This is a genomic window from Rhodococcus sp. P4_C10, assembly GCF_056402135.1.
Genome location: NZ_JBFUHZ010000034.1, coordinates 1 through 42774, shown reverse-complemented (window position 1 = coordinate 42774; position 42774 = coordinate 1). Strand labels below are relative to the sequence as shown.

The following is a 42774-nucleotide window of genomic DNA, read 5'->3' as shown; positions in this document are numbered from 1 at the left end:
GCGAAGGACTCGTCGAGGCGCCGGGTGTCGATCAGCACGATCGCCCCGATGGCGCCGCGGATCAGGTCGTCCCACATGAACCAGAACCGGTGCTGGCCCGGCGTCCCGAACAGGTACAGCACCAGGTCGTCCGCGAGGCTGATCCGGCCGAAGTCCATCGCCACCGTGGTGGTCGACTTCTGCGGGGTCGCACTGAGGTTGTCGACRCCSACSGAAGCGTCGGTGACCAACGCYTCGGTCCGCAGCGGCACGATCTCGGACACCGCACCGACCAGCGTGGTCTTGCCGACGCCGAACCCSCCGGCCACGACGATCTTGGTCGACGTCACGCGGCCGGGTTGTCCGCTAGATTTTCCGAAGTCCACCGAGGACCCTTTCAATGAGTTCACGACGTTCGCTGTCGACGGACGGCGACTGTGCGCACAGTGCCACGATCGTCGCGTCCACGTCCCCGAGTTCCCAGTTTCGGTTCGCGGTGTCCGGCAGGGCCTGGATCAGCGCCTCGAGCGCCAACTCGACCGCCGGCAGGGTACGCCCGGACGTCAGCGAGTACGGCCGGACCAGGCTCGGTCCGGTGCCTGCTTGTTCGAAGTTCCTGTCGTCCATGGCCACGTCGTACTCAGGTACCGGCGGCGGCTCGGGGCGCCGCCTGCACGGTGGTACCGACACGGTCGACCAGTAGTGCCATCGCGTAGCCGACCTGCCCGATGTCGCAGCCCGCCGAGGTGAGCGTCGCCAGGTGCGAGCCGTCGCCGACGCTCATCAGCAGCAGGTAGCCACGCTGCATCTCGACCACCGACTGGAGCACTCCGCCGCCCTCGAACAGCTGGGAGACGCCCGCCGACAGGCTCGCGAGCCCGGAGGTCACCGCCGCCAGCTGCTCGGCCCGGTCCACCGGCAGGTGGGCACTGGCCGCCATCAGCAGCCCGTCCGCGGACACCAGCACCGCGTGGGTGACGCCCGGTACGTCGCGGGCGAAGTTCGAGACCAGCCAGTCGAGTGAGCTGCGACCCGCGGATCCCTGATCCAGGTTGAGCTCGGATCCCTGATCCATGTTCATTGTCTCCTTAGATGCTGTTGCGTTCGGACTGGCCGGCGGCGCGGCCCTCGCGGATGCCCCGCTGGTGCCTGCTGAGCTTCTCGCGGATCGCATCCGGGTCGCGCAGCCTCGGCGGCGTGTTGGTCTGGTCAGTCCCCTCGACGCCGCCGGGAACCAGTCGCTGGCCGGGCTGACGTTGTGGCAGCCCCGAAGCGGTACGCGACTCGTCGCGTGGCCCGGTGGCCCGGTTGGCGGCGTCCCAGCCTACGTCCGCGGCGGACTTCCAGGCCGGGCTCACCTCGGCATCGGTGGGGTCGGTCAGCCAGTCCGAGACCATCCCCATGAAGATCGGTGTCGTCTCGGCCGAGAGCAGCCCCGCCGGCTCCTCCGTCCGCGGTCGGGCCGCGAAGAACGACGCCGTCTTCTCCGAGTTCAGGCGGTAGCGGTGCCGCCTCGACACACCCGGTTCGTCGGTGGGCGGTCCGGCCGCGACCGCCGGCGCGACGACCGGTTCCGGCGCCGGGGTCGGCACGGGAGTCGGCACGGGAGTCGGCACGGGCGTCGGCGCGACCGTGTCGGTTCGCTGCGGCAACCCGGGAGTGGCGCCGGGGGTGCGCCGCGGAAGCGAGGCGATCGGGGCCGGAGTGGGTCGCTCCGTGAACCCCGCCGCAGCGCCCGGACTACGTTGCGGCAACGACGATCCCGCGACAGGCTGTGGCTGCTCGGGCGCCGGGGCCGCGCCATCCTGCGACAGGGTGATCGGACCCGGACCCACGGTGACGGAGACCGGGGCAATGGGCTCGGGCATCTGCCGCATCGGCGCGGGAGCCCACTGCTGAGCGGCCGTCGCGTCGTCGTGACTCTCCAGCGCAGACTGCGGGCCGGTCATGGCCAGTGCCAACGGCGAGACCATCACTGTGCGCGGAATGTGCACGCTGGTGGTGACGCCCTGGTTCCGGACGGTGTCGAAGGTCGGGCGCATCCGGACGGTCAGTCCGTGCTGCGTGGCGAGCTCGCTGACGACGAACAGGCCCATGTGGCGGGCCGTCTCGGCACTGACCTCGCCGCCCACGGTCAGCCGCTGGTTGATCGCGACCATCTCGGCCGGCGGGATGCCGATGCCCATGTCGGAGATCTCGAGCAACAGGCCGCCGTCGACGGCGCGGTCGAAGTTGAACGTCACCTTGGACTCGGGCGGTGACGCGCGCAGCGAGTTGTCCAGGAGTTCCGCCAGCAGGTGCACGATGTCCGTGGCGACGGGACCCGCGATCGCGCCCTGCGGCGGGGAGCCGACCTCCACCCGCTGGTAGTCCTCCACCTCGGACATCGCGGCGCGCAGCACGTCACCGACCTGGACGGGCTCGGAGTGGCCGCGGCGGGTACGGGTACCCGAGAGGATCAGCAGGTTGTCGCCGTTTCGACGCATACGGGCCGCGAGGTGGTCGAGCCGGAACAGGCTCTCGAGCCGCGTGGGATCCTTCTCCTCGAACTCGAGGTTCTCGATCAGACCGAGCTGCTGGTCGACCAGCAACTTGCTGCGCCGGGCGAGCGTCTCGAACATGTCACCGATCTGCAGCCGCAACTGCGCCTGCTCGCCGGCGAGCTTGAGCGCCTGACCGTGCATGTCGTCGACGGCGCGGGCGAGCGTGCCGATCTCCTCGGTGGTGTGCACCGGGATCGGCTCGAAGTCGGTGACCGCGGAGCTGTCGCCGACCTTGATCCGCTCGATGGCGTCGGGCAGGTCGTGGTTGGCGACCTGCAGCGCGCTCTGCTGCAGCCGTCGGATCGGATTGACCAACGACTGTGCCACCAGCAGCCCGAGGACCACCGTGGCCAACAGTGTCGTGAGCACGAGGAGGCCGTCGCGTAGCGCCGCGGCCCGTGCCGTCTCGGCACGCTGGTCAACGGTACTCACGATGTCCCTCGAGGACTCGTCGATCAGCGCACCGTAGATGTCGCGACTCTCGATGAGGGACTGACGAAGTTCGAGCATCGGCAACGGGCCACCCGCGGCTTTTTCGATCGCGCCGACGCGGTAGGTGACGCCATCGCGGAGCAGGTCGATCTGGCTGTCCACCGTCGGGAACTGGCCGGCCAGAAAGTCGATCATCGCCAGTTCGGCGCCCGCCGCGGTCACCAGGTTGGTGAGCGGGGCGTTCGGGTCCTTGAGAAGCGTGAGAGCACCGGTGACCTGGTCGGCGAGGCGCCGCTGTGCGGACCAGGAGCCGGTCAATCGGCTGTGAGCGGAAATGACATCTGGATCTTCGATCGGTTCCAGGATCTCGTCGATGATCCCAGCCAGCTGCGCGCGGACGTCGGTGGTTCGCTGCGGAAGGTCCGGAGAAGTAGTACGCGACTCGATCTCTTCCGTCAGTTGTTCGACCGTCGTCAGGGCCCGGTCGAGATCTGTGCTCACCGCCGGGCTCAACGCCGGGTTCCCGACCGCGGGGCGAGCGGCTGCCACGCCGTCCTTGACCGCCTGGATGTCCTGGGCCGTCATCGTCCCGGTGCCCACCGCCGCCGAGGCGGTGCCGAGTGCGGTACCGACCTCGACGATGGCCGGGATCTCGGCGACCTGTTCTGCAGCGGAACTGAAATTCGCCGCGGTGGTGATTTCGTTCTCCACCCGGAGACCGCCCAACACCACGGCCGCGGTCACTGGCACGGCGAGGACCGCGGCCACCTTCCATCGCAGACCGATGTTCAACAGCCGGTTGGCCAGCCTCGGCTCACTCCTAGTCATTCGAGCTCACTTTCTGATCATTTGAGCTCACTGCTCCAAGGCCTGACACGACTGCACACACGCCAACTCCCGGACTCCGACCCCCGTACCGTGAACGATGAACGCGCCGTCAGCAAAATGCTCAGGCGGGCTCGGAGACTATCCTGGTAGGGCGGCTTTAGTACAGCGCTCAACGGCCGTAGTTCCGCCGCCCGGCACGACCATCGACTGTCGGATGAAGCTATCGGTCGAATTTCGAGAACCCATCAGTTTCATTGACCACGTTCTGACTCTTGCGCCCCATTCGCACCACTGGGCCGAGCACAGAACGTGACATTCGTCACAGTTTCGTGACGGACAGGTCAGCGGGCGCCGGTCCGGCCGCGCATCCCGCGCACCGCCCGGCGGTACGGCTCGTCTGAGCGTCAGCTACCGAGACCGGGCGCTCGAGGACCCGGCGGGAAGGGGCGTCGACGCCGTCCGGCCGGGCCAACGGTGTGGGGCGCCCGACAGTCACTCGCCCACGGTCGACGTCAGCAGCAGGACGGACCGGCCGGTGCGGTCGACTCCTCGGACGCCGGATCGGTTGCCGATGCCGTGCCGCAGCAGACACCGCCCTCCTCGGCGGCCAGGAGATCGAGGTGCTGCGGGCTCGACCCGAAGGTCTCCGAATCGGCGAGCACCGTGTAGATCTCCCACTTCTCCCCGGCCGGACCGGTCACCCACACCTTGTCCTGGGTGGCGAAGCAACAGGTCGTGCCGATCTCCTCGTCGGTGAACAGACCCTCGCCGGTCAGACGTGCGATCTCCTCGTGCACCTTCGTGGACGACTCGACCTCGACGCCGAGGTGGTTGATCGTGCCGCCCTTGCCGGGGTTCTCGAGCAACACCAGCTTCAGCGGCGGTTCCGCGATCGCGAAGTTTGCATAGCCCGGCTTCAGCTTCGCCGGTTCGGTCCCGAACAGCTTCGAGTAGAACGCAACTGCCGCCTCCAGGTCGTCGACGTTGAGTGCGAGCTGGGCGCGTGACATGACAGCCTCCATGTATGTGACATATGTCGAATTAGGTACGCCCCCAGCATGCCACCTCTTCGACATAAGTCAATACATTGGCCTAGCCGCTGTTGCCCTCATCCGCTGTTCCGCAGCGCGGTCGCGAGCCCGTTCATCGTCAGCTGGATCCCGCGCCGCACCTGGTCGCTGTCGTCGCCGGCACGGTACCGGCGCAGCAGCTCCACCTGCAGGTGGTTGAGCGGTTCGAGGTACGGGAACCGGTTGTGCACGGACCGTTTGACCGCCGGGTTGTCGGCCAGCAGGTCGTCACTGCCGGTGACGGCCATGCACATCTCCACCGTCCGCGCGTACTCGGTGGTGATCTTGCCGAACACCCGCTCGCGCAGTTCGGGGTCCGGCACCAGTTCCGAGTAACGGGCGGCCAGACCCATGTCCGCCTTCGCCATCACCATCGCCATGTTCGAGAGCACGGTCCGGAAGAACGGCCACCGTTGGTACAGGTCGGTGAGCCGGGCCAGCCGCTCCGGGTCCCCGTCCACCCAGTCCTCGAACGCCGCACCGGTGCCGTACCAGCCGGGCAGCATCACCCGGGACTGACTCCAGGACAGCACCCACGGGATCGCCCGCAGGTCCGCGATTGACTCGGTGGGCTTGCGCGAGGCCGGACGGCTGCCGATGTTGAGCGCGCCGATCTCCGCGACCGGGGTCGACGTCGTGAAGTACTCGACGAACCCCGGCGTCTCGTGCACCAGGTCGCTGTAGGCCACCCGGGCCCGCTCCGCCAGCTCGTCGAGCAGCCGGTACGCGGGTTCGGCGTCGTCGCCCAGCCCCTCGACGTCGAGCAGCGTCGATTCCAGGGTGGCGGCCAGCAGCGTCTCCAGGTTCCGGTGTGCCAGACGGGGTTCGGCGTACTTGGCGGCGATCACCTCGCCCTGCTCGGTGATCCGCAGCGAGCCCGCCACCGCGCCGGGCGGCTGCGCCAGGATCGCCTCGTAGCTGGGTCCGCCGCCGCGACCGACCGTGCCGCCCCGTCCGTGGAACAGTCGCAGCCGCAGCCCCTCGGCCCTGGCCGCCTCGACCAGGTCCAGCTCGGCGCGGTACAGCGCCCAGTTCGCGGCCAGGTATCCGCCGTCCTTGTTGGAGTCGGAGTAGCCGAGCATCACCTCCTGACGCCAGCCGCGGGCCTTCACCAGTTCCCGGTAGACGGGCACGTCCAGCGCGGCCGTCAGGGTCGCGGCGCCGCCGCGCAGGTCCTCGATCGTCTCGAACAGCGGCACGATGTCCACCGCGGCGGACGGCGCGGCGGTCGCGTCCCCCGGCACCACCAGGCCCACCTCCTTGAGCAGGACCGCCGCCTCCAGCAGGTCGCTCACCGAGGTGCACATGCTGATGACGTAGTTCGGCACCGCGCCCGGTCCGATGTCCCGGACCGCCTGCGCGCCGGCCGCCAGGATCGCGAGCTCCGAGGCGGCCAACTCCCCCAGCACCGCGTCGGGCCGCGTCAGCGGGCGCCGGCTCCGCAGTTCGCCGGAGAGCAGCGCCACCCGGTCCGGTTCCGCCAACCCCAGGTAGTCCGGGTGCGTGCCCGACCACGCCAGCAGCTCCGCCACCACCCTCTCGTGGACCTCCGAGTTCTGCCGCATGTCCAGGCCGGAGAGGTGAAAGCCGAACGCCTGCAACGACTCCCGCAGGAGGGCCAGCCGGTCGTCGGCGAGCAGTGCGTCGCCGTGACCGCGCAGGGAGGCGTCCACCACGGCCAGGTCGGCGAGCAGTTCGGCGGGTGCCATGTACGGGGCGAGTCGCGGCTCGGGCAGCAGGGACGGCAGCGACGCGGCGTCGCCGCCGAGGATTCGGCGCGCCGTGGCGCTGGTCCGGCCGCGGATCCCGCGCACCGCCCGTCGGTACGGTTCGTCGAAGCGGAAGGCCGACTCGTCGCCGGACGCGCCCGCCAGGTCGGTCAGCTCCGACGACACCGTGACCAGCCGCTCGGACATCGACAGTTCCCGCTCCAGGGACTCGAGTTCGCGCAGGTGGCGGCCGAGCGCGGTGGCGGCCGCGCGGCGGGTGGCCCGGCGCACCACCTCGGCGGTCACGTACGGGTTGCCGTCGCGGTCCCCGCCGATCCAGGACCCGGTCCGCAGCATCGGCTCCGGCAGCAGGTCCGCGTCGGGCCACCGCGAGCGCAACGCGGCCCGCAGTTCCGCGTTGATCCGCGGCACCGCCTCGAACAGGGCGGCGTCGTAGTACCGCAGGCCCACCTCGATCTCGTCCTGAATCCGCAACCGGGACAACCGGATCAGTGCCGTCTGCCACAGCGTGAGGATCTGGCGGCGCAGCGCACGCTCGACGGCGGCGCTCTCGGCGGCGTCGAGTTCGGTGCGTTCACGCAGTCGCATCAGCTCGGTGATCCGGCTCTGCGTCTCGAAGACGGTGCGCCGGCGGGTCTCGGTGGGGTGCGCGGTGATCACCGGCGCCACCAGCGCGCCGTCGAGTGCGCGCGCCACCACCGCCGAGTCGAGGTGCGCGGCGTCGAGCTTGCGGTAGGTCGCGGCCAGGCTGCTGTCCTGCGGCGGCTCGCCCGCCCGGACGTGGATCGCGCGGCGTCGCTCCCGGTGCAGGTCCTCGGCCAGGTTCGCGAGCAACGCGAAGTGACTGAACGCCCGGATCACCGGGATCGCCGTGTCGACGCCGAGGTCCGCGAACAACGCGGCCAGCTCGGCCCGGTCGATCTCCGACCGACGGACGCGGAACGACCCGACTCGGGCGCGTTCGACCAGGTCGAACACCGCCTCGCCGGCCTGCTCCCGGACGATGTCGCCGAGCAGACCGCCGAGCAGCCGAATGTCCTCGCGGAGCGGTTCCGTCGCCTCGCGGGGCGGGTCGGGTGGCGTTTCCTGCGACGACGGCCGGGTCATCGCCTCAGTATCGGCGTCCGCCGCCGCCGGTGCAGCGTGAGCGGGGCCGGACGCCGACACCGGTGAGGGTCACTGCGTTCAGCTGAACTTGATCTCCAGGCCGATGCCGAGGATGGCGATGAGCCAGATGGCGGCCGTGAAGACCGTCATCCGGTCGAGGTTCTTCTCGACGACGCTGGAACCGGAGAGGCTGGACTGCACGCCACCACCGAAGAGGCTGGACAGGCCACCACCCTTGCCGCGGTGCAGCAGCACCAGGAGGATGAGCAGCAGGCTGGTGATCACCAGCAGGATGTCCAGGAACAGTTTCATTTCGGCTGTACTCTGCCCTTCGCATGACGGATATGGCCACAAGCTGTCCCAGCCTACAGTCTCGGCCCCACAATCAGGCACACATCGGCAACTGGCCGTGACGAGCACGATTTGTGCTCGCTGAGCGGGAGAAACCGGACATTCCCCGTGACAGTCCGTTGCCCCGGTGGCTACCTTCCCGTCCCGACAGGACTAGCCACATCATCGGAAGGCCCACTCAATGTCACGACACAGTTCCAGGATCGCCGGCGTGCTCATGGTCGCCAGTACCGCGCTGCTCACCGGGGTGGGCGGGGCCGGGTTGGCCCAGGCGGAGCCGGCCGTGCCGCCGGCGCTGGCCTCGCTGTTCGACACGGGCTCTGCCGCGCTCGGCAGCTCCGAGGCCCCGGCCCCCGACGCACCGCGGCTCGCGAGCATCGACAACTTCCGGGACGTCGCCGGGACCGGCGCGGGCTACGCCACCGCCGACGGCGCGCACGTGAACAAGGGCGTCTTCTACCGGGCGAACGCGATCGTGCCGAACGAGGCGGACATGGCCACCCTCACCGCCCTCGACCTCTCCACCGTCTACGACCTGCGCACCGACGACGAGGTCGCGAGCAAGAAGGACGTGCTCCCGGCCGGCGTGACGTACAAGCGCATCCCGATCCTGTCCGGCAACATCAACGAGATGCTCGGCAGGATCAACTCGCCCGACGACGCCCGCAAGATGATGCAGGACATGAACGTGGCCTTCGTCAGCGGCGCGGTCGAGAAGGCAAAGTTCGCGGAACTGTTCACCGACCTGGCCGACACCACCGGCGGCGGCCAGGTGTTCCACTGCACCGCGGGCAAGGACCGCACCGGCTGGACGTCCGCCGTCCTGCTCACCCTGGCGGGCGTCGACCAGAAGACGATCATGGACGACTACCTGCTCACCAACGAGTACGCCAAGGACTCGATCGCCAAGAACACCGCGGGGCTCAAGGCCGCATTCGGCGACAAGTACGTCAACTTCATCCCGCTGGTGACCGTCGAGGAGAGCTTCCTGCAGGCCGGCCTGGACGAGATGACCGCGACCTACGGCACGATGGACAAGTACCTGACCGACGGCCTGGGCCTGAGCGCCGACACCATCGCGAAGCTGAAGGCCAAGCTGGTCGGCTGACAGGCGGCTCCGCCACTCGTGCGCGCTTCACGCCCCCCGGGGACGGAAAACGCGCACGAGTGCGCAGCGCCTAGCCCAGGTCTCGGGCGAGCGCCCGGCCCGCGGCCCGGCCGGAGAAGATGCAGCCGCCGAGGAAGGTGCCCTCGAGCGCGTTGTACCCGTGCACCCCGCCGCCGCCGAACCCGGCGACCTCGCCGGCCGCGTACAGGCCGTCGAAGGTGCTGCCGTCCGGCCGGATCACCTGCGAGTCCAGGTTGGTCTCCAGGCCGCCGAGGGTCTTGCGGGTCAGCAGGTTCAGCCGCACCGCGATCATCGGCCCGTGCGCGGGGTCCCGCAGCTTGTGCGGCTTGGCCACCCGGATGACCTTGTCCGGGGTGTAGGCGCGCGCGTTCTTGATCGCCATCAGCTGCATGTCCTTGGAGTAGGCGTTGTCCACCTCCCGGTCGCGCGCCACGACCTCCCGCTCGACCTGCTCGAAGTCCAGCGGCGGACCCGGGTTGATCGCGTTCATGCCGTCGACCAGGTCGCGCAGGTTGTCGCGGACCACGAAGTCCTCGCCGTGCTGCTTGAACGCCTCGACCGGGCCGGTCGCGCCCTTCTTCACCCGGCCCAGCAGCAGCTTGAGGTCCTTGCCGGTCATGTCGGGATTCTGCTCCGAACCCGAGAGCGCGAACTCCTTCTCGATGATCGACTGGGTCAGGATGTACCAGGTGTGGTCGTGCCCGGTGCCGACGATGTGCTTGAGGGTGGCGAGGGTGTCGAAGCCCGGGAACAGCGGCACCGGGAGACGGTTGCCGGTCGCGTCCAGCCACAGCGACGACGGGCCGGGAATGATCCGGATGGCATGGTTCGGCCAGATCGGGTCCCAGTTGACGATGCCCTCGGTGTAGTGCCACATGCGGTCCCGGTTGACGATGTTGCCGCCCGCCTCCTCCGTGATGCCGAGCATCCGGCCGTCCACGTGGGCCGGCACCCCGGTGATCATCCGCTTCGGGACCGGGCCGAGCCGTTCCACCGGCCAGTTCTGCTTGACCAGTTCCTGGTTGCCGCCGATGCCGCCGGACGTCACGATCACCGCCTGCGCGCGCAACTCGAACTCCCCCGCCGGGGTGCGGTTGGACTTGACCCCGCGCGGCTCGGTGGACGGCGCGAGGACGGTGCCCCGAACACCCACCGCGGCGCCGCCGGTGACGATCAGCTCGTCCACCTGGTGCCGGTACTTGAACGTGACCAGACCCCGTGCGGCGGCCGCGAGCACCGGCTCACGGAACACCCGCACCACCTCCGGTCCGGTGCCCCAGGTGATGTGAAAGCGGGGCACCGAGTTGCCGTGCCCGGTGGCGAGCCCCGCGCCGCGCTCCGCCCAGCCGACGTTCGGCATCACCTTGAGGCCGAGATCGTGCAGGTAGGAGCGCTTCTCGCCGGCCGCGAACTGCACATAGGCCTGCGCCCACTGCCGGCCCCAGTGGTCCTCGCGCTCGCGGTCGAACCCGGCACTGCCGAGCCAGTCCTGCAGCGCCAGCTCGTAGGAGTCCTTGATCCCCATCCGGCGCTGCTCGGGGCTGTCGACGAGAAACAGTCCACCCAGCGACCAGAATGCCTGTCCGCCAAGGTTGTCGGCGTTCTCCTGGTCGACCACCAGCACCTTGCGGCCGGCCTGGACCAGTTCGTAGGTCGCCACCAGGCCCGCGAGCCCGGCCCCCACCACGATGACGTCGGCATCTGCAGCCATGTCCACCTCACACACTCTCGCTGTAGCTACGGAGCACGCACACGAACAGTTGTGTGCGCGCGCTGACAATCTGTTCGTCGTCCGATTCCAGGAGGATCTGCACGGACGTTCCGTCGTGGACGGCAACCAGTGCGCGCCCGAGCGCGACGGGGTCGGTGACGCGGCGGCCGGCGGCGGCCAGTTCCGTCTCGACGATCGGCATCAGGGCCGCCAGGATCGCCGACTCCCGCGCGGCCACCACGGCGCGCAGCGAGGGGTTCCGCAGCGCGTGCGCGGTGAACTCCGCCGACACCCGGTACCAGCGGTCCTCGACGGGGATCACCCCGAGAATCCGGCGTGCGGACCGTTCGAGATCCCGGGGGCCGGGCGGCGGCGACGCCTCCGCGATGGCGGCCGCGATACCGCCGAGCAGTCGGCTCGACTGCCGCTCCCACATGGCAAGGAAGAGCTGGTCGAGGGAGTCGAAGTTGGAGTAGAAGGCGCCGCGGCTGAAGCCCGCACGCTCACAGACCTGTTCGACGGTGGAGCGGCCGAAGCCCTCCTCCGCGAACACGTCGAGAGCGGCGTCGAGCAGGCGGTCGCGCGTACGCGCGCGGCGCACGCTCACCGGGCGACCCGTGACATCGTTCACATGGATACATTAACGTATCGGATACAGAAATGTATCGATTACGGAAATGCATCCACAGGTCACTGCTGCGGCGACAGCACCACGATCGGGATCGGCCGCGAGGTGTGCCGCTGGTAGCCGCTGTACCGATCGCCGTTGTTCGCGTCGGCGGCGGCGAACAACCGGGCGTAGTCGGCGTCCCCCGGACCGAGCATCCGCGCGGTGACGGCAATCCCCTTGATGCCGACGCGAATCCGGGCCTCGGGCCGCTTCCGCAAATTGAAGAACCAGCCCGGCGACCGCGGCGCGCCGCCGTTGGACGCGACCACCACGTAGTCCTGGCCGTCCCGGACGTAGGTGAGGCTGTTGACCCTCGGCTGCCCGGTCTTCGCGCCGACCGTGTCGAGCAGCAGGCAGGGCACCCCCAGCAGTCGGTGACCGATCCGGCCGTCGGTGCGCTCGTAGATCCACTGGTGTGCTTTCAACATCTGCACGCCGGCCTTCTTGACCACGGGAATCTCCTCGAACTTCACGGCACCCACCTCCACGATTGTGTGTAACCGACAGTACACAGACAATCCGGACGGTCGGGCAAGCCCTGCGAACTCGGGTGCTAGTCGATCATGAACCAGCCCCGGACCTGCGCCTCGTGGTCGACGTATCGTTGCCCGGAGACGTCGACGACAACCTTGTCGATGGTGCCGCCGGTGAACGGGAACGGTGCCGTGTAGTCGGCGTTGACCGGGGAGGCGCTGTCGCGTCCGACACAGATACCGTCGCCGACGAGACAGAACACTCCAGGCTGGGTGACGATCTCGCTGCTGGCCACCTGCTGGTCGTCGACGTAGAGGTCGAGGGTGCCGGCGAATCCAGGCATGGTCGGGTCCTCGTTCGGGCCCTTGACCGTGAATTCGGCGGTACACACGTGGTCGCCGGGGGTGATGTCGCGGTCGGCCGCGACGTCTTCGACACGGGTACCGAGCCAGTTGAACGTGTAGCGGAGTCGGTGATCCTTGACGTACAGGCTGTGTCCGCCTGCCACGCCGCCGTGCGCGTAGAGCACCCCCTCCGCGTCGAGGGTGTCCACATGGACACCCGCCGCGACGGTGTAGGAACGGCCGGTGATCGAGGCCCCCGCGCTTTCGGGGACGTCCGCGCAGTTCGGGTAGTAGACGTAGCGGTCGCGGCTCTTGCCGGGGCGCGGGCGGTCGGCGAGCACCTGTTCGAGGGCGTTGCGGTCGTCCAGCGGGAGGCCGTTGAAGATGCCGGCGTAGTAGAACCAGAGTTCCTTCATCTCGGCGAGGCGTTGCGGTTCGGTGTCGGCGAGGTTGTGGAGTTGCGCCCGGTCCTCGTCGAGGTGGTAGAGCTCCCAGACGTCGTGGCCGAAGTTGCCCCAGCCGGAGATCGGCGGGTGCAGCGAACACGCGAGCCATCCCTCGCGGTACAGCGACCGCTGGCCGAGCATCGCGTAGAACTGGGTCTCCTTTCCCGGAGCGGCGGGGTCGGTCAACGTCGCGGCGAAACTCTCGCCCTCGATCGGGCTCTGCGTGTAGCCCTTCAGCACCGCGGGCGGTTCGATTCCGAGGAGTTCGTAGACGGTGGGGACGACGTCGACCGCGTGAATGTACTGGTGTAGCGGTTCGGTGCGGGGCTGCAGCTTCGCCGGCCAGGACACCATGCACATGTCGGCGATGCCGCCCTCGTACCCGGCCCACCGCTTCCAATACGGGAACGGAGTGTCGAACGCCCATGCCCATCCGGTGTTGTAGTGGTTGTACGAGGCGGGGCCGCCGAGTTCGTCGAGGTGCGGCAGTGTCACCTCGGTGGTGTCGGCGACACCGTTGAAGAATCGCCATTCGTTGAACGAACCGTTCGGGCCGCCCTCGCCGCTGGCGCCGTTGTCGGAGATCACGATGAGCAGGGTGTTGTCGAGTTCGCCCGATTCGTCGAGGAAGTCGATCACCCGGCCGAGCTGATCGTCGGCGTAGGAGATGAACCCGGCGAACACCTCGGCCATGCGGATGAACAGGCGCTGCTCATCGGCGGTGAGCGAGCCCCACGGCCGAACGGTGTCGAGTACCGGCCACAGCTGACCGTCCGGGCCGGTGGCGGTCGGCTCCCCGTGGGGGTTGATCGGCGACAGCTCGGTGTCCTGCGGCAACAGGCCCAGTTCCTTCTGCCGGGCGAGGATCTCGGGGCGGATGGCCTCGTAGCCCTGATCGAACTTGCCCTTGTATCTGTCGGCCCAGTCCGCGGGGACGTGGTGCGGGGCATGCCCCGCCTGCGGGGCCAGGTACATGAAGAACGGTTTGTCGGGGTCGACGGCCTTGGCATCGCGGATGAACTCGATCGACTTGTCGGACAGGTCTTTCGAGAGGTGATAGCCGTCCTCGGGGGTCCCGGGCGCCTCGATCGGGTGGTTGTCGTAGACGAGGTCGGGGTACCAGCTGTTCGACTCGCCGCCGAGGAAACCGTAGAAGCGTTCGAAGCCGCGGCCGAGCGGCCACCGGCTCTTGACCGCCGACATGTTGCATTCCTCGCTCGGGGTCAGGTGCCATTTGCCGACGCAGTAGGTGTTCCAGCCGCGTTCGGCCAGAACCTCGGAGATGAATCCGTTCTCGAAGGGGATGTGGGTCGAGATTCCGGGGAACCCAGAGCTGAGTTCGGCGACCGTGGCCATGCCGTTCGATGTGGCGTTGCGGCCGGTCAGGAGCGAGGCTCGGGTGGGAGAACACAGCGCCGTGGTGTGGAAGTTCGAGTAGCGCACGCCCGCGTCGGCGATGCGCCGCATGGTGGGGGTCTCGATGGGACCGCCGAAGACATCCATGCTGCCGTAGCCGACATCGTCCCACGCGATGACCAGCACATTCGGGGCGCCCTCGGGGGCCTGGGCCGGAAGGTACGGTGACCAGTCCGGCACCGAATCACGAATGTCGACCGCGATCTTGCCTCTGCGGGAAGTGGCCATGGCGTCGCTCCTCCGGTCGACGGCCCGCTGTGCCCCTCGCGGCATCGGGGAACCGCACCTCTCATCATTGACCCGGCGGCGGCGGGGCGTCTACCCCCGTCGCGTGTACGAGCGGAGCACCGCGCCGGGGACTCCCGCACGTTCCAGCCGCCACACAGACCCGAGACGTGAAACGCCGGTGGGCGCGCAGACCTCGAAAGGTCCACGCGCCCACCGGCGTTCGTTCTGCGACCGTCAGATCACGGCAGCGGACCGCCCGCCGCGATCGCCGACAGCGTCGCGAACTCGTCGGCCTTGAGCGAGGCACCGCCGACCAGTCCACCGTCGATGTCGGGCTGCGCGACCAGTTCGCCGACGTTCTTGGCGTTGACCGAGCCACCGTAGAGCACTCGGACACCCGCGGCGACCTCCGCCGAGGCGAGCGCGACCAGCTCGTCGCGGACCGCCTTGCACACCTCCTGCGCGTCCGCCGCCGAGGCGACACGACCGGTACCGATGGCCCACACCGGCTCGTACGCGACGACGATCCTCGAGATCTCGTCCGCGGACAGGCCGGCGAGCGAACCCCGCAGCTGCGCGACGTTGTAGGCCACGTGCTCGCCCGCCTCGCGGATGTCGAGGCCCTCGCCGATGCAGACGATCGGGGTGAGCCCGTTCTTCAGCGCCGCCTTCGTCTTGGCCAGGACCGTCTCGTCCGTCTCCCCGTGCAGGGTGCGACGCTCCGAGTGACCGACCACCACGAAGGTGCAGCCGAGCTTGGCCAGCATCGAGCCGCTGATCTCACCGGTGTACGCGCCGGAATCCTGCGCGGAGACGTCCTGTGCACCGTAGGTGAGCAGGAGCTTGTCGCCCTCGACCAGCGTCTGCACGCTGCGGATGTCGGTGAACGGCGGGATCACCGTCACGTCGACCTTCTCGAAGTACTTCTCCGGCAGCGAGAACGCGATCTTCTGCACCAGGGCGATGGCCTCGAGGTGGTTGAGGTTCATCTTCCAGTTGCCGGCGATGAGTGGCTTGCGTGCCATCCCTCAGACCTCCAGGGCTTCGATGCCGGGAAGGGTCTTGCCCTCCAGGTACTCCAGGGAGGCACCGCCACCGGTGGAGATGTGCGAGAAGCCGTCCTCGGGCAGGCCGAGCTGACGCACGGCCGCGGCCGAGTCGCCGCCGCCGACGACGCTGAACGCGCCCTTGCCGGTGGCCTCGACGATCGCCTCGGCGACACCCTTGGTGCCGGCCGAGAACTTCTCGAACTCGAACACGCCCATCGGACCGTTCCAGAACACCGTCTTCGCGCCCGAGAGGATCGCCGCGAAGCGCTCCGTCGAGCCGGGTCCGATGTCCAGGCCCATCCAGCCGTCCGGGATGTCGAGGGCCGAGACGACCTTCGACTCCGCATCCGGCGAGAACGAGTCGGCGATCACCACGTCGAGCGGGATGTGCAGCACGTCGGCGAACCGCTCGAGCAGGTCCTTGCAGGTGCCGATCATCGACTCCTCGCACAGCGAGTTGCCGACCTTGACGCCCTGCGCGGCCAGGAAGGTGTAGAACATGCCGCCACCGATGACCAGGGTGTCCACCTTGGGGGCGAGCGCCTCGATCACCGCGAGCTTGTCCGAGACCTTCGAGCCACCGAGGACCACCGCGTACGGACGCTCCGAGTCGGCGGTCAGCTTCTCGAGCACCTCGACCTCGGCCGCGACCAGGTTGCCGGCGTAGTGCGGCAGCAGCGCTGCCACGTCGTACACCGACGCCTGCTTGCGGTGCACGACACCGAAGCCGTCGGAGACGAACGCGCCGTCCCCGTCCACCAGCTCGACGAGCGCCTTCGCGAGCGAGGCCCGCTCCGCGTCGTCCTTGCTGGTCTCACGGGGGTCGAAGCGGATGTTCTCCAGCAGGAGGACGTCCCCGTCGGTGAGGCCCTCCGAACGCGCGAGCGCGTCCTGACCGACCACGTCACCGGCGAGCTGGACGTTGCGGCCCAGCACCTCGCCCAGCTTCGCGGCGACCGGTGCCAGCGAGAGCGCCGGGTCCGGCTCGCCCTTCGGGCGACCGAGGTGCGCCATCACGATGACCTTCGCGCCGGCCTCGGCGAGCGCGCCGATGGTCGGCGCGGAGGCGACGATGCGGCCCGCGTCGGTGATCGTGCCGTTGTCCAGCGGGACGTTCAGGTCCGAGCGCACCAGCACGGTGCGCCCCGCGACGCCTGCGTCCAGCAGGTCCTTCAGCGTCTTGACAGCCACGTGTATCAGAGGGACTTCGCGACGAGACCGATGAGGTCCGCCAGGCGGTTGGAGTAGCCCCACTCGTTGTCGTACCAGGAGACGATCTTGACCTGGTCGTCGATCACCTTGGTCAGGCCCGAGTCGAAGATCGACGAGTGCGGGTCGGTGACGATGTCCGAGGAGACGATCGGCGCGTCCGTGTACTTGAGGATGCCCTTGAGGGGACCCTCGGCGGCGGCCTTCATCGCGGCGTTGATCTCTTCGGCGGTGGCCGGCTTGCGCAGGTTCGCGGTGAGGTCGGTGACCGAGCCGGTCGGGATCGGCACGCGCAGGGCGTAGCCGTCCAGCTTGCCGAGCAGCTGCGGGAGCACCAGGCCGATGGCCTTGGCCGCACCGGTGCCGGTCGGGACGATGTTCAGGGCCGCGGCGCGCGCGCGACGCAGGTCGCTGTGCGGGGCATCCTGCAGGTTCTGATCCTGGGTGTAGGCGTGGATCGTGGTCATCAGACCCTTGACGATGCCGAACTCGTCGTCGAGCACCTTGGCGATCGGGCCGAGGCAGTTGGTGGTGCACGAGGCGTTGGAGATGATGTTCTGGCTGCCGTCGTACTGGTCGTCGTTGACGCCCATGACCACGGTCAGGTCCTCACCCTTGGCGGGCGCGGAGATGATGACCTTCTTGGCGCCGGCCTCGAGGTGGCCCTTGGCCTTCGCGGCGTCGGTGAAGATGCCGGTGGACTCGACGACCACGTCGACGCCCAGCTCGCCCCAGGGCAGTTCGTTCAGGGGGCCACGGTGCGCGAGCGCCTTGATCCGCTGCTCGCCGACGACGATCGTGTCGTCGCCGTCCAGGGAGACGTCGTACGGCAAGCGACCCAGGATCGAGTCGTACTTGAGCAGGTGAGCCAGAGTCGCGTTGTCGGTCAGGTCGTTGACCGCCACGATCTCGATGTCAGTGGTGCCGAGCGCCTTCTGCGCATCGACGGCCCTGAAGAAGTTACGTCCGATACGACCGAAGCCGTTAACGCCTACCCGGACAGTCACAATTCGCTCCTTTGACCAATTTCTCGTGTTCTCGATCAGATGTATGCCACACACTAGTGCGCCGACTGTGGGAGACAGGAATCTGCTCCCATTGGTTGGCGCGGCGCTACGCCGCGGTACCGATGCTCGGCTGCCGCTGCGCTACGCCTCGGTACCGATGCTCGGCTGCCGCTGCGCTACGCCTCGGTGCAGATGCTCGGCTGCCGCTGCGCTACGCCTCGGTACAGATGCTCGGCTGCCGCTGCGCTACGCCTCGTCCAGCAGGTCGGACGTGACCACCGACTCCGTGTCCGGGATGCCGGTCTCGCGGGCCTTGCGGTCCGCCATCGACAGCAGCCGCCGGATCCGGCCCGCCACCGCGTCCTTCGTCATCGGCGGGTCGGCCAGCTGGCCGAGCTCCTCCAGTGACGCCTGCCGGTGCTCGACCCGCAGGCTGCCCGCGGCCGCGAGGTGGTCCGGCACGTCCTCACCGAGGATGTCCAGCGCCCGCTCCACCCGGGCGGCCGCGGCCACCGCGGCCCGCGCCGAGCGCCGCAGGTTCGCGTCGTCGAAGTTCGCCAGCCGGTTCGCGGTCGCCCGCACCTCCCGGCGCATCCGGCGCTCCTCCCAGGTCAACCGCGTGTCCTGGGCGCCCATCAGGGTCAGCAGCGCGCCGATGGCCTCGCCGTCGCGCACCACCACCCGGTCCGCGCCCCGCACCTCACGGGCCTTCGCCGCCACCCCGAGTCGACGAGCCGCGCCCACCAGGGCCAGCGCCGCCTCCGGCCCGGGGCAGCTCACCTCGAGCGACGAGGAGCGGCCCGGCTCCGTCAGGGAACCGTGTGCCAGGAAGGCCCCGCGCCAGGCCGCCTCCGAGTCGGCGAGGCTGCCGCCGACCACCTGGGCCGGCAGTCCGCGCACCGGACGCCCGCGCAGGTCCAGCAGCCCGGTCTGGCGCGCCAGCGCCTCGCCCTCCTTTGCCACCCGGACGATGTACCGGGAGGTCTTGCGGAGCCCGCCGGCGCCGAGCACGTGGACGTCTGCCCCGTAGCCGTACAGCTCGAAGATCTCCCGGCGCAGCCGCCGCGCGGTGTTGCCCAGGTCGACCTCCGCCTCGACGACGACCCGGCCGGCCACGATGTGCAGCCCGCCCGCGAATCGGAGCAGCGACGAGACCTCCGCCTTGCGGGCCGAGACCTGGGTCACAGCGAGCCTGCTCAGCTCGTCCTTGACCTCCGCTGTCATTGCCACGAAGTGGACTCCCTTCCGGGGGTTGAGTGAAATGCAGAGCGCTCGCCGGCTCCGACCGCCAGCAGGCCGTCGAGCGCGGTGGCGAGCTTGCCCGCGTGATGGGTGGCGGTGCCGGGCTCGGCGACGTCCGCGTAGGTCACCGCGGCGCCGAGGCGCCGGGCGGCGCGGCACAGGTGCTCGCGTTCGCTGCCATCCGGCACCGAACTCGAGTCGACGATCACGTCGTCGACGGTGAGTTCCGGCGCATGCTGGGAGAGCACGTGCAGGTGACGCTCAGCGGAGAAGCCGGCGGTCTCGCCGGGCTCGGCCGCCAGGTTCAGGATCAACGCCTTGCGGGCGCGGGACTGGATCAACGCCTGCAACTGCTCCGGCACCAGGACGTGCGGGATGACGCTGGAGAACCAGGATCCGGGCCCGAGCAGCACCAGGTCGGACCGCTCGATGGCGTCCAGGGCGTCCGGGCACGCCGGCGGGTCGGACGGCAGCAGCCGGACCCGTCGGACCTTGCCCGGCGTGGTGGCCACCGCGACCTGGCCGCGGATGCACCGGCTCACCCGCGGGTCCGACTCGAGTCCACCGACATCGGCCTCGATCGCGAGCGGGATCGGCGACATCGGCAGTACCCGGCCCTGGATCCGCAGCACTCGCGACATCTCGTCCAGCGCGGAAACGGTGTCCCCCAGCACCTCCGTGAGGCCCGCGAGGATCAGGTTGCCGACCGAGTGACCGGCCAGCGCGCCGGTGCCGCCGAACCGGTGCTGGAGCGTCTCCGTCCAGGTTCGCACGTCGGGTTCGTCGGCGGCGAGGGCCGCCAGCGCCATCCGAAGGTCGCCGGGCGGGATCACCCCGAGTTCCGACCGCAGCCGGCCGGAGGACCCGCCGTCGTCGGCGACGGTGACCACCGCGGTCACGTCGGTGCTGAGCCGGCGCGCGGCGCGCAGGGTGGCGAACAACCCGTGCCCGCCGCCGAGGGCGGTGACCACGGGGCCCGACACGATCGCCTCGCCCGTCATTCGCGCCCCAGGTCCCGGTGCACCACGGAGACGGTGACAGAACTGTCCCGCCCGAGCCGCGCCGCCAGTGCCTCGGTCATTGCGACGCTCCGGTGCTTCCCACCGGTGCATCCCACCGCAATCGTCATGTACCGCTTGCCTTCCCGACGGTATCCGTTGGTTGTCAACTCCACCACGTGCCGATAGGTCTCGATGTAGTCCTCGGCGCTGTCCTGGCCGAGGACGAAGTCCCGGACCGCGGCGTCTCGGCCGGTGTGCTCGCGAAGTTCGGGGACCCAGTGCGGGTTCGGCAGGAACCGGACGTCGCACACCAGGTCTGCATCCATCGGCAGGCCGTACTTGAAGCCGAAGGACTGCACCGTCACCGCGATGGTGTCGACGTCGCCGCCACCGAAGGCGGCCTCGATCTTCTGCCGCAACTCCTGGGCCAGCAGCTGCGAGGTGTCGATCACCAGGTCCGCGACCGCCTTCACCGGCTCGAGCTGGGACCGCTCGGCCGCGATGCCCTCCATCAGCGTGCCGTCGATGCTCTCCGCCTGCAGCGGGTGGCTGCGGCGAACCTGCCCGAATCGTCGCACCAGCACCGGGTCCGCGGCGTCGAGGTACAGCACCCGGGTCCGTGTGGTCTTCGGCGCGACCTCGCCGATCACCGAGACCAGGTCACCGGTGAACAGCCGGCTGCGCACGTCGATCACGACGGCCAGCTTCCGGATCCTCGACGCCGGCTCGAGCCCCAGATCGACCATCCTGGAGAGCAATTCGGGCGGCAGGTTGTCCGCCACGTACCAGCCGAGGTCCTCGAACACCTTGGCCGCTGTGCTCCGGCCCGCGCCCGAGAGCCCGGTGACGAGCGCCACCTCGATGCCCGGGTCGACGTCGTCGGTCTGAATGTCCACTCGATGCCCCCCTCACTCCCTCGACGTGTCGAGCGCCGCTCCCGAATGCGCGCCCGGCCCATCATCCCCCACCGGGCCGCTGACGACCGATGCTTCGACCCTGGACAGTACTTCCGAGTCCGTCGCCCGGTTCGTCCCGGTGTCCGGTTCGGGCTCCGCGCCGAGCGCCGCCAGCACGGCCCGGGCGGTGGTGACCCCGATGCCCGGCACCGCCGTGATCTCGTCCACGGTGGCCTGTTTCAGCCTTGCCACCGAGCCGAAGTGGGTGACCAGTGCGGTGCGCCGGGTCTCGCCGAGCCCGCGAACCGAGTCCAGCGCCGACGCGGTCATCCGGCGGGAGCGCTTGCTCCGGTGGAAGGTGATGGCGAACCGGTGCGCCTCGTCCCGGACCCGCTGCAGCAGGTACAGCGCCTCGCTGGTGCGCGGCAGGATCACCGGATCCTCCTCCCCCGGCACCCACACCTCCTCGAGTCGCTTGGCCAACCCCACGACCGCGACGTCGGTGACGCCCAACTCGTCCAGCACCGCTGCCGCCGCCGCGACCTGCGGCGCGCCGCCGTCGACCACGAACAGGTTCGGCGGGTAGGCGAACCGGCGGGGCCGGCCGGTCTGCGGGTCGAGCGCGGCCTCCGGCGCGGTGTCCCCGCCGTTGTCGGTCTCGTCCCCCGGCGCGGGCACCGGACCCGACTCGGCCCGGCCGATGTCGAGACCGTGCCGCAGGAACCGCCGCCGGGTGACCTCCGCGATGCTCGCGACGTCGTCCGAGTGCCCGTCCCCCGCGGCCTCCCGGATCGAGTAGTGCCGGTAGTCGGACTTGCGCGGCAGGCCGTCCTCGAACACCACCAGCGACGCCACCACGTCGGTGCCCTGGACGTGGCTGATGTCGATGCACTCGATGCGCAGCGGCGCCTGGTCCAGGTCCAGCGCGTCCTGGATGCCCTGCAACGCCGCCGACCGCGACGTGAGGTCGCCGGCCCGGCGCAGCTTGTGCTGGCCCAGGGCCTCCTTCGCGTTGCGCTCGACGGTCTCCGCGAGCGCCTTCTTGTCGCCGCGCTGCGGCACCCGCAGCGCGACCGCGGACCCGCGCAGCCCGCTCAGCCACTCCTGCAGCTGCCCGGAGTTGCCGGGCAACACCGGCACCAGCACCTCCCGCGGGACCACGGTGGCCTTGTCCGCCTGCAGCTCCGGGGCGTCGGTGAGGGCGGCCTGCTCGCCGTAGAACTGGGTGAGGAACTGCTCGACGAGTTCCTCGGTGCCGCTGTCCCCCGTCCGTTCCACCACCCAGCCGCGCTGACCTCGGACCCGGCCGCCGCGCACGTGGAAGACCTGCACGGCCGCCTCGAGCTCGTCCGCCGCGAACGCCACCACGTCGGCGTCGGTGCCGTCGCCGAGCACCACCGCCTGCTTCTCCAGCGCCTTGCGCAGCGCGCCGAGGTTGTCGCGGAGCCTGGCGGCGGACTCGAAGTCCAGCTCGTCCGAGGCCTCCTGCATCCGGCGTTCGAGCTCCCGGACGAGCTTGTCGGTGCGGCCGGCGAGGAAGTCGCAGAAGTCCTCGACGATCTCGCGGTGCTCGACCGCCGAGACCCGCCCGACGCACGGCGCCGAGCACTTGTCGATGTAGCCGAGCAGGCACGGCCGGCCGATCTGGTTGTGCCGCTTGAACACCCCCGTCGAGCAGGTCCGCGCGGGGAAGACCCGCAGCAGCAGGTCCAGCGTCTCGCGGATCGCCCAGGCGTGCGAGTACGGGCCGAAGTAGCGCACGCCCTTGCGGCGCGGGCCGCGGTAGACGAACAGCCGCGGAAACTCCTCGTTGAGCGTGACCGCGAGCACCGGGTAGGTCTTGTCGTCCCGGTAGCGGACGTTGAAGCGGGGATCGAACTCCTTGATCCAGTTGTACTCGAGCTGCAGCGCCTCGACCTCGGTGGTAACCACCGTCCACTCGACGCTGGCGGCGGTGGTGACCATCTGCCGGGTGCGTGGGTGCAGCGAGGCGACGTCCGCGAAGTACGAGTTCAGCCGGCTCCGCAGGCTCTTCGCCTTGCCGACGTAGACGACCCGGCCGTGCGGATCGCGGAATTTGTACACGCCGGGCGCCACCGGGATGGTTCCCGTGGCGGGGCGGTAGCTGGCGGGATCTGACACCCCACCAGGCTAGTCGTCCGCCCCGACAGGCCACGGCGTCACTCCCGGCGGACGCTGTCCACGCTCGCGGAAGACCCTGCCCAGGCCCCCGACGGAGCCCCTCTACGCTCCCGGAGAAACCTGATTCGTCTGCACCGGCGCGTATTTCGCCTCGAGGGTCCGGAACCGGCGGACCGCGTCGACCGCGTGCTCCCGGTCGTTCGCCTGGATCGCCAGCACCGGGATGTACTCGTCGTCGGGCAGGTCGATGCGGGCCCACGCGGCGCCGTCGGGGAACGAGAGCCCCTGCACCAGGTCCCACTCCACGAAGCGTTCGGAGATCGCGTTGCGCACCCCGACGCCCTCCGCGTTGACCCGCAGCCGCGGCCGCGTCAGGATCAGCGTTCCACCGGCCAGGGCCACACCGATCCCGGCCATCGACAGCTGGTCGACGAAGCGGAAGTACACGCCGGTCTGCGAGCCGCGCAGCAGCACCCCGAGCACCACGAACACCAGCACGAAGACCGCCGCGATGACGACCGCGAAACGGGCGGTCTTCCTGGACCGGACCTCCATCTCCCAGGCACTCATCGGAAGGAATCCTCCGTCCACGGCTGTCGCAGGTGCTTGAGCGTGACCGCGGTGTCGATCGCGGCCGCGCACGCCTGCCCGCCCTTGTCCTCGACCGATCCGGGCAGCCCCGAGCGGTCCCGGGCCTGCTGCTCGTTGTCGGTGGTGAGCACGCCGTTCCCGACCGGGGTGCTCTCGTCGAGCGAGACGCGGGTCAGCCCGGCGGTGACGGCGTCGCACACGTACTCGAAGTGTGGGGTGCCGCCGCGGATGACGACGCCGAGCGCGACGACCGCGTCGTGGGTGCGGGCCAGGGCCTGCGCCACCACCGGCAGCTCGATGGCGCCGGCCACCCGGATCAACGTGACGTCCTCGATCTGTGCCTGCTTGGCCACCCGCCTGGCGCCCGCGATCAGCGCCTCGGAGATCTCGGTGTGCCACGAGCCGGCCACGATGGCGAGCTTGAGGTCCTTGGCCGCGCCCAGCTGCAGGGACGGAAGTCCTTCACCGCTCACCGTGCTCCTCCGGTCTCGAAGTCGTCCAGGCCGACCAGGTCGTGGCCCATCCGGTCCCGCTTGGTGCGCAGGTAGGTGAGGTTCTCGGCGTTCGCGCGCAGCGGCATCGGCACCCGCTCGGTGATCTGCAGGCCGTAGCCGTCCAGGCCCACCCGCTTGGCCGGGTTGTTGGTCAGCAGCCGCATCGAGGTGATGCCGAGGTCGACGAGGATCTGCGCGCCGATGCCGTAGTCGCGGGCGTCGGCGGGCAGGCCCAGCTCGAGGTTCGCGTCCACCGTGTCGGAGCCGGCGTCCTGCAGCTGGTAGGCCTGCAGCTTGTGCATCAGGCCGATGCCGCGGCCCTCGTGGCCGCGCATGTAGAGCACCACGCCGCGTCCCTCCTGGGCCACCATGTCGAGCGCGGCGTCCAGCTGCGGGCCGCAGTCGCAGCGCAGCGAGCCGAAGACGTCGCCGGTCAGGCACTCGGAGTGCACCCGCACCAGCACGTCGCTGCCGTCGCCGTCCGGTCCCGCCAGGTCGCCGCGGACCAGGGCGACGTGCTCGACCTCGTCGTAGATGCTCTGGTAGCCGACGGCCCGGAAGTCGCCGTGGGCGGTGGGGATCCGCGCCTCGGCGATCCGCACCACGTGCTTCTCGTGCTTGCGCCGCCAGGAGATCAGGTCGGCGATCGAGATCATCGCCAGGTTGTGGTCGTCCGCGAACACCCGCAGCTCGTCGGTCTGGGCCATGTGGCCCTCGTCCTTCTGGCTGACGATCTCGCAGATCACGCCGGCCGGACGCAGGTCCGCCATCCGGGCCAGGTCGACGGCCGCCTCGGTGTGGCCGGGGCGGCGCAGCACGCCGCCCTCCTTGGCGCGCAGCGGCACCACGTGGCCGGGGCGGGTGAAGTCGTGGGCGCCGCTCGACGGGTCCGCCAGCAGCCGCATGGTCGCGGCGCGGTCGGACGCCGAGATGCCGGTGCCGATGCCTTCCTTCGCGTCGACCGTCACCGTGTAGGCGGTGCCGTGCTTGTCCTGGTTGCTCGAGACCATCGGCGGCAGGCCGAGCCGGTCGCAGTCGTCCCCGTCCAGCGGCACACAGAGATAGCCGGAGGTGTACCGCACCATGAACGCCACGAGCTCGGGCGTCGCCTTCTCCGCGGCGAAGATGAGGTCGCCCTCGTTTTCGCGATCCTCGTCGTCGACGACGACGACGGCCTTGCCTGCGGCGATATCGGCTACTGCGCGCTCGATACTGTCGAACCTGGTCACGTGCCTGCGCTCCATCAATGTCATGAATAGCCCTGTGTGCACCCGTCGATGCACCTCAACAGTACGACCCCCGGGTGTGGCGGCCGTAATTCGACCTGCCTAGCGGCCGGCGGTCTGCAACCGCTCGACGTACTTGGCGATCACGTCCACCTCGAGGTTCACCGGGGTGCCGACCACCGCGGCGCCGAGCGTGGTCATCTCCAGGGTGGTGGGGATCAGCGAGATCTCGAAGTACTCGCCGTCCGCGTCGGCGCCGAGCGAGGAGACGGTCAGCGACACGCCGTCGACGGTGATCGAGCCCTTCTCCACCACGTACCGGGAGATCGAGGCGGGCAGCGAGATGCGCACCACCTCCCAGTTCTCGGAGGGCGCCCGGTTGACCACGGTGCCGGTGGCGTCGACGTGGCCCTGCACCAGGTGCCCGCCGAGCCGGCTGTTCAGCGCGGCCGCGCGCTCGAGGTTGACCTTGCTGCCGACGGACAGCGCGCCGAGGCTGGAGCGGTCCAGCGTCTCGGCCATCACGTCGGCGGTGAACGAGTCACCGTCCAGGATGTCGACCACGGTCAGGCAGACGCCGTTGACCGCGATCGAGTCGCCGTGGCCGGCGTCGGAGGTCACCAGCGCACCGCGCACGGTGAAGCGCGCCGCGTCGGCCAGGTCCTCCTTCGCGACGACCTCACCCAGTTCTTCGACGATCCCGGTGAACACTTCAGTCCGCTCCTTGCGTGTGGTTCTTCGCTGATGACTCTGATGACACTGATGACGACCGAAAATTCGGGGTCAGGCTGAGCAGCAGGTCGTCGCCGACGGTCTCGACCGACTCCCGGTGGAACCGCAGGGCCTGCCCGATGGTGCCGACCCCAGCATCCTCCACCGCGCTCGCGCCCGCACCGAGCAGTACCGGTGAGAGGAACGCGAGGACCCGGTCGACGAGCCCGGCGGCGAGGAACGCCCCGGCCAGGTGCGGTCCGCCCTCGAGCAGGACGTCGGGCCGGTCGGCCAGCGCGTCCAGCACCTCACGCGGGTCCCGGGTCCGCAGCACCAGGGTGGGCGCGGCGTCGTCGAGGACCTTCGCGCCGGCCGGGATCGGCCGCCGCCCGACGACCACCCGCAGCGGCTGGTGCGCGGCGAGGGTGCCGTCGGGGTTGCGGGCGGTCAGCCACGGGTCGTCGGCCAGGACCGTTCCGGTGCCGACGACGATGGCGTCGAGCTTGGCGCGCTGCGCGTGCACCCGGGCCCGCGCCTGCGGTCCGGTGATCCACTGGCTGGTGCCGTCGGCGGCGGCGCTGCGGCCGTCGAGACTGGCGGCGAACTTCCAGGTGACGTGGGCGCGTCCGGTGCGCTGACGGTGCAGCCAGGCCCGCAACGGTCCGGATTCGACGGCGTCGTGGCCGAATCCGGCGATGACCTCGACGCCCGCCGCGCGCAGTGTGTCGGCTCCCCCGGCGGCCTGCGGGTTGGGGTCCGCCACGGCGAACAGCACCCGGGTGACGCCCGCCGCGAGCAGCGCCGCCGAGCAGGGCCCGGTTCGGCCGTGGTGGTTGCACGGCTCGAGCGTCACCACCGCGGTGCCGCCGCGGGCCTGCTCCCCCGCGGCCCGCAGCGCCGCGACCTCGGCGTGCGGCCCACCGGCCGGCGCGGTCGCGCCGACCCCGGCGACGACGCCGTCGGCGTCGAGGATCACCGCGCCGACCGGCGGGTTGGGGCTCGTGGTGCCCCGCACCCGCTCGGACGCGTCGACCGCCAGGAGCAGTGCCGCCGCCTCTGCCGCGGTGGGCTCGTGGGGTGCCGGCACGCTACTGGACGAGCGTCAGGTGCGGCGACGCGGAGGCGGCCTGGGCGCGCAGTGCCCGCACCGCCGCGGCCGGGTCCGCCGCGCCGTACACCGCGGAACCGGCGACGAAGCAGTCGACACCGGCCTCGGCGGCGGCCTCGACGGTGTCGGTGTTGATGCCGCCGTCGATCTCCACCACCAGGGTCAGCTCGCCCGAGTCCACCAGGCGGCGGACGGCGCGAGCCTTGCTCAGCACCTCCGGCATGAAGGACTGGCCGCCGAAGCCCGGCTCCACGCTCATCACGAGCAGCGTGTCGAACTCCTTGAGGATCTCCAGGTACGGCTCGATCGGGGTGCCCGGCTTGACGGACAGGCCGGCCTTGGCGCCGGCCGCACGGATGTCGCGGGCAACCGCGATCGGGTCGTCGGTGGCCTCCGCGTGGAAGGTGACGTTGTGGGCACCGGCCTCGGCGTAGGGCGGGGCCCAGCGGCCGGGGTTGTCGATCATCAGGTGGCAGTCCAGCGGGATGTCGGTGGCCTTGAGCAGCGACTGCACCACGGGCAGGCCCAGGGTGAGGTTCGGAACGAAGTGCGCATCCATCACGTCGACGTGCAGCCAGTCGGAACCCGCCACGGCGGCGGCCTCCTCGGCGAGCCGGGCGAAGTCGGCGGACAGGATGGACGGGGCGATCATCGGGTGGGCCACGGGCGCCAAGTTTAGTGGGTGCGCCCGCGCCGCTCGCCGAGGCTCGGGCGGAGCCGGGCCGGGGCCTTGATCAGCCACGCGTCGGTGAGTAGTTCGAGCAGTTGCCGACGCTCGACGCGGTCGAGGTCCACCAGGATCGCGCCGAGCAGCGCGATGTTCCCGACCAGGTACAACGGCACCAGTACCGCCAGGTGCAGGACCGAAGAACACCGCCCACGCCGTGCTGAGGCGTCGATGCAGCCTCAGCCGGGCGTCCGGGTCGGCGATCTCGGTCGGCTCCATTCGGAGGTTTCGCGCGACAGGCAGACTCGCCGGGGTCGAGGTCAGCAGGTAGCCCCCGAACACGAGCGTGAGCACCGTGTCGATCATCAGGGTGGGGAGGAAGAAGCCCCGGGCGTCACCGGTGGCGGCGGCCGTCGCGGAGTACACCAGTACCAGCGCCAGGGATGCGACGACCACGCGAAGCTTGTCCCCGCGTGTCACTCAGACCGCCGCCACGAGTGCGCCGATTCCGATGGCCGCGGCGATTCCTGTGGTGGTGCCGGCGATTTGGTTGCCGACGATGTAGCCGAAGATCGGCGCCGAGCCGTCGACGAGGTGACGTGCTCCCCCGGACGCGCCGAGCCTCGCGTGCAACTCCCCCGCCACCGAGGTGTGTGCCGTGTCCGATGTCAGCGGGGGTGGGCCCCGCCGTCCGGAATTGGTTGATCAGGCACTGGTGTAACGCCTTTCACGAGGTCGGGTCAGGGCTGTTCGGGCGGGGCCGGCGGCGGGGTCTCACCCGGGGTGCCGATGGCGGCGGCGGCTTCGGGCCCACCGAAGCTGGCGATGAGGGCGGCCTGATCGGCCTTGGCCTGCTTGTCGACGACGTCGGGGTCGAGGATGGCCCCGAGTTCGCGTTCGAGATCGGCCAGGATCTCGGCGTACTGCGGATCGGCGGCCAGGTCGCGGGTCTGGTCCGGGTCCCCGGTCATGTCGAACAGCTCGGGGGCGTACCCGACGTAGTGGTGCAGTACGTGGCGGCCCTTGCGGATCATGAAGGCACCGCTAGGTGCGCCCATCGCGTGGTACTCGCTGAACACCACACGCTCCGAATCGTCCTCGGAGCGGGCGATCTCGAGCAGCGACCGTCCGGGGCGCGGCTCGCCGACCGGCGTCACCTCAGCAGCGTCGAGGATCGTCGAGTACATGTCGACGAGGCTGGTCGGGGTGTGCGAGACCTTGCCCGCCGGAACGCCGGGTCCGCGCATGATCATCGGGATGCCGGCGGACTCCTGGTAGAGCAGCGACTTGCCCCACAGGCCGCGGCTTCCCACCATGTCGCCGTGGTCGCTGGTGTAGACGACGAGCGTGTCCTCGGCGTGTCCGCTGGTCTCGAGTGCGTCGAGGATCCGGCCGATGTTGTGGTCGAGGGAGCTGACCAGGCCGTAGTAGGCGGCAGCCGCCCGTCGGCGTTCTTCCTCGGTGTTGGAGCCGTCCAGACCGGGTAGCACGCCGGCGAATGCTTCCACCCACGGATGCCGCTGGTGGCCGTCCTCGGGTCGCATCGTCGGATGCGGCATGTCCGCGGGGTCGTAGAGGGCGAAGAACTCCGGGGGCGCCAGGTAGGGGAAGTGCGGCGCCAGCAGCCCTGCGTAGAGCACCCAGGGCTTTTCGTCGGTGGTTTCCTCCTGCAGCCAGCGGCACGTGCGGTCGGTGACCGCGGCGTCGTAGCGGGTGTAGTCGCTGTCGGCTCCGCCGGAGATCGTCACCATCAGCGGTGCATTGTCGCGGCGCGGCAGCGGGTCGCGTACCGAGCCCCACACCTGCCCGATGCCGTCCTTGAGGTGCATCGGCAGATGCTGGCAGTCGAAGCCGGTGGGGTCAGTTTCGTTTCGGTAGTGCAGCTTGCCGATCGATTCCACGCGTCGGCCCGCGTGCTGCAGCTCATGTCCCCAACCGTCGACGGCGCCGTCGTAACCCATGGCGTTGTCCCAGTGCCGCGTCTGGTGCGGGTACAACCCAGTGGCGAAGGAGGCCCGCGAGGGCACGCAGATAGGACTGGCGCAGTAGGCGTTGTCGAAACGTGTACCGGCCGCGGCCAACGCGTCAAGGTTGGGGGTGCGTACCAGGGGGTTTCCGGCGGCGCCGAGGATCTTCGGGTTGTGCTGGTCGGACATGATCACCAGCACGTTCTTCGGGGTGTTGGACATGAGTGGTCCCTTTCTTCCTTCTCTTCGGTAGCTCGTGACTGCTCGTGACTGTTGGGGTGCGTCGCGATCTGGCGAGCGGGCACTTCTGGGGAGGTGGTGGGTCTGTCCGGTGTCGCGGGCGCAGCGGAATCCGGTGTTGCCCGTGGTGGAATCCGGGGTGCTGCGGGTTCGGGCGGCAACCCGGTAGCGGTTGCAGTAGCTGTCGTGGCACAGGTAGGAGCCGCCGCGAATCACCTTCTCGGTCCCCGCGCGCGGCCCGCGCGGATCGACGACGCGGGTGGGGTCGTGGTCGGTGCTCCACCAGTCCGAGCACCATTCCCACACGTTTCCAACCATGCTGTGCAGGCCGAAACCGTTGGCGGGGAAGGCATCTACTGGTGCAGCGCCGCGGTAGCCGTCGGCGGCGGAGTTGCGGATGGGAAACGCGCCCTGCCAGATGTTGCAGTGGTGCTCGCCACCGGGGGTGAGCTCGTCGCCCCACGGGTAGCGTTTGCGGTCCAGCCCCCCGCGGGCGGCGTACTCCCATTCGGTTTCGGTGGGCAGCCGCATCTGCGCCCAGTGGCAGTACGCTTCGGCGTCGTGCCAGGACACGTGGACCACCGGATGGTTCCCCCGGTCGCCGATGACGCTGCCCGGCCCTTCCGGTGTGCGCCATGTCGCGTCGTCGACGGCGCACCACCAGGGCGTGGCCTCGGGCCGGCGTGCGCCTCGGCGCAGGGCGGCGGGTAGGAACCCTGCGAACACGAACGACCACCCGAACCGCTCCGCGTCGCTGACGTACCCGGTCGCCGCCACGAACTGCGCGAACTGGTCATAGGTCACGGCGTGGGCGGCAAGTTCGAACTCGCTCACCCGCACCGACCGCACCGGTCCCTCGCCGTCGGCCGCGAACCCGTCGGGGTCGTCGGTCCCCATCCAGAACTCGCCGCCGGGGATCCGGACCATCGTCATCTCGACGGCGCCGGCGCTGACGGCATCTTCGACCGGCCGGGGCTCGGCGGCGGATCGGCTCCCACGAGCGGGGGCGCAACAGCCGACGGCCGATGGTTCGTTGGTGTTCATCGGGAAATCCTTTCTGTCACCACGTCAGACCGATGACGGCCGCGGCGACTGCCACCACGGCCACCACGGCCGAGACGAATGCGGTGGCGACCGTGATGTCGCCGCGGCGGCGCGATCGCAGGGCCGCGTTGCGGCGGCTGCAGTACACGGTCACGACAACGAGGGCGGCCACGGCGGCCAGGGCGGCGGCCGCGGTGACCGTGGCGCGGGTGCTCGCCGCGGCATGCGCGAAGACCGCGGTGGCAGTCATCGCCGACATCGCCGTGCGGCGCCACGACAGCGCGGTGCGCTCGACGGCGAGACCGGGATCCGGTGGCATCAAGGCGATCACGAGGCGAGCACCGCCGCCCCTGCCATCGCCGCGATCACCGCGACGCCCGTCGCCAGGATCGGCACCAGAACCACCTTGGGCAGCGCGTGCCCCCGCTGCATGGCAGCTTCGACGCGCGTCCACTGTCGGTAGGCGAGCGCGCAGATCAGCACCGCCAACAGGGCACACCCGGCGGCCGTTGCCCGGCGAACCGAGGACGTCGAGAACTGCTGGGCGAGGGTCTGCACTGCCACTCCGCCGGCCAGCAGTCCCAACGCCGTCCGGACCCAGGCCAGGAACGTGCGCTCGTTGGCGAGGCTGAAGCGGTAGTCGATGAGCGCCGTGGCGTCCGAGCTCGGCGTCACTTCGGGATCTGCCGCACCATGATCGGCATCAATGACGACAGCCGGTGCTCCTGCACTCTGGCGCGACGCGGGCCGTGTGTCATCTCCAGTGGCCGCTGTGTTCATTCCCAACCTCGGTTCGTGGTCGTCGGGTTCCGCTACGGCGACCTTTCTAGACAGTGTGTCTAATAGCACGCTAATTGTCCAGAAATTGACCCCGGGGTTTTGTCCCGCGCAGGAGCCCGAGTCGGCCGGGGTGGACCGCCGAATGGCGGACCGTTACTGATCAGGTCGTTCAAATCCAGTCAATGTGTCGAGCGTGGACTATGCTCAATCTCACCGATCTGACAGAAGGGGCGTGCCGTGGCAGCCGAAGACCGACGTGTGCGCCGAACCCGGCGACTCCTGCGGGACGCCCTGGTCTCCCTGGTGCTCGAGCGTGGGTACGCCGGAGTCACCGTCGAGGACATCACCGAGCGAGCAGATCTGGGCCGGGCGACCTTCTACAGCCACTACACCGACAAGGACGCACTGCTCAGTCAGATCGTCACCGACCTGATCGACGAGCTCCAGGAACGGCTCCGCCCGCTCGTTCCCGCGTCGTCGGTCGGTTTCACCGGAAAACCGGTCCTGGAGATGTTTCGCCACGCAGCCGAGGAACGCGACGTCTACCGCGTGATCCTGCGGGGAGAAGGCGACGGCCGATCGCTTCGCCGATTCGTCGACGACCGCAGCGCTGCCGCCGCCGAAGTGTTCGCGGCCCGCGCACAGGCACTCGAGGTGACACCGCGCATCGCTCCGACCGTGCTCGCCAGAGCGTGGGTCGGCGAACAGGTCGCGGTCCTGCAGTGGTGGCTCGAATCCGATCCGCCACCCCTGTCCCCCGAAGAGGTCACCGAGATGCTGCTCGACCTCTCCCTCCGGGGCCGCTACTGGGCGTCCGGATTCGACGGCGAGCCCAGCAGATAGGACCAGCTCGACCCGCGGCGCAGCAATCGCCTTCCCTCCCACGGTCCACGACGCGGATCCGGCCGTCCCGACAAACCCGCACGGCCCACCCCCGAAACAGCTTCCGGCCGGACACTTCTTCGCATGGGAGAGAAACAGCCGGGATCGCCGGCACCAGTGGATCGACTGCGGTTCACGACGCTGTGGGATGCCTACGCTGGCCGGGTGTTCGCATATGCCTGCCGACATGTGGACCACCACACCGCGCAGGAGGTGGTGTCCGAGACGTTCCTCGCGGCGTGGCGACGACTGCCCGACGTCCCCGACGTGGCACTGCCCTGGCTGCTTGGGGTTGCGCGCAACACGATTGACAAGCACCGCCGGACCGACCGCCGCCGTGACGTGTTGACGGAACGGATGGCCCGCATCGAGCAGATCGCCGGGTCCGCGCCGGACCGTCGGAGCGCCGCCAGTCGATCCGGTCCGGCTGGGTCAGGCAGGCACTGCGCTGTGTAGGGTCGCGCCGAGTGCGGCGCTGTCCCGTACGTAGGGGCGGTAGAGAGCGGCCGAGGCGATCCCGTTGACCACGGTGAGCAGAATCGTCACGATCATCAGCGAGCTCTGGAGGCCGATCGCATCGCCGAGCGCGCCGACCAGCAGGGCGTACCCGGCGTACGCGAAGGATTCGACGGTGGACACGGACGTCGCGAAGGCCAAGGCCCGCAGCTCCGGGCGGACGACGGCCATGACGAGCGGGCGGTTGATCACGGGGACCTGGCCCTGGAAGACGCCGAGGACACCGAAGAGCGCCGCGTAGATCCAGATGCTGCTCCAGGCCATCTGTGTGCAGAGCAGAGCGGCTGCGGCGAAAGCGAACTGGCTCGCCTGGAGCATCGCGATCCGGCCGGTGAGCGGGCGCAGTCTGTGTACGGCGTCGTTGATCCGGCCTCCGAGGATGGTTCCCGAGAGGTAGCCGAGGGCGAAGGGCAATGCGACGATCGATGCCGTTGCGGTGGAGAAGCCGCGGTCCTCGACGAGGAACACCACACCGAAGCTCATCATGACGTTCTGACCGGAGAACAGTCGCTGGACGAGGATGTAGCGGAACGTTTGGATGGCGAGCAGTTCACGCAGTCCTCCGCGAAGCGAACGGGCCTTGACCTCGATGGCGTCGAGGGTCGGGCGTGGTTCGTCTTCGGTGGGATCGGGATCGTCGAGGAAGACCAGGATGAGTACGCCGATCACGACACAGATTCCGCCGGAGATGATGTATCCGTAGCGCCATCCGTCCTGAAAGCGTGAGAGCAGCCCGAACAGTGGTGCGCTGACGCCCGCGATGATCGCGACGCCCCCGTACAGCAGGCCGGTGGCTCGGCCGCGCCGACTGTCGTCATACAAGTCGCCGAGGATCTCCAAGGCGATGGGGCCGGCGCCGGCAAAGCCGGCAGCCGCGATGCCGTAGAGGACGACGAACTGCATGAAGCTGTTCGAGAATCCGGCCGCGATGACCCAGACGCCCCAGAATCCCGAGCAGGCCGCGAGAACCGACGTGCGCGAGTAGCGGCGTGCGAGGAACACCCAGGGAATGCTCGACACCATGCCGACCACCTTGGACACCGCGACGATCGTGCCGAGCGCGGCGGACGACAGTCCCATCGCTTCCCGCATGAGGGGAAAGAGGACCGTGGTCACGCTGCTTTCCGCGTTGTCCATGGCCGTGGACGCTGTCAGGAGTGAGAGGTTCTTTCCCTGTCGGCCTCGTTGAAGTTGGGATGCAGAACGCGCTGCTTCCATGGTCATAAGTCCCTCTCGGTCATGAGATGTCGCGGTATGCCGTCGAACACAATTCCCAGGCCTCCGACTGGTTGCAGCAAATGGGAACTCAAGCCGCGCCCACACTCTCGATGGACTGCGGGGGCTTGGACGGGCGGACCCGGCGGCGAGCCGGGGCCCACTTCTTGTCGATCTGTGCTTCAGGTCTGGGCGTCCGTACTCGACGGCGAGCCGAGCAGGTGTGACGGCTCAACTTTGCGTCGAAAGCATCTGGTTCCCTGCGGGATTCCCGCGTGCGGAACCGGCCGTCCCGGTCAACACAGTGCCCGCCCGCTTCTTCCGGCGGGTGTGTGCAGGGAAGCGGGCGGGCCTCATCCGGCTACGACAGCGCCGCGATCCCGATCACTGCAGCCACCCCGCTTGAGCAGGCCCGCCGCGATCGAGATGATGCCGCGGATCTGAGTCAGGTCTGCGTCGGAAGATCCCATTTGTCGAACCCCTTGCTTCTCGGTGCATGTCGATTCGTCGACAGATCGTCACGGTGCCGACACCCACAGTGTGTAATGAGTCACATGCGCCGATAGTGGCTAGAATAGCCATTGCTGGACATCCTGTCTATCAACTGGGGGTGAGGAGGCTCGAACAAGCGCGACCGTCTCCAGACACTCAGGGACAGAACCTCAGTTGGTGCAGTCAACTGTGCACATCACCACCAGCCCGCCCTCGGCCTCGCTGCGCAACCTCGCGAAGCCCTTGCCGGCGACCTTCAGTGCCGGGTTCCGGTACCAGGTGCTCTCCTCGACATGGGCAGGTCCCGGGCGAGCTCGACCACGTCGTCCCACGTGTGCGTGAACTCGGCATGCGCCCACCCGTCCCACGACGCGGGTGAAGTGGGGTGGGCGCGGATCGTCAATCTGTGGCCGCCTCACGCGGTAGCGCGCGCGCCGACCCCTCCGCGGCTACTCTCGAACGGTGACGCCCGAGCGCATCGTCCGCGTCCGACGCGAGGCGTGGGGCTTCGCCATCGGATCGATCTTCTTCGCCGTCGGGGCGGTACCGCCGTACGCCGAGGCGGTCGGCCTCGTGCTCACCAACCTCACGTTCTTCGTCGGCGCCATCTTCTTCACCCTCGCCGCCCTGATCCAGCTCGCCCTCAGCGGCCGGCGCCCGCCCCGACGGTCCACGAACCCGGCCGACCGGGCGGACTGGTGGGCCGCCGCCATCCAGTTCGGCGGCACGCTGTTCTTCAATGTGAGCACGACGGACGCCCTGATCACGGCCGTGAACGCCGAGGCCCGTCTGTCGGACGGCTGGCGTCCCGACGCCTTCGGCTCGATCTGCTTCCTGGTTTCCAGCGGACTCGCGGTGGTGGCCACGAGGGATCGCAACACGCTGTGGGACAAGCGCGCTCGCACGTGGCACGGCACGTGGCTCAACATGCTCGGCTCGGTCTTCTTCGCCTTCTCTGCGGTCGGCGCGTACGTGCTTCCCGCGACCGACGACCTCGTCAGCCTGTTCTGGGCGAACCTGGGCACCTTCCTCGGCGCCTTGTGCTTCCTTGCCGCGGCGGCACTGAGCCGGCGATCCGTCCCCACGGACGTAGCGCCGGCTCAGGCCTGAACGGCCCGCAGCGATCCGGGTGCCGGCCGGGCCTGGCGGTCACTCGGGCTCACTGGTCACTCCGGCTTGCTGGTCACTCCGGCTTACGCAGCGCGGCCATGAACATGGCGTCGGTGCCGTGCCGGTGCGGCCACAGCTGCACCCCGAGACCGTCGCCGAGCGCGGGCACCCCGGGCACCAGCTCCCGGGTGTCGAGCGGGGTGACGCCGTAACGCCGGACCGCGTCGGCGACCACGGCGACCGTCTCCGACAGGTGCGGCGAGCAGGTGGAGTACAGCACCACGCCGCCGGGCCGGACCAGTTCGATGGCCGAGGCCAGCAGCTCGCGCTGCAGCGACACCAGACCCGCCACGTCCGAGGGCTGCCGGCGCCAGCGCGCCTCCGGGCGGCGGCGCAGCGCGCCCAGCCCGGTGCAGGGCGCGTCCACGAGCACCCGGTCGTAGCCGGGGGTCAGGCCGGACTCGCGCCCGTCCGCGACGTGCACGTCGACCGGCAGGCCGCGGGTGGTCTTGCGCACCAGGTCGGCCCGGTGTTCGGCGGGCTCGACCGCGTCCACCCGGGCGCCCTCGATGTCCGCGAGCGCGCCGAGCAGCGCGGCCTTGCCGCCAGGTCCGGCGCACAGGTCCAGCCAGCGTCCGCCGTCGGTGCCGGAGATCGGGGCCAGGGTCAGTGCGCGGGCCACCAGCTGGCTGCCCTCGTCCTGCACGCCGGCCAGTCCCTCGCGGACCGCCTCGAGCTGGCCGGGGTCGCCGCCGTCGAGGTACACCGCGTACGGGGAGTAGGTGCCGACCTCGCCGCCGGTCGCCATCGCCAGCTCCTCGGCCGAGATCTCCCCGGGCCGCGCCACCAGGTGCACGACGGGCCGGGCGTCGTCGGCGGCCAGCACAGCCTCGAGCTCGGCGGCGTCGGGTCCGAGGGCGTCCGCGAAGGCCTGCGCGATCCAGGTCGGGTGCGCGTACCGGAACGCGAGGTGCCCGACCGGGTCGGCGGTGGCGGAGGGTGCCAGCCGGGCCACCCACTCGTCCTCGGACCGCTCCGCGACCCGGCGCAGCACGGCGTTGACGAATCCCGCTCGGCCGCCGCCGAATTCGTCACGCGCCAGGTCCACCGAGGTGGCCACGGCGGCGTGCGGGGCGATGCGGGTGCGCAGCAGCTGGTAGGCGCCCAGACGGAGCACGTCGAGGATCGGTCCGTCGATCTCGTCGACGGAGCGGCCGGCGCCTTCGGCGATGACGGCGTCGAGCAGCCCGCGGGCGCGGCACGCGCCGTAGGCCAGTTCGGTGGCGAGCGCGGCGTCGCGGGCGTCGAGCTTGCGCTCGCGGAGCAGTCCGGGCAGCACCAGGTTGGCGTAGGCGTCGCGCTCGCGGACCGCGCGCAGCACGTCCCGCGCGGCAACCCGCGGCTGGTCGCCGGCGGCCGCGGCCGGGTCCGGGCGGCGGGCCTGGCGCGGCCGGTTGTTCGGACCGCCCTGCTTGCCCTGGCCGCGCTGTCCGCGGGCCGGTCGACGGGATTCGGTCACAGTGCACGCACCTCGGGGTCGAGGCGCGCTCCGCGCGCCCAATCGGCGGCCGCCATGGCCTTCTTACCTTGCGGCTGAACGTGACTGAGCCGGACCGGGGTGGTCGCGGTGCCCACGTAGCAGCCGTCTTTACGGACGAGGAACTGTCCGGGTTCCAGCGCCTGGTCGAGGAGCGCCCCCTCGACCGGGGCGACCGGGCCGACCTTCAGCCGCAGGTCACCGACCTGGGTCCAGGCGCCCGGCGCGGGCGTCACCGCACGCACCAACCGGTCCACCGCGAGCGCCGGCTGGTCCCAGCGGATCCGCGCGGCCTCGACGGTGATCTTGGACGCGTGCGAGACGCCTTCTGCCGGTTGCGGAACCGGCGTCAACGCGCCGTCCGCGATTCCGTCGAGCACCGACTCGAGCAACTGGGCGCCGCTGTCGGCGAGCCGGCCGAGCAACACGCCGGCCGTGTCGTCCGGACGGATGCGCTCGGTCATCACGCCGAACACCGGCCCGGTGTCGAGGCCCTCCTCGAGCAGGAACGCGCTCGCGCCGGTCATCTCGTCACCCGCGGCGATGGCCGCCTGTACCGGCGCGGCACCGCGCCAGGCGGGCAGCAGCGAGAAGTGCAGGTTCACCCAGCCGTACTTGGGCACGTCCAGCACCGGGCGCGGCAGCAGCGCCCCGTAGGCGACGACGGGGCAGCAGTCCGGCGCCAGCTCGGTGAGCCGGGCCAGGAAGTCGGGATCCGACGCGCGCGCCGGGGTGAGCACCTCGATGCCGTGCTCGTCTGCCAGCTGACCGATCGGCGACCGGGTGACCTTGCGGCCTCGGCCGGCGACGGCGTCGGGGCGGGTGACCACCGCGACCACCTCGTGCCGCTCGGATGCGAGCAGCCTGGCGAGGGACGGCACCGCGGGATCGGGGGTGCCTGCGAAGACGATCCGCATGTCAGCGATCACCGCCGAGCGTCGAGACCGTCTGGCGCCCGAACCACTGCGACTCACGGATCTGCCGCATCGCGGCCTTGCGCGCCGCCGGGTCCAGCCGCTGCATGAACATCACCCCGTCCAGGTGGTCGGTCTCGTGTTGGACGCACCGGGCGAGAATGTCGGTCGCGTCGAAGGTCACGGGCTCGCCGTACATGTCGAAACCGCTGGCGGTCACCCGCTTGGCCCGCAGGCACTCGGCCCGCACGCCGGGCACCGACAGGCAGCCCTCCTCGCGGAGAACCTGCTCGTCGCCGACCACCTCGAAGGTGGGGTTCACCAGGTGACCGGACGCACCGCCGCAGTCGTAGGCGAACACCCGCAGGCCGACGCCGATCTGCGGGGCGGCGATGCCGGCACCGCCGCGGGCGCGCATGGTGTCGACCAGGTCGGCCACGAGGACACGGAGTTCGTGGTCGAAGTTCACGACCTCGTCCGCCCTGGTCCGCAGGACGGGATCGCCGAACAGGCGAACCGGCTGGATGGTCACGGAGTCTGCTCCCCTGCTCGGGCGTCGCCGCGGCCGCGGCAGCGTCGAATCGAATGTCACGGACAGTCTAGGGATGTCGCGGCACACCGCTGAACCACCCGCGCCAGGAAAACTCTCGGGGATTTCCCGGCGAATCGCCGAGCGAAAGGACTCGCGCGGCGCCGACACGGGTATTGACTGTCCCTGATCGACCCGAAAGCCGTGCGACAGCGGAAATCGGCGCACGGCAACGCTGAAATGTCACGCACTCACCTGGAGGTTGCCATGGCTGGAACTGCGAACAAACTGATCAAGGCGTGGGAAGACAAGACCCTCGAGGAAATCGCGCAGGCCCCGGTGACCGCGTTGCAGGGTGTCAGCGAGTCCGATGCGGAGCACCTGCTGGCGGCGTTCAACATCAAGACCGTCGAGGACCTGGGTACCAACAAGTTCTTCCTGTGGGCGCAGGCGTTCGCCAAGCTGGCCGAATAGCGTTCCCACCTGGGCACACTCGCCGCGTCCGGGGCAGTCCGGACGCGGCGAGTGCCGCCGTCGACAGGAATGGAGTGGACGTCAGACTCCGAAATTGCTGGCGATCATCATCTCGACCATTCCGGTGCCCAGCGGAACTGGTGCACACAATGGCTCGGGCGCATGCTCGGGATCGAGTGCACCCACCACCAGCGAAATGGTGAACGGGTCGTACGCCATGTTCATGTGCCCGGTCTTGTTCTGCGGGCACAAATCCTGAATCAGGACATTCCGCGCACCGGCGCCGTGCAATTCGACGTTTGTGTACGGCTGGATCATCTCGTCGTACCGGGTGCCGATGGTGGTGTAACTCACGCCGGGGACGGTGTCGCCGCCCGCATTGAGCGCGGTGAGCAACTCCGATCCCTGCACCTGCTGCGCGACCGCCTGGCCCAGCACCGCGGCGATCACGGCCGTGCCGCCGGGAATCGCGGCCGCAACCGGCGCGACTCCGTAGAACTGCCCGCCGTAACTGGGCGAGGCCACACCGACCCACCGGTCGACCACCGCTGCGCCGCCCATCTGGTTGACGAACATGCGGGTCGCCGTCGCGCCCTGGGAGAAGCCGACCAGGTCCACCTTCGCGGCGCCGGTCTCCGTCCGCACCCGGTGCACGAAGTCCGCGACCTGGCCGGCACTGACATACATGTCCTCGGTGCCGAAGCGAGGCCCGCCCGGCTTGCCGCCGTAGTTCACCGCGAATACGCAGTACCCGGCGGACTTCAGCTGCGGCGAGATCGCCGACCAGTCGGAGTAGGCGGTGGCGTCGGTGCCGTGCGCCAGGATCACCGGCTTCGGGTGCGCCGCGGTGGGGATGCAGCCGAAATCGTTCGAGCCGGGCGGCGCGGACCCGGGGTGCTTGCCGTCGTACACCGTGGCCGCGGCGTGGGTGGGCTGGGGCGGCCCTGGCAGTTCGGGGACCTCGGTCACCGATTCCGCCGCCGACGGCGACCCCGCAGATCCTGGATCCACGGATCCGAGATCCGCAGACCCGGTCGCACCGGCAGCCGGCGCCATCAGCAGCGATCCGGCCAGGAGCGCGGCCGACACCACGGTCACCGCGCGCGCTCTCGCCGCCTGCCGTTCGACAATTCGACAGTTGGTTCCCCGCATGTGCGCCCCCTCGCGACGATGGCTCAGATTTCCATCATGAGCGCTGCGGGCTGCACTGTAACCATCGGGGGGCTAGCTTTTCGTCGAATCAGCGTCGGCATCCTCGATCGTGGTCGGATCCTCTGCGAGCATGCGGTACAGCGAACGCCGGGCCTCGACGAGAATCTGCCCGGCCGCGCTCACCTGCTCGGGAGTCCCGACTGCGGCGACCTGCCCGACCGCTCCCGTCAACTGGCCGACCAGTCCTCGCAGGTCCTGCGCCTCACGCCCGACGCCGGCGCTCACCTCGTCCCAAGGGCTGCCGAGGTCGGTCTTGTTCTCCTCGACGTACGTCGTACCGGCCTCGGTGAGCCGCGCGGTCTTCCTGCCGGGCACCTTCTCGATCAGTACGAGGCCCTCGTCCTCGAGCTGGGCCAGCGCCGGGTAGATCGATCCGGGACTCGGCTTCCAGATCCCGTTGCTGCGCTGCTCGATTCGCTGGATCAGTTCGTATCCGTGCATCGGCCCCTCGGCGAGGAGCAAGAGGATCGCGGCCCGCACGTCGCCGCGCCTGCCCCGTCCACCGCGACCGCGGCCCCGGCCGAAGCGCGGCCCGCCGCCGGGTCCAGGCCCGAATCCCGGGCCGAATCCGTCCGGTCGGCGGTCGCGCCCCACCCGTCCCGGGTGGCGCCTGCCGCGCCGATGTTCCCTGTGCATGTTCATGCCTTCCATGTCAGCCTCCTACGACTGTCACCTCGACTACGTGGTTCGCGTCGATCATGCTATCGACGATATATCGACAATCTATCGACATGTGCTGTCTAGGTAGACGTGGGACATAGGTGTCTACGTAGATGTGAGACAGATTTTAGGCGGCGGGGCGGAGTTGTCCTTGGTAGCGCTTGGCGTGGTCCAGGTGCAGGTGACCGAGGACGGCTCCGCCTCGTTCGTATGCGGTGACGTGGTCGCCGTCGCGTAGGACGGTCACGGTCTGACCCGCGCGGGCTCGCCCAACGCTGACGCTGACGCTGCCGATCGAGATGACCCCGGTCGAAGACACGGTCAGCGGGTGGATGGTGGCGTCCTGCTGGACGGGCAACTGGTCGGGTCCGCCGAGGCAGGGCGCGGCGTCCCAGGCCTGTCGTGGGGGCATGTTCGCGGCGCTGTGCCGCCGAACGGTGTTGTAGAAGTCCCGGTAGGTCTCGCAGAGGGTTTGCAGTTCGGTGTCGGTGGCCGGCTGGGCGGGTTGGTCGGCGAGCCACTGCTTGAAGGTGCGGTGGTGGCGTTCGACCTTGCCGCAGGTCTGTGGGTGGTARGGACTCGAGTGGATCAGCCGGGCTCCGGCGGTGGTGACGTGACGGGTGAACCGGGAGGTGCCGCCCGTGGTCAATCGTGAGGTGAAAGCGGTCCCGTTGTCGGAGAGCACGATCGCCGGGACCCCGAAGTCGGCGAATGCCCTGCTGATTGCCGTGATCGCGCCGGTAGTGGTCTCGCTGGGCGCAACGACCGAMGCGACGAGGGTGCGGGTGCAGTCGTCGAGGACYTCGAAGACGACCACCTTCTCGCCGGTTGCGAGGACCATTTCGGTGGCGTCGATCTGGTAGCAGTCCCGTGGTCGGGCGTACTGGAAGCGGCGGTACGACGATCYCGGGCGTTTGTGGGGCTCCGGGATGACCAGGCCGCGGCGTTTGAGGATGTTGTTGATGGTGGCGCGGGACGGAATCGTCCAGCCCTGCTTTTCCCAGTCCTGTTCGCGGGCACTCTGTTCGAGGTGGTAGGAGATGGACTCGGCACCGTTGTCGCGGCCCAGGGTCCCGCGGAGCCGGACGATCTCGTCTTCGACGGGGCCGGGGGTGCGGTGAGGGCTGGAGGTGGGCCGGCGGGACCTCTCGGTCCACCGGCCCTCCTCCAGGACGCGCTTGCGGTGTCGGTAGGCGGTGGCGTGGGCGATGCCGTTGGCTTCGCACCAGGCCCTGAAGTTGCCRCCGAACACATCGGCTCCTTGGTCGTGGGCGACGCGTAAGGCTGCATCGAGCAGCTTCATCCGGGCATCCGATCTGGCCATGGATACGTCCATAGCCGGTCTCRGGTACCCACGCTCACCTCCACAGCAGCGTGTCTCACATCTGGGTAGACATCTCG

Annotated in this window: 41 protein-coding genes and 1 pseudogene; 5 read left to right on the top strand and 37 right to left on the bottom strand. The window is 69.6% G+C overall.

Annotated features, from left to right (window positions below):
• The 7 genes from AC1DWC_RS20115 to secG all read right to left on the bottom strand — a co-directional run.
• A partial coding sequence (locus tag AC1DWC_RS20115; protein WP_477910864.1) for a GTP-binding protein occupies nucleotides 1-329 on the bottom strand: 329 nt, incomplete at its 3' end.
• 16 nt (nucleotides 330-345) lie between these two features.
• A complete protein-coding gene (locus AC1DWC_RS20110) occupies nucleotides 346-606 on the bottom strand; it encodes a DUF742 domain-containing protein (protein WP_477910862.1) in 261 nt (86 codons plus the stop codon).
• 13 nt (nucleotides 607-619) lie between these two features.
• Complete coding sequence (locus tag AC1DWC_RS20105) at nucleotides 620-1054, bottom strand: roadblock/LC7 domain-containing protein (protein ID WP_477910860.1); 435 nt, start codon at nucleotides 1052-1054, stop codon at nucleotides 620-622.
• Between the two features lie 13 nt (nucleotides 1055-1067).
• Nucleotides 1068-3782: a sensor histidine kinase gene (locus AC1DWC_RS20100; protein WP_477910858.1), complete on the bottom strand. Its 2715-nt coding sequence runs from the start codon at nucleotides 3780-3782 to the stop codon at nucleotides 1068-1070.
• A 512-nt stretch (nucleotides 3783-4294) separates the two neighbouring features.
• Entirely contained in the window at nucleotides 4295-4792 is a 498-nt protein-coding gene (locus AC1DWC_RS20095) for an ArsI/CadI family heavy metal resistance metalloenzyme (protein WP_477844281.1), read from the bottom strand.
• A gap of 98 nt (nucleotides 4793-4890) precedes the next feature.
• Nucleotides 4891-7689 carry a phosphoenolpyruvate carboxylase gene (ppc, locus tag AC1DWC_RS20090; protein ID WP_477910856.1) on the bottom strand — a complete coding sequence of 933 codons (2799 nt, stop codon included), beginning with the start codon at nucleotides 7687-7689 and terminating at the stop codon, nucleotides 4891-4893.
• Nucleotides 7690-7767: 78 nt separating this feature from the next.
• Entirely contained in the window at nucleotides 7768-8001 is a 234-nt protein-coding gene (gene secG, locus AC1DWC_RS20085; protein ID WP_072847417.1) for a preprotein translocase subunit SecG, read from the bottom strand.
• Between the two features lie 220 nt (nucleotides 8002-8221).
• Here secG and AC1DWC_RS20080 point away from each other — a divergent pair, with 220 nt between their 5' ends.
• Nucleotides 8222-9148 (top strand): tyrosine-protein phosphatase, encoded by a 927-nt coding sequence (locus AC1DWC_RS20080; protein WP_477910854.1) that lies wholly within the window; start codon nucleotides 8222-8224, stop codon nucleotides 9146-9148.
• A gap of 70 nt (nucleotides 9149-9218) precedes the next feature.
• Here AC1DWC_RS20080 and AC1DWC_RS20075 read toward each other — a convergent pair whose 3' ends face one another.
• From AC1DWC_RS20075 to AC1DWC_RS19965, 23 genes and pseudogenes are all read right to left on the bottom strand, one after another.
• Complete coding sequence (locus AC1DWC_RS20075; RefSeq protein ID WP_477910852.1) at nucleotides 9219-10880, bottom strand: FAD-binding dehydrogenase; 1662 nt, start codon at nucleotides 10878-10880, stop codon at nucleotides 9219-9221.
• A 7-nt stretch (nucleotides 10881-10887) separates the two neighbouring features.
• Nucleotides 10888-11511 (bottom strand): TetR/AcrR family transcriptional regulator, encoded by a 624-nt coding sequence (locus AC1DWC_RS20070; RefSeq protein ID WP_477910850.1) that lies wholly within the window; start codon nucleotides 11509-11511, stop codon nucleotides 10888-10890.
• Between the two features lie 59 nt (nucleotides 11512-11570).
• Entirely contained in the window at nucleotides 11571-11978 is a 408-nt protein-coding gene (locus AC1DWC_RS20065) for a nitroreductase family deazaflavin-dependent oxidoreductase (RefSeq protein WP_477910870.1), read from the bottom strand.
• Nucleotides 11979-12103: 125 nt separating this feature from the next.
• Nucleotides 12104-14458, bottom strand: a complete 2355-nt coding sequence (locus AC1DWC_RS20060) for a sulfatase-like hydrolase/transferase (RefSeq protein ID WP_477910848.1) — start codon at nucleotides 14456-14458, stop codon at nucleotides 12104-12106.
• A gap of 239 nt (nucleotides 14459-14697) precedes the next feature.
• Nucleotides 14698-15483, bottom strand: a complete 786-nt coding sequence (gene tpiA / locus AC1DWC_RS20055; protein WP_477910846.1) for a triose-phosphate isomerase — start codon at nucleotides 15481-15483, stop codon at nucleotides 14698-14700.
• 3 nt (nucleotides 15484-15486) lie between these two features.
• Nucleotides 15487-16698: a phosphoglycerate kinase gene (locus AC1DWC_RS20050; RefSeq protein ID WP_477910844.1), complete on the bottom strand. Its 1212-nt coding sequence runs from the start codon at nucleotides 16696-16698 to the stop codon at nucleotides 15487-15489.
• A 5-nt stretch (nucleotides 16699-16703) separates the two neighbouring features.
• Nucleotides 16704-17723: a type I glyceraldehyde-3-phosphate dehydrogenase gene (gene gap / locus AC1DWC_RS20045; RefSeq protein WP_072847411.1), complete on the bottom strand. Its 1020-nt coding sequence runs from the start codon at nucleotides 17721-17723 to the stop codon at nucleotides 16704-16706.
• A gap of 246 nt (nucleotides 17724-17969) precedes the next feature.
• Nucleotides 17970-18953, bottom strand: a complete 984-nt coding sequence (gene whiA / locus AC1DWC_RS20040; protein WP_072847410.1) for a DNA-binding protein WhiA — start codon at nucleotides 18951-18953, stop codon at nucleotides 17970-17972.
• The gene (locus tag AC1DWC_RS20035; RefSeq protein ID WP_477910842.1) at nucleotides 18944-19966 is read right to left on the bottom strand and encodes a gluconeogenesis factor YvcK family protein; all 1023 of its coding nucleotides are present in this window, start codon (nucleotides 19964-19966) and stop codon (nucleotides 18944-18946) included. The genes whiA and AC1DWC_RS20035 overlap by 10 nt, the downstream gene beginning before the upstream one ends.
• A complete protein-coding gene (rapZ, locus tag AC1DWC_RS20030; protein ID WP_477910840.1) occupies nucleotides 19963-20862 on the bottom strand; it encodes an RNase adapter RapZ in 900 nt (299 codons plus the stop codon). The genes AC1DWC_RS20035 and rapZ overlap by 4 nt, the downstream gene beginning before the upstream one ends.
• 12 nt (nucleotides 20863-20874) lie before the next feature.
• Nucleotides 20875-23004, bottom strand: coding sequence for an excinuclease ABC subunit UvrC (gene uvrC, locus AC1DWC_RS20025; RefSeq protein ID WP_477910838.1), 2130 nt, complete (start codon nucleotides 23002-23004; stop codon nucleotides 20875-20877).
• A gap of 102 nt (nucleotides 23005-23106) precedes the next feature.
• A complete protein-coding gene (locus AC1DWC_RS20020) occupies nucleotides 23107-23574 on the bottom strand; it encodes a PH domain-containing protein (protein WP_477910836.1) in 468 nt (155 codons plus the stop codon).
• Nucleotides 23571-24068, bottom strand: a complete 498-nt coding sequence (gene ribH, locus AC1DWC_RS20015; protein WP_477910834.1) for a 6,7-dimethyl-8-ribityllumazine synthase — start codon at nucleotides 24066-24068, stop codon at nucleotides 23571-23573. The genes AC1DWC_RS20020 and ribH overlap by 4 nt, the downstream gene beginning before the upstream one ends.
• Nucleotides 24065-25318 carry a bifunctional 3,4-dihydroxy-2-butanone-4-phosphate synthase/GTP cyclohydrolase II gene (locus tag AC1DWC_RS20010; protein ID WP_072847422.1) on the bottom strand — a complete coding sequence of 418 codons (1254 nt, stop codon included), beginning with the start codon at nucleotides 25316-25318 and terminating at the stop codon, nucleotides 24065-24067. The genes ribH and AC1DWC_RS20010 overlap by 4 nt, the downstream gene beginning before the upstream one ends.
• Nucleotides 25319-25417: 99 nt before the next feature.
• On the bottom strand, nucleotides 25418-26026 hold the full coding sequence (locus tag AC1DWC_RS20005; protein WP_072847404.1) for a riboflavin synthase: 609 nt from the start codon (nucleotides 26024-26026) through the stop codon (nucleotides 25418-25420).
• A gap of 1 nt (nucleotide 26027) precedes the next feature.
• Entirely contained in the window at nucleotides 26028-27113 is a 1086-nt protein-coding gene (ribD, locus tag AC1DWC_RS20000) for a bifunctional diaminohydroxyphosphoribosylaminopyrimidine deaminase/5-amino-6-(5-phosphoribosylamino)uracil reductase RibD (protein ID WP_477910832.1), read from the bottom strand.
• Nucleotide 27114: 1 nt separating this feature from the next.
• The gene (rpe, locus tag AC1DWC_RS19995; protein WP_072846931.1) at nucleotides 27115-27798 is read right to left on the bottom strand and encodes a ribulose-phosphate 3-epimerase; all 684 of its coding nucleotides are present in this window, start codon (nucleotides 27796-27798) and stop codon (nucleotides 27115-27117) included.
• Nucleotides 27799-27809: 11 nt separating this feature from the next.
• Nucleotides 27810-27977, bottom strand: a complete 168-nt coding sequence (locus tag AC1DWC_RS19990; RefSeq protein ID WP_477910830.1) for a hypothetical protein — start codon at nucleotides 27975-27977, stop codon at nucleotides 27810-27812.
• A gap of 304 nt (nucleotides 27978-28281) precedes the next feature.
• Nucleotides 28282-28434, bottom strand: a complete 153-nt coding sequence (locus AC1DWC_RS19985; RefSeq protein WP_477910828.1) for a hypothetical protein — start codon at nucleotides 28432-28434, stop codon at nucleotides 28282-28284.
• Between the two features lie 107 nt (nucleotides 28435-28541).
• Nucleotides 28542-29990: a sulfatase family protein gene (locus tag AC1DWC_RS19980; protein WP_477910868.1), complete on the bottom strand. Its 1449-nt coding sequence runs from the start codon at nucleotides 29988-29990 to the stop codon at nucleotides 28542-28544.
• Between the two features lie 114 nt (nucleotides 29991-30104).
• A pseudogene (locus AC1DWC_RS19975) lies at nucleotides 30105-31052 on the bottom strand (formylglycine-generating enzyme family protein); the annotation flags it as partial.
• A gap of 16 nt (nucleotides 31053-31068) precedes the next feature.
• A complete protein-coding gene (locus AC1DWC_RS19970; RefSeq protein ID WP_477910826.1) occupies nucleotides 31069-31383 on the bottom strand; it encodes a DUF202 domain-containing protein in 315 nt (104 codons plus the stop codon).
• Nucleotides 31380-31727 carry a YidH family protein gene (locus AC1DWC_RS19965; protein WP_477910824.1) on the bottom strand — a complete coding sequence of 116 codons (348 nt, stop codon included), beginning with the start codon at nucleotides 31725-31727 and terminating at the stop codon, nucleotides 31380-31382. The genes AC1DWC_RS19970 and AC1DWC_RS19965 overlap by 4 nt, the downstream gene beginning before the upstream one ends.
• 342 nt (nucleotides 31728-32069) lie before the next feature.
• Here AC1DWC_RS19965 and AC1DWC_RS19960 point away from each other — a divergent pair, with 342 nt between their 5' ends.
• Both AC1DWC_RS19960 and AC1DWC_RS19955 read left to right on the top strand, forming a co-directional pair.
• Nucleotides 32070-32675, top strand: coding sequence for a TetR/AcrR family transcriptional regulator (locus tag AC1DWC_RS19960; RefSeq protein ID WP_477910822.1), 606 nt, complete (start codon nucleotides 32070-32072; stop codon nucleotides 32673-32675).
• 123 nt (nucleotides 32676-32798) lie between these two features.
• A complete protein-coding gene (locus tag AC1DWC_RS19955) occupies nucleotides 32799-33170 on the top strand; it encodes an RNA polymerase sigma factor (protein WP_477910820.1) in 372 nt (123 codons plus the stop codon).
• Here the strand turns inward: AC1DWC_RS19955 and AC1DWC_RS19950 are convergent.
• Nucleotides 33147-34367 (bottom strand): MFS transporter, encoded by a 1221-nt coding sequence (locus AC1DWC_RS19950; protein ID WP_477910818.1) that lies wholly within the window; start codon nucleotides 34365-34367, stop codon nucleotides 33147-33149. The two genes, AC1DWC_RS19955 and AC1DWC_RS19950, sit on opposite strands and share 24 nt — an antisense overlap.
• Before the next feature lie 1032 nt (nucleotides 34368-35399).
• Between AC1DWC_RS19950 and AC1DWC_RS19945 the strand changes: the two genes are divergently transcribed.
• Nucleotides 35400-36047 carry a hypothetical protein gene (locus AC1DWC_RS19945; protein ID WP_477910816.1) on the top strand — a complete coding sequence of 216 codons (648 nt, stop codon included), beginning with the start codon at nucleotides 35400-35402 and terminating at the stop codon, nucleotides 36045-36047.
• A gap of 73 nt (nucleotides 36048-36120) precedes the next feature.
• On the opposite strand, the gene AC1DWC_RS19940 is transcribed toward AC1DWC_RS19945, so the two are convergent.
• The 3 genes from AC1DWC_RS19940 to def are packed head-to-tail and all read right to left on the bottom strand — an operon-like array spanning nucleotide 36121 to nucleotide 39030.
• Entirely contained in the window at nucleotides 36121-37566 is a 1446-nt protein-coding gene (locus AC1DWC_RS19940; RefSeq protein WP_477910814.1) for an RsmB/NOP family class I SAM-dependent RNA methyltransferase, read from the bottom strand.
• Nucleotides 37563-38501, bottom strand: a complete 939-nt coding sequence (fmt, locus tag AC1DWC_RS19935) for a methionyl-tRNA formyltransferase (protein ID WP_477910812.1) — start codon at nucleotides 38499-38501, stop codon at nucleotides 37563-37565. Before fmt ends, AC1DWC_RS19940 begins: the two co-directional genes overlap by 4 nt.
• A 1-nt stretch (nucleotide 38502) precedes the next feature.
• Nucleotides 38503-39030 carry a peptide deformylase gene (gene def / locus AC1DWC_RS19930; protein ID WP_477910810.1) on the bottom strand — a complete coding sequence of 176 codons (528 nt, stop codon included), beginning with the start codon at nucleotides 39028-39030 and terminating at the stop codon, nucleotides 38503-38505.
• Between the two features lie 264 nt (nucleotides 39031-39294).
• Between def and AC1DWC_RS19925 the strand changes: the two genes are divergently transcribed.
• Complete coding sequence (locus AC1DWC_RS19925; RefSeq protein WP_477910808.1) at nucleotides 39295-39501, top strand: hypothetical protein; 207 nt, start codon at nucleotides 39295-39297, stop codon at nucleotides 39499-39501.
• Between the two features lie 81 nt (nucleotides 39502-39582).
• Here the strand turns inward: AC1DWC_RS19925 and AC1DWC_RS19920 are convergent, their stop codons facing one another.
• The 3 genes from AC1DWC_RS19920 to AC1DWC_RS19910 all read right to left on the bottom strand — a co-directional run bounded on the left by AC1DWC_RS19920 (nucleotide 39583) and on the right by AC1DWC_RS19910 (nucleotide 42697).
• The gene (locus AC1DWC_RS19920) at nucleotides 39583-40593 is read right to left on the bottom strand and encodes an esterase/lipase family protein (RefSeq protein WP_477910866.1); all 1011 of its coding nucleotides are present in this window, start codon (nucleotides 40591-40593) and stop codon (nucleotides 39583-39585) included.
• Between the two features lie 132 nt (nucleotides 40594-40725).
• The gene (locus AC1DWC_RS19915) at nucleotides 40726-41364 is read right to left on the bottom strand and encodes a PadR family transcriptional regulator (RefSeq protein WP_477910806.1); all 639 of its coding nucleotides are present in this window, start codon (nucleotides 41362-41364) and stop codon (nucleotides 40726-40728) included.
• Between the two features lie 136 nt (nucleotides 41365-41500).
• Complete coding sequence (locus AC1DWC_RS19910; protein ID WP_477910804.1) at nucleotides 41501-42697, bottom strand: DDE-type integrase/transposase/recombinase; 1197 nt, start codon at nucleotides 42695-42697, stop codon at nucleotides 41501-41503.
• Between the last annotated feature and the right edge of the window lie 77 nt (nucleotides 42698-42774).

What these genes read in the sequence shown, in the direction of transcription:
- AC1DWC_RS20110 (WP_477910862.1), bottom strand. Translation starts at nt 606, where the DNA reads ATGGACGACAGGAACTTCGAACAAGCAGGCACCGGACCGAGCCTGGTC.
- AC1DWC_RS20105 (WP_477910860.1), bottom strand. Translation starts at nt 1,054, where the DNA reads ATGGATCAGGGATCCGAGCTCAACCTGGATCAGGGATCCGCGGGTCGC.
- AC1DWC_RS20100 (WP_477910858.1), bottom strand. Translation starts at nt 3,782, where the DNA reads ATGACTAGGAGTGAGCCGAGGCTGGCCAACCGGCTGTTGAACATCGGT.
- AC1DWC_RS20095 (WP_477844281.1), bottom strand. Translation starts at nt 4,792, where the DNA reads ATGTCACGCGCCCAGCTCGCACTCAACGTCGACGACCTGGAGGCGGCA.
- ppc (WP_477910856.1), bottom strand. Translation starts at nt 7,689, where the DNA reads ATGACCCGGCCGTCGTCGCAGGAAACGCCACCCGACCCGCCCCGCGAG.
- secG (WP_072847417.1), bottom strand. Translation starts at nt 8,001, where the DNA reads ATGAAACTGTTCCTGGACATCCTGCTGGTGATCACCAGCCTGCTGCTC.
- AC1DWC_RS20080 (WP_477910854.1), top strand. Translation starts at nt 8,222, where the DNA reads ATGTCACGACACAGTTCCAGGATCGCCGGCGTGCTCATGGTCGCCAGT.
- AC1DWC_RS20075 (WP_477910852.1), bottom strand. Translation starts at nt 10,880, where the DNA reads ATGGCTGCAGATGCCGACGTCATCGTGGTGGGGGCCGGGCTCGCGGGC.
- AC1DWC_RS20065 (WP_477910870.1), bottom strand. Translation starts at nt 11,978, where the DNA reads ATGTTGAAAGCACACCAGTGGATCTACGAGCGCACCGACGGCCGGATC.
- AC1DWC_RS20060 (WP_477910848.1), bottom strand. Translation starts at nt 14,458, where the DNA reads ATGGCCACTTCCCGCAGAGGCAAGATCGCGGTCGACATTCGTGATTCG.
- tpiA (WP_477910846.1), bottom strand. Translation starts at nt 15,483, where the DNA reads ATGGCACGCAAGCCACTCATCGCCGGCAACTGGAAGATGAACCTCAAC.
- AC1DWC_RS20035 (WP_477910842.1), bottom strand. Translation starts at nt 19,966, where the DNA reads ATGACGGGCGAGGCGATCGTGTCGGGCCCCGTGGTCACCGCCCTCGGC.
- AC1DWC_RS20020 (WP_477910836.1), bottom strand. Translation starts at nt 23,574, where the DNA reads ATGAGTGCCTGGGAGATGGAGGTCCGGTCCAGGAAGACCGCCCGTTTC.
- AC1DWC_RS19980 (WP_477910868.1), bottom strand. Translation starts at nt 29,990, where the DNA reads ATGTCCAACACCCCGAAGAACGTGCTGGTGATCATGTCCGACCAGCAC.
- AC1DWC_RS19955 (WP_477910820.1), top strand. Translation starts at nt 32,799, where the DNA reads ATGGGAGAGAAACAGCCGGGATCGCCGGCACCAGTGGATCGACTGCGG.
- AC1DWC_RS19950 (WP_477910818.1), bottom strand. Translation starts at nt 34,367, where the DNA reads ATGGACAACGCGGAAAGCAGCGTGACCACGGTCCTCTTTCCCCTCATG.
- fmt (WP_477910812.1), bottom strand. Translation starts at nt 38,501, where the DNA reads ATGCGGATCGTCTTCGCAGGCACCCCCGATCCCGCGGTGCCGTCCCTC.
- AC1DWC_RS19925 (WP_477910808.1), top strand. Translation starts at nt 39,295, where the DNA reads ATGGCTGGAACTGCGAACAAACTGATCAAGGCGTGGGAAGACAAGACC.
- AC1DWC_RS19915 (WP_477910806.1), bottom strand. Translation starts at nt 41,364, where the DNA reads ATGGAAGGCATGAACATGCACAGGGAACATCGGCGCGGCAGGCGCCAC.